We start from the raw sequence: 57,671 nt of genomic DNA, 5'->3' as shown, positions 1-57,671 counted from the left end.
GTATTAAATGTCTAATGAAGTAAGTATGTCAATTTCAGTAAAAGAGGCGTCGGATCTTAGCGACCAAGGAAATATTGACCGTAGAAAACCGGACTACCTGGATCAGCTAGAGGCAGAGGCGATTTACATTATGCGTGAAGTGGCTGGTCAGTTTGAACGTCCGGCGTTACTATTTTCAGGAGGAAAAGATTCAATAACCCTGGTTCGTCTTGCTCAAAAGGCATTTGCTCCGGGTAAAATTCCATTTCCGCTAGTTCATATTGATACGGGCCATAACTTCGTGGAAGCTACGGATTACCGTGATATGCTTGCTGAAAAAACAGGTTCAAAACTGATCGTTCGTTATGTGGAAGATACCATCAAAGCGAAAAATCTGAAAGAACCGACTGGTAAAAACGCGAGCCGTAACTGGTTGCAGACTTTCACTTTACTAGACACGATTGAAGAATTCGGATTTGACGCCTGCATCGGTGGTGCGCGTCGTGATGAAGAAAAAGCACGTGCGAAAGAACGTATTTTCTCATTCCGTGACGAGTTCGGACAATGGGATCCAAAACGTCAGAGACCTGAACTTTGGAACCTTTTCAACGGACGCATTCATAAAGGTGAAAACGTACGTGTTTTCCCAATTTCCAACTGGACTGAATTAGACGTCTGGGCATATCTTCAAAGAGAAGGCATTACGCTTCCAAGCATTTATTTCGCTCACGAGCGTGAGTGTATCCTGCGCGATGGACGCTTGTTATACAATACGCCGGTAATTGAAAAAGATCCGGACGATCAGATTGTAACCAGACAGGTTCGTTTCCGTACCGTTGGTGATATGACTTGTACCGCTGCGGTAGAATCAAGCGCTGCAACATTGGAAGAAGTAATTGCTGAAATCACAGTTTCAAGAATCAGCGAACGCGGCGAAACCCGCATCGACGATCAGCAAACAGAAGCTGCGATGGAAGACCGTAAAAAAGGAGGATATTTCTAAACAATGAGATATTGACGAAGGCTCATTTGAGCACATTCAATCATTCTCTCATTCTTAATTCATAATTAACACAAGGTGGATTTACTAAGATTTATAACAGCAGGTTCCGTAGACGACGGTAAAAGTACGTTGATCGGGCGTTTGCTTTTTGATACAAAAAATATTCTGGCAGATCAGATGGAAGCCATCGAACGCGCCAGTAAAAGCCGTAATGATGGTGAAATTGATCTTGCGCTTTTAACAGACGGACTTCGTTCGGAACGTGAACAAGGGATTACGATTGACGTAGCTTACAAATATTTCCAGACGCCGAACCGTAAATTTATTTCGATCGATGCGCCGGGACATATTCAGTATACCCGTAACATGGTTACAGGTGCTTCTAATGCGGATCTGGCGATTATTCTTGTGGATGCACGTCATGGTGTTGCAGAACAAACACGCCGTCACTCACTGATTGCTTCCATGTTAGGAATTCCTCACGTAGTTGTGGCGATCAACAAAATGGATTTGGTTGGTAATTCTGAAGATGCGTTTTTGGAAATTGCAAAAACATACCAGGATCTTGCTCTGAAATTGAACATTAAAGATTTGACAATTATCCCGGTTAGCGCGCTGAATGGAGATAATATTGTTGACAGATCTAAAAACATGCCCTGGTATACAGGCGAAACTTTGTTGTCAGTTCTGGAAAACGTAAATGTTTTAAAAGACAAAAACACGACAGACGGACGTTTCTCGGTACAGTATGTAATCCGCCCTCAAACTGAGGAATTACATGATTATCGTGGATATGCAGGTCGTTTGCAAAGTGGTTCGTTGAGAAAAGGCGAAGCTGTTAAAATATTACCTTCGGGAACAGAATCGAAAATTGCTAGAATCGAATTCGGTGGACAAGAAATTATCGAAGCGGGTGTTTTTGAGTCGGTTACCATTCTTTTGGAAGACGATGTGGATATCAGTCGTGGCGATATGATTGTTTCGGTTGACAATTCACCAATCGTGAGTCAGGATATTGAAGCATTGGTTTGCTGGATGGACGACCGCAAAACATTGAAAGCAGGAGATAAATATCTTCTTCAGCACGGAACTGCAAGAACAAAATGTTCTGTTAGAAGTATAGAATATCAGATCGATATCAACTCCTACGAAAAACTGGATGAAGTTGAAAGTCTGAAATTAAACGATGTCGCAAGAATTGTTTTAAGAACAGCACAACCGATCGCTTACGACCCATATCAGCAAAACAGAGCCAATGGCGCCGCTATTCTGATTGATGAAACGTCGAACGTGACTGTTGGCGCTTGTATGGTTGAATAAAAGGCGTGGCTCGGCCGCACCTTTTTTCCCGATATAAAGTTAATATACTATTCCGATAGGTTATAAGAATACATCACCATGAATAATTTAGTAATTTCAGACAAAGTATCATCCGTAGCAAAACGTGATATTGTTGATTTACAAAACAAGATCAACGCATTTAACACGGGTGAAACGCCGGAAGAAGCTTTTCGTAAGTTTCGTCTGACGCGCGGTGTGTATGGTCAGCGCCAGCCAGGCGTACAGATGATTCGTATCAAACTGCCTTATGGACGTATCACGGCGGATCAGCTTGTTCGCATCGCAGATACTTCCGACAAATTTGCCACTGGAAATTTGCATGCAACTACGCGTCAGGATATTCAGCTGCACTTTGTAAAACTTTCAGATTCTCCACAATTATGGGCAGATCTGGAAGATGCCGGAATTACTTTAAAAGAAGCGTGTGGTAATACTATCCGTAACGTGACGGCTTCGTCGGTGGCAGGTATTGACCCGGACGAACCTTTTGATGTTACACCGATAACACATTCGATTTTTACTTATTTCCTTCGTAATCCTATCAATCAGGATATGGGAAGGAAATTCAAAATAGCGGTTTCTTCTTCCGAAAAAGATTCTGCGTTAGCGTTTATTCACGACGTTGGCCTTATTGCCAAAATGGGAACCAATGCAGCGGGTGAATCTGTAAAAGGTTTCAAAGTTTTGATCGGTGGCGGATTAGGCGCGCAGCCGTTCTCGGCCCAAACTGCCTTTGAATTCCTTGAAGAAAAAGATGTTATTCCTTTCATAGAAGCTTTGCTTCGTGTATTCGATCGTTACGGAGAACGTGTTCGCCGCCATAAAGCGCGTATGAAATTCCTTTTGAACGATCTTGGATTGGAAGGAATGATGGCAAAAGTGGAAGAAGAACGTACCGCTGTAAAAAACAAGGTTTTCCAGATTCCTGATGATTTATTCGGTACGAACGAAGCAGAATCAATCAATCACGCTCCTCGCCCATCATTGAGCGAAGAAGAAATTTTAAAAATTGCTTCTGAAAGCGTTTCAGACATTTCGGAATTCACGAAATGGTTGAAAACCAATACTTTTGAACAAAAACAAAAAGGTTGGTACGCTGTTCAATTACGTGTTTTGCTGGGTGATATGAGCTCAGATACAGCACGTTCATTGGCTGATATCGTTCGTCAGTATGCAGCTGATGATATTCGTGTAACGGTTAACCAGGGATATATTCTTCGATTCATTAAAGGCGAAGATCTGGTTGCGATATATAACGAACTTGCGAAATTAGGATTGGTTAATCCTGGTTTTGACAGTACAATGGACATCACAACCTGCCCGGGAACAGATACTTGTAACCTGGCCATCACAAGCAGTTACGGAATTACCCGCGTTCTGGAAGATGTGATGAAGGATGAATTTCCTGAAATGATTTACAACCAGGATATCAAGATTAAAATTAGCGGCTGTATGAATGGTTGCGGCCAGCATAATGCTTCTAATATTGGTTTCCACGGAAGTTCAATTAAAAATGGAAAACTGGTTTTACCAGCTCTTCAGGTTTTGTTGGGCGGTGGTTTTTCCGGTGATGGAATCGGTTTGATTGGTGATAAAGTGATTAAGGTTCCTGCGAAACGCGGACCGGAAGCACTTCGTACGATCTTCAACGATTACGAGTCAAACGCATACGACGGAGAATATTTCAACCAGTATTACACACGTCAGACCAAAAATTATTTCTTCCAGCTTTTGAAACCGATCGCAGATCTTTCCACTATTCAGGAAGATGATTACCGCGATTGGGATCATGACGAAATATTTAAAACAGAAATTGGAGTTGGTGAATGTGCCAGCGTTTTGGTGGATTTAGTAGCTACCACAATTACAGAAGGACAGGAAAAGTTAAATCTTGCCAAAGAAAACTACGAATTGAAAATCTGGGCTGATGCGATTTATCATGCTTATAACGTTTTGATTACGGGTGCAAAAGGATTGTTGATGACCAAAGATGTGAGCACAAATACTCAATACGGCATCATCAACGACTTCGAAAGTAACTTTGGAAAAGAATTCAAATACAATATTCCCGCGGAATATGTTCTTCCGGATTCAGAAGAAACTCCTTTCCGGTCTCTTGCTTTCAGTATCAACAAATTCGAACCAACAGAAGAATTTGCTACGTACTTCGTTAATACGGCAGAAGACTTTTTGAACTTCGTGCGTAATACACGCGGAGCTCAGTTGATGGAAACTGGCGAGCCTGTTTTGCAGGAACTTTCGTTCGGAAAAGATTCATAATATTGTGGCTGTCGGTTTTCGGCAGTCGGCTATCACTTGGTAGCTAATATTTAGTTTAGTGAGAGGAGTCAAATTTAAAACTGACTTCTCTCACCAATAACTAATCTTCTACTATTCATTGATTTCCTCACAAGCCAGGAATTCGTGTTAAATAACCCACTGACAGCTAATCGACGAAAGCCGACAGCCATTCCCCTATGAAACTTACATTAATCGGTGCCGGTCCAGGCGATCCAGATCTGATCACTCTAAAAGGAATTAAAGCATTACAAACTGCCAAAGTTGTGCTTTATGATGCGCTTGTGCATCCTGCAATACTTGATCATTGTCCGGAAGATTGTCTGAAAATTCATGTTGGAAAACGTTTTGGAAAGGTAAGCTGCGGACAGGATGAGATTAATAAACTGATTGTTGCTTCGGCCAGCGAATATGGAGAAGTTATCCGCTTGAAAGGCGGTGATTCTTTTATTTTTGGTCGTGGTTATGAAGAAATCGAATATGCAGCTGCGCATGGCATTGAGTCAGAAGTCATTCCCGGTATTTCAAGTACCTATGCAGTTCCGGCTTTGGCAGGAATTCCTTTGACCTCACGCGGTGTGAGCGAAAGTTTCTGGGTTGTTACCGGAACGACAAAATCTCATGAACTATCGGCAGATCTTCCGTGGGCGGCCCGTTCTTCGGCAACTGTTGTAATCCTGATGGGAACACACAAACTTGAAGAAATTATCAGCATTTATTCCGACCTGGATAAATTTGACGAACCAATCGCTATCATCCAAAACGGCTCACTTCCGGAACAGAAAATCGTTTTAGGAACGATTGGAAATATTTTACCTCTTGCAAAAGAAGCAGAAATTAAATCTCCTGCGGTAATTGTGATAGGGAAAGTTGCAGCACTTCCTGAACTAACGTTTCAGAAAATTGAAGAAATGGTTAACAAACAGATTTAGTAAGAGAACAGCCTGTTGGATATCTTTTACAAAATGAAGAAATAGATAACACCGGCAAGTACAAGATAGCTTACAAAAAGCCATTTCTTCTTATACTCATATGCTTCACGGTTGTGGAAATAATCAAAAACCATAGAAGCTGAAAATCCCACCACCATCAATACAACGGAAAAAACTCCGCAGTCCAAACGGTAATGTTTGTAGGCATGAAGCGCAGGCGCGCCAAGAGCAAGATACATCAGCCACATACCGAATCCCATCCGATACAGATATACGCTGAGACGACGATCATTCTTTATATCAAATAAGCTTTCTAACACAGTTTGATACGTATTGATTTATCTAGTGAAGCTAACCAATTTTAAAAACAAATGCTAATTTTTTATACACATACGTTATATGTAATATTGTAAAAAATTAATATATGAATAAAATAGTTGCAAAAATTTCAATTTTCTTTCTTAATTCCATTGCCGGCCTTTCCTGGAAAAATATATTCAGAGTATCCACTGCACTTAGCTGGTTGCTTTTTGATGTAGTCGGGTATCGAAAAAGAGTAATCCTGGAAAATCTTAAAAATAGTTTTCCAGACAAATCACCAGAACAAATTGAAATTATTTCCCGCAACTTTTACATTCATTTTACGGATCTGATTCTGGAAACGCTAAAATTCAGAACGGCTTCTCCGCAAGTGATCCGGGAGCGGCTGGAAGGTGATCTTACCATTATTAATGATCTATTTAAACAAAATAGAAGTGCCATTTTCCTGATGGGCCACCGGGGAAACTGGGAACTTGCCAATTTATTTTCGTCTCTCGAATTTTCCCATGACTGCATCGTGGTTTATCGTCCGTTGCAAAACAAAGTTTTTGACAAATGGTTTCTGGATTACAGGACTCGCTTTGGAGCGAAACTGGTCCCAATGGATAAAATTTTTAAAGAATTATTAACGCCGCGTACGAAACCGTTTGTGGTAGTTCTGGCAAATGATCAGTCTGCTAACCCGAAAACGGCTTTCTGGACAAAATTTCTGCATCAGGACACCGGAATTTTCCGTGGCGTCGAAGCCATTGCACGCAAATTAAACCTTCCCGTTCTCTACGCAGAATTCAGCAAAGTTGAGAACAAAAGAGGCTATTATCATGTTGACATAACAACGATAACCGAAACGCCAAAGGAAGTTCCCGTGAATGGAATTTTGGAAAAGCAGATTCAGATATTGGAGCAGGATATTCGACTTCAGCCGCATAACTGGCTCTGGAGCCACAGACGATGGAAGCATGAAAAACCGGAATGTCTTAAACCTGAACAATTACTGAGTTTAATACCCTGACGAAGTGATTTACCGAGTCAATCCATCGATTTCTTTAAGTAAGGTTATGTTGTTTTCGCACCAGAGCTGTTATTTTGAAGTAATCTTGTATGGAAAATTTCCTTACCCGTATAGCAATTAAACTTTTAGACACAGTTTCCAGATTCTCATGGAAATCATTGTATCGCCTTTCAGACATACTGAGATTCTTCATTTTTGATGTTTTTCATTACCGTCAGAAAGTAATTCTTACCAATCTCCGAAACAGTTTCCCACAAGAAAAAGAGGACACGATTCAGGAAATCGCAAAGAAGTATTACCAGAATTTCACGGATATTATTTTTGAAACGATCAAACTCCGAAGTATCTCCAAAAATGACTTATTGGCCCGATTCGAAGCGGAATCTGATATTCTGGATCATTATTATGAACAACAAAAAAATCTTGTTGTAGTAGCCGGTCACCTTGGAAACTGGGAAATGCTCAACTTATTCGCGGCTGTAAAGTTTCAATATCAACTGGTCGTCGTATATCACAAACTTGCCAATGATACTTTTGAAAATTGGTTTAAGGATGTCAGGACGCAATTTGGCACAGAGATGGTTCCAATGCAGGAAGCCTTTCAGCGAGCGATTAGTCCTCGCGATAAACCTTTCCTTTTCATTCTGATTAATGACCAATCACCTGCTCCCGAGCGCGCCTATTGGACCACTTTCCTGAATCAGGATACCGGCATTTTCAGAGGCGTTGAGCTTATCGCCAGAAAACTTAATGCGCCAGTCTTGTATATGGGTGTTTTAAGGAATAATTTTAAGCGTGGATTTTATAAATTCTATTTCCGGCTTATCACGGAAACTCCAAAACAAGAGCCGACGAATTATATTCTGGAGAAACAAATTTCATTTTTGGAAGAAGACATTGTCAGACAGCCTGACAATTGGCTTTGGAGCCACAAACGTTGGAAACACAAGCGGCCGCAAGTATTGCACCGGGATCAAACATTGGAAGTAAAAGATAAATCGTGAACAAACCTGTCAAGTTTTTAATCCTCCGCTTTTCCTCGATCGGCGATATCGTTCTGACTACTCCCGTTATACGTTGCCTGAAACAGCAATATCCGGAAGCTGAAATTCATTATTTTACCAAAAGCAAATTCGGTTTCCTGCTGGAAGATAATCCCTATGTTGATAAAATCTGGTTGCTGGACGGCAGTCTGAATAAAATGGTCAAAACCCTGCGTGCTGAAAATTTTGATTATATCATCGATCTGCATACCAATTTACGAACATTGCATATCAAACTGGCGCTTTTCAAGCGATCCTTTTCTTTTAAAAAATTAAATGCGCAGAAATGGCTGCAAACACAGTTTAAAATAAATTATCTGCCAGACATTCATATCGTCGACCGGTATCTGGACACGGTTTTACCATTAGGAGTCAAAAATGATGATCTCGGTCTTGATTATTTTATTCCATATAAAGACAAAGTAGAAAGAGACTGGATTCCTGAAACCCATCAGAAAGATTTTGTCGCCTATGCTATCGGCGGACAGCATAATACTAAAAAACTTCCCGTTCACCGCATGATTGAACTTTGCAGAAAAATTAATTTCCCGATCATTTTATTGGGCGGAAAAGAAGATTTCGAAGCAGGGGAAGAAATCAGGAAAGCAATTGGCGACCGATTGATTTTTAATGGGTGCGGAAAATACAACTTCAATCAGTCGGCTTCTTTAATAGAACAATCGTTTATCGTTTTTTCGCACGATACGGGATTAATGCACGTGGCCTCCGCCTTTAAAAAGAAAGTTTATTCGATCTGGGGCAATACAGTTCCGGCCTTTGGCATGTATCCTTATAAAACTGCTTTTGAAGTCATAGAAAATAATGACCTCGATTGCCGCCCCTGCTCCAAGATCGGTTATAAAGAATGCCCAAAAAAACATTTCAACTGCATGAACAAGCTTTCCTTCGATTTTGAAATCAAAGAACTTCCGTTCAGCAAATAGTGTTTCCCAATCCGATTACTCAATCAACAAAAACAACCGGAATGAATAAAAAAGTAAATATTGGAATCGTTCAGATGAGCTGTTCCGCGGATGTAGAAGATAATTTCGAAAAAGCTAAATCTAAAATAAGAGAAGCTGCTGCAAAAGGAGCACAAATTGTTTGTTTGCAGGAGCTTTTTAAGTCGCTGTACTTTTGCGACGTCGAAGACCATAAAAACTTTGAACTGGCGGAAGCAATTCCGGGTCCATCGACGGAATCATTAGGCAGTCTTGCCAAAGAACTAGGCGTTGTGATTATTGCCTCCTTGTTTGAAAAACGTGCGCACGGACTCTATCATAATACAACAGCAGTACTCGATGCTGATGGAACATATCTGGGTAAATACCGCAAAATGCATATTCCCGACGATCCCGGATATTATGAAAAGTTCTACTTTACTCCTGGTGATGCCGCATCAGAAGAATCTGATACCAATGGTTACAGGATATTCAATACAAAATTCGCAAAAATCGGTGTTTTGATCTGTTGGGATCAGTGGTATCCGGAAGCTGCGCGGATCACAAGCTTGATGGGTGCGGAGGTTCTTTTTTATCCTACTGCAATCGGTTGGGACACGAACGAGACTGATCCGATTATTAACGATGAACAATACGGCGCCTGGCAGACAATCCAGCGGAGCCACGCAGTTGCCAACGGCGTTTATGTAGTCTCTGTAAACCGCGTAGGTCGCGAAGCAGACCAGCAATTTTGGGGCGGTTCCTTCATAGCAAATCCACATGGACGGCTAATGTATCTCGCTCCCCATACAGAAGAAACTGTACACGTAGAAGAAATTGATCTACATAAACTGGATCACTACAGAACCACATGGCCGTTCTTCCGAGACCGCCGTGTGGACTCCTATAAACCTATACTGAGCCGCTACATCGACGATAAGTAAGTCACCATAAATATAATTATTCCAATAATATCAAAAGGATCACCAGAAGTGATCCTTTTTTCGTTTCCATACTTTATGAAACCAATTTTTCAGATTTTAACATAAAATATAAGTAAAATTTACGAAATTTGAACTCGATTTTTAAGTTTCAACAAAAAATGTAGCGTATATAGGTAAATTTTAAACTTACTAAAATTAGATCTTATGAGTCAACATGAAGTCTATTAGGCTTATAGATTGGATCAAAGTAAGATAATTGAAATTAAATATAGATAAAGTGCAATATAATTCGCCCAATAACTACATCAACCAATTATTATTGCAATAAAACTCAATTTTTAAATAATTTCTCTTGCATTTATTAGCTTTGTCAGTATATTTGAAATGTCATTAAACGAATGACTAAACTTCTTAACTGTCAGATATGTTCCAGCCGCACTGAATATGTCTAAACGTAAGAAGGAGAACATAAACCATCCGGACTGTTAATGTCAATTAGACAACAGCAAAGAAGTTCTGCCTTTTTACGAAAAGAATTTAATAATTAATTACCTGTCAGCGTGGACAAACATTTTTATCAAAACCTGGACCTGGTTGCCAGATCACAGAAACGATTCCACTGTTTGTCCTCGATTAAGAGGGTATTGCTTTCCGGAAAAGCAGTTTTGTAAGCTTATGGCTGTGCTGTTCTGTCCATGCGAAAGTGTGTGCGGCGCACAGAAACGTGGACACCACAGCCATAACTTTTTTACCTACTCTACTAATAGTACTCACCTAATTAATTTAACCGGATTCCCATGCGTAAAACTTTACTATTGTTCTTATGGGCCTGTCTGCTTTCTCCGTTGGTGCATGCACAAACGCGTGAAATTAGCGGAAAGGTAACTGCGGCCGATGATGGTCTGGGACTGGCTGGCGCTTCTATTATTTACAAAGGCACAAATACGGGTACCAATGCTGACGCTGACGGAAAGTTTAAATTCACTATTCCGGGCGACGGCGTTTTAGTTGTTTCTTATGTAGGATTTTTAATTAAAGAGATTCCTGTTGGGAGTCAAACGGTTTTCGACATCAAATTAGATGCTGATACACGCCAATTGGCAGAAGTTGTTGTAACAGCTTTTGGTATTGAGCGCGAAAGAAAAGCATTAGGATATACGGTTCAGGAAGTAAAAGGTTCAAGCCTTACTGAGTCACGTTCTACGAACGTAGCAAACGCACTTTCCGGCAAGATTGCCGGTGTAAGAATCCAGTCAAACGGCGGCCCTGGTAGTGGTTCTACTATCCAGATCCGCGGCGCTGGTTCTATTTCTGGTAACAACCAGCCTCTTATTGTAATTGATGGTGTACCGATGCAACAGGCATCAGCTACATCAGCAACAAACCAGTACGGTGGCGGTATGTCAGAAGTTAACCCTGATAACATTAAAGAGATTTCTGTTTTGAAAGGTCCAAACGCAGCAGCTTTATATGGTTCACGTGCAGCCAACGGTGTTATTTTGATAACAACGAAAAACGGTAAAGGCACAAAAGGAATTGGCGTTGAAGTCAACTCCAACGTGACCTTTGAGCGCCCATGGATCAAACCTAAATTTCAAAATACTTATGGTGGAGGAAATGGTTACAGGACCTGGTACCACGACGGATGGAGCGGCGCAATCACTGACCCGCTGGAAATTCAGCAATACCGTGCAGCTTATGGTCCAACGGCTCCTTTATCTGGAACAGAAGGAACAGACGAAAGCTGGGGTGCACCAATGGATGGCCGCTTGGTCAGACAATGGTGGACAGGAAACGATGTAGCTCCTTTAACACCACAACCAAATAACTGGGACGAATTTTGGAACACAGGTAGCACTGTTTCAAACAGTGTGGCCGTTGCAGGTGGAAACGATCAGGGTTATTTCCGTTTAGGTTTAGGACATACAAAACAAAGTGGTATCGCTTACTATAACGATTTTCACCGTTATAACTTGAAAATCAACTCAGGTTATAATCTGACAAAAAATTTCAGTGTTGCGCTTTCTGCTGAATACATCAAGTCTGGTGCCGACAACCGCGGTTATACTTCCGGCCAGGAATTTATCTGGGCTCACAGACACGTATCCTGGAAACAGCTTCGTAACTACGAGCAGTATACTTCCACGCACAACCAGATACCTGGTGACACAGATCCGCCAAACTGGCAGCATACATTCTTCACTAACCCATATTTTTCTCAGAAAAAATTGACAAGTGGAAATGATAAGGACAGATTACTGGGAAACATCTCTTTCAACTACAAAATCCTTCCTTCGCTTAGCGTAATGCTTCGGACAGGAACAGACGTTTGGAGTGATACACGTATCAACATAACAAACTTTGAAAGGGTAAGAAACGGCGTAAAAACTCCTGGCCGGTATAACGAAGAAGTTCTGCGCAATCAGGAAACGAACTCAGACATTATTTTCACTTTCAACAAAGATGTAACGAAAGACTTTTCTCTAAATCTTCAGGCTGGTGCGATTAAAAGAACCAACTATTACAAGAGAAATTACTTTGCAGTTGGTGAGCTTGTTGTAGACGGAGTGTACAATGCCGCCAACTCGATCCCAAGTTTGAACACGATCCAGAGTACCATCACTAAATCTGAAAATCAAAGTGTTTTTGGTGCGGCTCAAATCGGCTGGAGAAATCAATTGTTTATGGATGTGACAGCAAGAAATGACTGGTCAAGTACCCTGCCGTCTAACAACAATTCATACTTCTACCCTTCTGTTTCATTAAGTGCAGTACTGACAGACATTTTTGATGTACAAAGTAATGTGCTGAGTTTCGCAAAACTTCGTGCAAGTTTGGCGCAAGTTGGTAACGATGCTGATCCCTACGCCTTACAGCAGACTTTTACAGCGAACGGTTCATGGAACGGAAGCATGAGTAAATTCGCTGAGGCTGTTAAAATTGCAAACTCGACTTTGAAACCTGAGATCACAACCGGTAAAGAATTCGGAGCTGATTTGAGATTCTTTAAAGGCAAAATTGGTCTTGATATGACTTATTACAGCCAGAGTACAAGAGACCAGATCCTTGCCGTTGAGATTTCGAAAGCAAGCGGTTATGACACCCGCGTTTTAAATGCAGGTGAGATTACCAACAAAGGGGTTGAAATAATGCTGACTGCCAACCCGGTCAAATTGTCAAACGGCTTCTCATGGGATATCGCAGTTAACTTTGCTAAAAACAAAAACAAAGTTGTTGCACTTGCCGAAGGCCTTACAACCTACACACTTGCTACACAACGCGGTATGACTTCCGAAGCCAGAATCGGCGAAGCTTATGGTACTTACTACGGAAAGGGCTGGTTACGCTCACCAGAAGGAGAAGTAATTTATGCCAATGGTTTGCCACAGGTTGCGCCAGGTACGATCAAGCTTGGCAACATTCAGCCAGACTGGACAGGTGGTGTTTCTAACACATTTACCTACAAAGGCGTTACATTTTCTGCTTTGGTTGATGTACGTATGGGTGGTGATATTTTCGACGAAGGAACCGGTACAGGTCGCTGGACGGGACAATATGAAGAAACAGCTATCGGACGTGAAGAAGGAGTAATCGGAGACGGTGTTAAACAAATGGCCGACGGAACGTTTGCTAAAAACGACATCATCATTCCTGCAAAAGAGTTTTATGCATACAACAATCCTCGTAACTACCACGAAGCAGCAATTTTCGACGCAAGCTATGTGAAACTACGTGAATTGACGCTTGGATATAGCCTCCCTACGCATCTTTTGAAGAAGACATTCTTCCAGACTGCTAAACTTTCACTGGTTGGGCGTAACGTATGGATGATCTTTAAAAACACACCGCACGTGGATCCTGAATTCGATTCAAAAGGTGGAAATGCACAAGGATTTGGTTATGGCCAGCTTCCAAGTTCAAGAAGTATGGGTGTTAACTTAAGCTTTTCATTCTAATCTTCCTGTTGATCTGGGATCTTTTAATCGACTTTCATTATGAGAAAAATAGCATATAAACCACTGGTAATTGCCTTGACAGCTGTGATGTTTTCAATGAACAGCTGCACCAAGGATTTTGAAGAAATAAATTCGAACCCGAATGATCCGACGTTAGTTAAGGCACAGTACCTCCTTACTTCCGGCCTTGAATCTTCAATCGACCGCTACTGGGGCCACAGAGATCGGTTTGAGCGTATCAACATTGATGCAGCCGAACTTTACATGCAACATCTTACACGTAACATTTATTCAAACGAAGGTGATGACTACACGGTTTCTGTTGCAGTAACAAACAATAACTGGAAAGGATTTTATAACGATGCACAAGTTAATTTCCAACGCATCATTACAATTTCCTCGCCAGACGGAGCAACGCCAAACGCAAATTATGTAGGCGTAGCGATGGTGATGAGAACCTGGGTTTTCTCTTTGCTCACCGATATGTACGGACCAATCCCTTACTCAGAGGCAATCCAAGGAACGGCTGCTACGCCAATCTACACGCCTAAGTATGACTCTCAGGAAGCAATTTACGCGGCGATGCTCGCGGACCTTAAAACGGCAAATTCATTGCTGACCGTTGGTGGGCCAGCCGTAGCCGGAGACATCGTTTACAATGGTGATATTCTTAAATGGAAGAAGTTTGCAAACTCACTTCGTTTGAGACTTGCCAATCGTCAGGCCAAAAAGAAACCCGCAGAGTCGAAAGCAGTTTTTGCGGAAATTTTAGGAAATGCTTCTACCTACCCGATTTTCACTACGAATGCCGACAACGCCCAACTGAACTGTTCAGCAGTTTTGCCAAGCAATAATGAGTGGAATCAGATCATTATTCAGGGCGGTCGTACGGACTGGAATTTGAGTAAAACATTAGTCGATCAGATGAATTCTATGGGTGATACCAGAATTACAGTTTATGGAAACCCAAATAAAGACGGAGTCTATCAGGGACACCCGAATGGCTTGCCGGATGCAATTGCAACCACTTTCCTTTCGTCCAGCTCTACCATAGGAACGTATTTCACGAGAGCAACGGCTCCGGAAGTGATCATGACTTTTGCTGAATTGAATTTCATTCTGGCAGAAGCAGCCCTTGACGGAGACATTACCGGTGATGCTGATGCTTATTTCAAAACCGCTGTAAATGCTTCTTTCACACAATATGCCTTGACCCCTCCTGCTGCTTTTCTTGCTAAACTTGGAACAGCAACGAAGGAAAAAATCATGGAGCAAAAGTGGGTAGCGCTGTTTGGACAAGGTATTGAAGCATGGACGGAGTGGCGCCGCACAGGTTTGCCAAAATTCCCTGCACCAGACGCCCGCGCAGTATTGAACAACGATGGTGTGTTGCCAACAAGATTTACTTACTCAACCAACGAATATTCTCTTAATAAAGCGAGTGTTGAAGGTGGTGTTACCCTGCTTGGCGGCAAAGACGATATGAAGACAAAACTTTGGTGGGCTGAATAACCCAAACCGGAAAATTAAGTGATCGACTTAAAAAAACTGACAATGAATTCATATACAAAACATATCAAAATTCTGGTTATCTGTTTACTTGCCGGTGCTGTTTTCACTGCTTGTAAAGAAGAGGATCCCTGGGTAGACGCCACCGTTGCGCCGGTTGTTGTAAACATCATCGGAGCACCTTTCGGATATCCTCAGGAAAAAGATCCGGCCGTTGGATACCCTGCTGCATCTACAAAACTGACACTTTCAGCCACACTTTTAGAATTAGATAAAAGTGGAATCCTGAATAACGCAGTTGGTATTGACTCGATACCTGTTTCTGGTGTAAAAGTGGCGATCACCATGCGAACAGGAGCCGTTTTAGGTGAAGTAACTTCTGGAGCAGACGGTAAAGTTTCACTGGATAAAACCTGGGCAGAATTAGGAATAGCGACTCCGGTTAAAGGTTCACTTGCAAGAATATCATGGACCGGGACCTATAAAGGAGTGACTTTTACAAGATTTTCACAAGTTCAGGCACAATAACATTACCAGTCAGCCAGGTAAATTCCTGGCTGACTTATCCCGTTTTTTTTCATTGCTTTTCTCAATACCCATTTGCTTAATCTTTACAATCCCATTACTAAAAAAACAATTAAAATGACTCAAAAAATCGACCGTCGCAATTTGTTAAAATCAGGCTTATTGGCTCTTGGTGGTATGACCCTGGCTCCCCACATGAGCTTTGGTGGTGCATTCGATGATATGCCTCTATCGCTTGATCCTGAAAACCGTATTTACCGTAGCCCAATGGTGCGTGAGCACTTTCTGGACAAAAAACCAGATCTTTCTAAAATGATCCGTATCGGCGCTAACGAAAATCCATACGGACCACCAAAAAGCGCTCAAAAGGCAGTTTGTGACTCAGTTGCAGGCGGGAACCGCTATGCCTGGAAAGAAATGAGTGACCTGGTTGATAAAATCGCTAAAAAGGAAGGCGTTTCGAAAGACTATATCATGATGGGCCCTGGATCTTCGGATCTATTGGAAAAAGTGGCTCTGGTACTTTTCATGCATGGTGGAAATATCGTTTCTGCTGACCCTTGTTATATGTCACTCGTTCAGGTTGCAAAATCTGTTGGTGCAACATGGAAGGCTGTTCCTGTAACAGAAAACCACTCCCACGACTTAAAAGCGATGGAAGCTGCTGTAGACAAAGACACCAAACTTGTATATATCTGTAACCCTAACAACCCAACGGGTGCGATCACGACTGGCAAAGAGTTGTTAGATTTCTGTTCACGCGTTTCTGAGAAAGTGCCTATTTTCGTTGACGAAGCATACATCGAACTAGCCGTTGGTGCGGATACTGAAAGTATGGTTGGATTACTTCAGAAAAACAAAAATGTAATCATTGCACGTACGTTCTCAAAAATTATGGGAATGGCTGGTATCCGTGTTGGTTACATCGCTGCTCAACCAACATTTATTAAGCAAATCGAAAAAATCACACGTGGCGGTATGGGTATTTCTTATACTTCAATCGCTGCTGCTTCTGCTGCTATGGATGACAGCGAATTCCAGGTGATGACGCGCAAATTGAACCATGAAGCAAAAACATATCTCCTTGGAAATCTTGATAAAATGGGTTACAAATATATCCCGTCTTACACCAACTTCGTGATTTTCCCGATCAACATCCCTGGTAAAGATATGTTGACCAAACTGGCTGCGAAAAATATCTCCTGCCGTGCATTTGATATTCAGAACAAGCCCTGGTTACGTGTTAGTATGGGAACAATGGACGAAATGAAAGCATTCGTAAGCGCCCTTGGTACGATAAGCTAATTCAGCATAAATGAAAAATGGCTGGTTTTCCGGACGTATATCCATCCGGATATCTGTTTCCGAAAACCAGCCAATACTCTTTTGAATTCATTTAGTACACCGGATTACTGTCCGGTATCAGTCAATAAAAAGCTTATATTATGAGTGATGCCTTACAAAAAACCATTACTTTACTTTTACTGATTGCATTGGGATTACTTCTCCGCGGGAAGTTTAAAAGTAAGGAGCAGACCAACGGTATCAAAGAGATCATTCTTTCTGTTGCTTTGCCATCCACGATCTTTATCTCGCTGATGAAGATTGAAATGGACTCATCGATGATCATCATTCCGCTTGTGACATTGGTGTTTAACTTTCTTATGTTTTTTTCTGCCCCACTCGCTTTTGCGCTTTTTGGTATTGAAAAAAACAGTCCGACCGGCAGAACCCTGATGATGTTAATTCCATCTCTGGCCCCGGGACTTTCCTGCTTTCCTTTTATTGCTGAATTTTTAGGCGAAAAAAGTCTGGCTATTGCTGCACTGGCCGACGTTGGAAACAAATTTTTCGTTCTGATTTCTCTTTACATTCTGGCTATGAACATGTTTTTGAAAAACAGCCAGGATAAGGAAACCAAATTGGGAGGAAAACTTAAAAGCCTGTTCGGAAATATGCTGCAGGAACCTATTAACGTACTGATTATTCTTGCTATTGTTTTATTAAGCGTTGGTATCAATTATTCTACACTACCCTTTGTAATCACTGAAATTTTTGACAAAACAAGTGCCATGATGACCCCGCTTGTTCTGGTTTTCATCGGCCTTGCAGTACAACTTAAAGAAGGAAAAAAACGTATCGTCGCAAGTATTCTTTTGTTCAGAGCCGGCAGCACAATGCTGATCAGCGCCGGAATGATCTATGTTTTGAATATCACGGACCAGTCCATGATTCTGCTTGCCATTGTCATTCCATTGAGTGCCGCAAGTTTCTGGCCTCTGGCGCATATCTCCGCTTTCAATCTGCGTGAAGATGCCATGGGATTACCAAAGGAAAAAAGAACTTTCGATATGGAACTTGCCGTATTGCTGCTTGCATTTTCGCTTCCGTTCTCAACGATTTTAATTCTCGGTATTTTGACAACCGGCGCTTATTTCACGCACATGTCAACTTTGATTATTGCAGGCGTCGTCCTGATTGTCCTTGGCGGATTACCCAACCTTTTCAGTAAAGTATTCGTACGAGTTTCAAAAGCCTAAGTAAAAACTGTTATGCGCAAAACGATCATTATTCCATTTCTTTCTCTGTTGTCTTTTGCTTCAATAGCTCAGACTGAAAATGGCGAAACTGCTGTGTTAAAAAAGGAAGTTGCCGAAAAGGTTTCTTCAAAAGATAAGAAGCAGGATAGATACTTTTGCCCTAACGCAACAGTGACCATGGCCGACGGATCTGTCAAGCCTATACGTGATGTAAAAGTTGGAGAAAAGGTAAAGACCTGCCGGAAGGGTAAAAGTAGAGAAACTGAGGTAAAAGCAGTGGAAGTTTACGATAACCCAAATGCAGCATTGACGGCAGTATACCTGCGCCCTGTTAATGAGTCTTCGATCTCCGGAGAGTCCTGGCCGCTTGTCCCTGCCCTGCTTTTGGAAGCAACGCCTCAGCATCAGGTGCAGACGAAAAAGGGGAATAAAACAATGAAACAATTATCAAAAAATGATGTGTTGTATCATTACGAACCTTCAACCGGAAAGGTATCTTCCTGGAAAGTAGGTATCGTACAGACCAATGCACGAAAAGTTGCAACTGCTTATAATCTTACAACAGAAGACGGATCTTATTTAGTAGAAAACGTTCTTGTGTCAAATAATTAACTCCTGTTTACTTTAATCAACGTTTTGAAAAAAATCCAAACCCGCGAGGTGTTTGGATTTTTTGCTTTAAAATGACAAATTCAAATTATCTACGCTCATTTCACATTTGATCGCGCTATTTTTTAAATGATTTCAAAAACCTTTGCGACCTTTGTATCGTAATCAGAAGTAATCTCAGCAATTCATATCCAATACCACCGTGTCACAATACAATCTTTCATCAACGCCCAAAGCATCAGGATTTACATTTCCAGCCGAATGGCACCCACACCGAGCCACATGGCTAACATTTCCACATAACGAAGCTTCCTGGCAGGGCGACAGACTGAAAAAAATGTATCCGCAATATCTTGCTTTCATCAAGGCCATAAGCCAAGGGGAAAATGTTGGTATCGTGGCAAATGATGAAAACCTGAAAGATTTTATTACCAGCCAGCTTGATGCCATCGGCACAGATTTGTCTAAAATTGAATTTGTAATCAAACCTACAAACGACGCCTGGTGCCGGGATCATGGACCTGCTTTTTTGATCAACCCGGATACAAAGGAAAAAATGATCGTTGACTGGGGCCATAACGCCTGGGGTGGAAAATATCCTCCTTATGACGACGATAACCGCACACCGCACGCAATCGCTAAATATCTTAACCTGCCGACTATTACACCCGGAATCATTATGGAAGGTGGTTCCGTTGAATTTAATGGTGCTGGCACTATCCTCACCAGCAAATCTTGTCTGCTGAATCAGAACCGCAACGCGCATTTGAATCAAGCACAGATTGAGCAATATCTATATGATTATTACGGGGCCGAGCAGGTTCTGTGGGTAGAAGCCGGCATTGCGGGAGACGACACCGACGGACATATTGACGACACGACACGTTTTATCAGCGAAGATACTGTGATTGCAGCAGTAGAATATGATCCGAATGATGAAAATTTTGATATCCTTCAGACGAATCTCCGAATGATGAAGGACATGCGTTTGTTGAATGGAAAACAACTGAATATCATCGAAATACCTATGCCGAAAGCAGTCATTATCGACGACTTCCGGACACCGGGTTCTTATGTCAACTTCCTGATGTGTAACGCAGGTGTGATCGTTCCCGTTTTCAACAATCCAAACGACCAGATTGCGATTGATATTCTGGAAAAAGCAATGCCTGACCGCAAAATAATTCCTTTGGATGCAACTGAAATTATCTGGGGACAAGGCAGCTTTCACTGTTTGAGCCAACAGGAACCATTAGTTTAAAGTTTTGATCCTTAAATAAAAGAGCAGTCGGTTAAGCCTGAATTCTTAACCGACTGCTTTTTGTAACTAAGCCAACCGGAATTAAAAATTTACTTGATTTCTTCAATTCCGCCATCGTTAAGGGAAAACGGATGCGCTTCCTCCTTTTTGAAAATCCCTTTTATAGAATCCAAAATCGTTTTCTTTTTTAATTCCACTGGCACATAAGGTGTAATTGTTTTCCTTCCGATCTGTTTGTGAAAAGGTTGTTTGCGTAACTGTTTTTCAAAAACAACAATGGAGTCGTAGAACGATATGCAGTTGATATGCCGCGTGATTTCATCGATCCGTATTTTACTTTTGTCAACCACGTGATGATCATAAATTGAATCAACCAGATCTTTCGATTTTTCAATAAAAGAGCCAGGATTTCTCAGACCTCCATGAAATTCGTCCCAGTAAGATGTGTGCGTATCTTCAACGAAATACAGCCCGCCCTCCTTTACTTTCATATATAACATTTCGAAGGATACCAGCTGCTGCTCCATCGTGTGCCCGCCATCATCAATAACAAAATCAAGTTCCGGCAACTGGCTGACCACATTACCTAAAAAATCCTTATCACTTTGAGAACCGATAAAAATCGTGGTATTTTCCTCTTGCAACTTCTTACAATCCGGATTGATGTCGATTGCATAAATGTGGACATGCGTACCAAAATATTTTTTCCACAATTGCAGCGAACCGCCGTGAGAAATTCCAATCTCTAAAATGTTGATTTTTTGACCCCGATACTTCGAAAAATATTTTTCATAAATGTCAAAATAGTGATCCCACTTATGGATAAGGTTTCCTGTGTGGTTATAAAATATATCACGAATACTGTCAGGTGCTGATTGCATACGGTTTTGATTTTAATAATGGCTAACAGTTACAAATGTATAATAACTGAAAGCCTGTCAAAACCTAAAAGGAAATAAATTAGGGATTGGTAATAAATTGGTTTGGTATTTCACAAAAAAAATGACAAGACCCAGCTCTTTATTTCCGGATAATACTTCATCAACAAACGACCCGAAAAAATGATAATTAAAACGCGGGCAGCGATTTTAAGCGATTGAAGATTTGCACGGTTCATGATTATTATTTAGCTGTTTTTTAGATAAAATACTTAAATAATTTCAGTGCAAAAACTTTTTAAACAGTCAATGACCCGTACTAGCTACGTTTGAGACCCGCCAGTTGTAATGATCAATACCCGCGCATCAGACTATGCTATTTTCCAATTAAAAATCCAATTTTTCATTCCTAACCATAGACGGTGCTGGTTTTCACTGAAATAAAGTAAATATCCACAACTTGATATCCGGATAATATTTTGCCAGCAACCGACCTCCATAAATACCAATCATAATAAGGAAACTATCTTTAAAATTTCGATAAAGGGAAATTAATTTATTGATTATCAGCTGCATAATACTATCCCTTCCATAGATAAGTTAAGAAAACAAGGTAAGAACTAAGTTAATAAGTCGCCTAATTTTGAAGTCGGTTTTTTAATCAAATTTGGAATAAAAGGATAATTCAAAATTAGAAGCAGCAAAGGAAGCCAGGTTCGTCATGGTCAGCAGCATTATATTGCCTCGACAAGCAAATTTTTAAAACAATTAGAACTATTAACTTTAATGTTCAAAACAATTCCGTGATTAATCGATGGATCTCGCTAGCTGAATTGATGGATGCATGCAAAAGAAACGGCCACAATAGCGAATTGAATCGGATAGCCAAATAACTAAAAACAATACCATAAACAAACTGGGGAAGGACATAAAAAGGGTATAAATAAATGAATGAACCGTTTAATGGGGTGAAATTAGAGATATGAGCCAATGCAAAAGCAATTGTCAAACCCCAGCACATATAATTGTAATTTTTCTTCTGAAAAACAGTTTGGAAGTTCTGGTCATAGATTTTCTCTGAAACGCTTATACCCGCTAAAATGATAAGTAAAACGATACCGTATGACCACGACAAAAATTTGAAATTGAAAAGCTCAGGAAACAGGAAATCCACCCATCCCAGAAAAATAGCGAGGCGAAGAAAAGGAGATTTAGTTATCAGCGGTAACCGAAAAAGTATTTCTTCTCTTAATGGGCCAATAATACTAATTTTCAGAAAAGCGTCAAGTGGTGAATTCCATGCTCTAAATTCATTCCATATATTATGCAGATTTTCAATAATCGAAATATTAAACTTAGATTCTAAGATTTCTTCGATGACCATTATTATAAATAAAACAATGATAATACAGGAACAAAAGCAAAAAATAAACGCCTTTTTGAATAGTGTTAACCTTTCCTTTATTGTTTCGTTTTTTCCGGTATTAAAACCGGCGTAGGGATTCCGGTAAAATGTGAGGATATTTTTAAGCATGGATAGTGTGGTTGTTTAAAGAATTCCGGAATATACCCACCTGAACGAAGATCCAATCCAGGTGGTCCATCCCTGAAAAATCTGTCCCTTCTGATGTATTTTATAATCCATTGTATTCGCAGTCACCCATGATTTCTCTGAAACAGTTGGAAATCCGTCCACTTTATACGTCGACAACATCGGGTTAAAACACACCAGGGGCGTCTGAGGAAAGATGACGTGCAATGGAAACAGCTCGGTACTGTTAAAAATATCAACAATAACCGCTGCGGTTCTAATATGACCAACCACAGCATTAAGTTCATGGACTTTATCATCAAAAAGCACATTTTTGCGCATAGCCAGAAGAATATGCCAAAGGGTATATTTCAGTCCCTTTTCATTGAGATAACCCGCCTCATGACCGATACCTACTTTAAACGGGCTGACAAGGATGGGATAAAAACCATGACTGCGAACAATGTCGGATAATTTTTCATCCATCACAAGCACATAAATTTCGTACTCGTTTTGCAAATGACTGGCAAGATTCATTGCGGGAATCACGTGACTTTGAATATTGGCCGGATAGAACAACAAAGATTTTTTCATCAATTGAATTGCATAAAGTCATATCCAACTAAAAGTTTCATTCTTTTAGTTGCAAGCCATAAATCTAGAATCTACCAGTGCACTATTTCTGCACTGGCGATAATTCTTTAAAAAATTCGGATGTTATTTGAAACGCTCCTCCTTCAACAGACTTGGTTTCCTCATTATTCAATTCCCGAAAACCCATACTAAACCCGACAGTACGTTCATAATAATAGGTTTGCCTGACATGGCAAAAGGCAATCGGGGCTCCCATTTCCCTCATAATACGTATGTATTCGTACACCGCTCTTTTGGAGAGATCCAGTTTTTCAGCTAATTCGGCAGGGGTGCCAGTCGACTTTTTCCCAATCAAATGGTGTAACCGCTCAAAGCGTTCCAGATATTTTGTCAGGTTCATAGTTAAACATCGTACTGATTTAATTCGGAGTACAATGTAGAAACATCAGGTCAACAAAAACCAAGTTCTTCTACACTATCTTAATCAAATTTAGAATAAATCAAGAATTAGTTTAAAATATCATATAGATCACGCACAAGTTTAGAAGAATTATTCCCCCAAAGCCTCCCAATCTCCGCTCTCGTGCAGAAAAACATTATAATCAACAAAACCACGGATGCCTGCGGCCCAGCCCTTTTCGCTGTGCTGCCAAAATAGAACATGAGCATCTTCGGCCAGATCATTCAGATGGGTTCTTGAATAACCCGCCAGCCAGAGCGGATAATCGTCAAAATTTCCGGCAATGTACTTTTTGTAGAAGTGTTCGTTAACATAAATAATCGGCCGGACACCGTAGTGTTTTTCAATCAAAACAAGCCAGTTTCTCACACCCTTTACGATAATATCGTTCGGTTTTCGAGCATCCGTTTCAAGGTCAAGCACAGGAGGAAGATCTCCCGGCAATAACTCAACCTGGCCGATAAAATTAGCCACCTGCCGATCAGACATTACTCTTGGATTGTAGAAATGATAAGCTCCGCGTTTCATCCCGGTCCGCCTGGCTTCTTTCCAGTTGCGCTGAAATTGTTTATCCAGATGCGTGGCTCCTTCCGTGGCTTTTATATAGACAAAATCAATCCCGACTTCATCTGTACGGGATTCTTTAAGCTTGTCCCAATTGATTTTTGCGTTATGATGCGATACATCGATTCCATGTATAGCATATTTGAGCGGAAGTTTGATCCCAGCCTTTGAAATGTAAGTCCATTGATTTTCATCCTTGCTATCTCGCCACCAAATTAATGCTCCGATAATCAAAACAACGCCTGCTATGATTGCCCAGCCTTTGGCAGGTAAGGGTTTCAAATAATCAGGTTTCGCTAATCTGCTGCTTTGCGTTTTCTTTTTTGCCATACGCAGGCAAAAGTACAAAAAGATAAGATCGAATGCTGCGCCGGATTTTCAACCTCAAATTACTTGGGCAGGTATTCAAGTTTTCAAAAAAAGAGTGTAATATTTAAACCATTGAAATTCAGATAATAATAATTAAAAACTACATAAAAACTCCTCGCTCGGAAATTCCATCTACAAAAAACATACGTTTAAATTCGATAAGCGTGTGACGTTTTTCAGCACAGCTAGTCTAAACAAAACAGACAACCAGTATCTGTCAGTTTACTATAAATCCGCTGTTGGCTATGAAAACCGATAATCCCAATGATCTTGCCAAAAGAATTAAAAAGCTTCGTCAGCTGCATGGATTTAAGCAGGAACGAATGGCACAGGAAATCGGACTAAGCCAGACAGCATACAGCAAAATTGAAACAGGCGATACCAGTCTGACTGTGGGAAGAGCAGCGGCAATTGCCAAAGCTTTTGGAATGTCATTAACAGCACTATTGGAATGGGAGGAAAACATTTTAAAATAATTTTCACACAAGATTGTGACCTACAACACGAACACTAGTCTAGATAACAGAATTTCAATTACACACTATATATTTTCTTTACAAAACGGATTACACACACACTTTTAATAACACTTCATCAACAAACTTATTTTTAAGCTTATTTATTCCTCCATTTTACACACACTCAAAGCCTGTTCGAACTCAATAACGTTCTGAACAGGCTTTTTGCGTTATCAAAGAGCGATGTAGCAAGTAACCATTTGACTTCATTTTACCACTCATTAATATTATTTACCTTTCATGTACTTTGCATTGCATAGTACCTAGCATAACACATACATTTGTTATGTTCTTTAAGAGCAACAGAAGTTCAATCACATAAATCTATTAGCCATGAAAAATTCATTCAAAACCATCTTAAGCGTATTTATTTTAACCTTCGCAGTTTCTGTTTCGACTTTTGCAAGCGATAAAGAAATAAAAAAAGTTACAGGTTTCAACTCCGGAGTTTATGCTTCCAAAAGCGGAAAAATTAAAGTAAATGTCGATAAGTACAACGATGCCAGCACTGCAATCCTTTTTCAGGATGCCAAAGGCAAAGTGTTTTACAAAGAAATAACGGGGAAAAGCGATAAAAAATTGAGACTGGAAATTGACACCAACGAACTGCCTGCCGGGAACTATACATTGGAGATTTCCAGCAAAGGAGAAAAACAAACAAGAGAATTTCAATTGCTGGAAAAAATAACAGAACGTTCTGTAAAAATGGATTAAATTGTCTGGTGTAAAAAAAATCCCGATGTGAAAGTTTCACATCGGGATTTTTTTTTAAATAACTACGTTCACTATACGTTTCGGCACAACGATGACTTTTTTCGGAGTATTTCCTTCAAGCCATTTCATAACCACTTCGTTCGCCAATACTTCTTTCTCTATATCTGCTGGCGCAGTGTCGAGTGCAAAAGGAAGCGTTACCCGAACTTTTCCATTGATCTGAACCGGATATTCGAAAATTGCATCCACTACATATTGCTGTTCCCATTTCGGGAAAGGCGCTTTTGAGACAGTCCCCTTCTCATTACCCAAAGCGTCCCACAATTCTTCACTTAAATGAGGTGCATAAGGAGAAATTAAAACAACAAGTTCCTGCAAAATCGATCGCTTGTTACACTTCAAACTTCCAAGTTCATTTACACACATCATAAACGCACTGACGCCGGTATTGAAAGAAAAGTTTTCGATATCTTCTTCAATCTTTTTAATCGTCTTGTGCAATACGCGCAATTCTTCAGGTCTTGCGGCCTCATCTTTGACAAGCCATTGCCCCTGATCATTGTAAAACAAACGCCAGAATTTACGGATAAAACGATATGTTCCATCGATACCGTTGGTATTCCATGGTTTTGCCTGCTCCAAAGGTCCGAGGAACATTTCATAAAGACGCAAAGTATCCGCTCCGTATTTTGTTACGATATCATCGGGATTTACGACGTTAAATTTGGATTTCGACATTTTCTCGACTTCCACGCCACAATGATATTTTCCGTCTTCCAGAATAAATTCAGCATTTTCACCAGCGATATCACGACGGCTTGCCTTGAATTTTTCAATATCCAGAATATCATTTTCGACAATATTCACATCCACGTGCAACGCCGAAACTTCATACTGCGATTTTAAACCTTCGCTGACGAAAACAGGTTTACTGTAATCTTCACTTTTTACTCTATAAACAAAACTGCTTCTTCCCTGGATCATTCCCTGGTTGATCAGTTTTTTGAAAGGCTCTTCCTCTGGCACAAAACCTCTGTCTTTCAAAAATTTATTCCAGAAACGACTGTAAAGCAAGTGACCGGTTGCATGTTCTGTTCCACCGATATACAAGTCAACGTTCCGCCAGTAATCGATTGATTCCTTTGATGCGAATTCCGTTTCATTTTTTGCATCCATATAACGATACCAATACCAGCTGCTTCCAGCCCATCCCGGCATCGTACTTAATTCATAACCATTGCCGCTGCCATGTTTCCAACCCTCAGCGCGGCCTAATGGCGGCTCACCGTTTTCTGTTGGCAAATATTTATCAATCGCAGGCAAATTCAACGGCAACTCATTTTCCGGCAACAAATAAGGTAAGGGTTGTCCGGTACTGTCGTTTTTGTAATAAACCGGTACCGGTTCGCCCCAGTAGCGCTGGCGACTGAAAACGGCATCACGTAAACGATAATTGATTTTTCCTTTACCAACACCTTTTTCTTCCAGCCACTGAATAAGCACTTTATTCGCTTCATGGAATGTCAATCCGTTGATCATTCCCGAATTGATATATTTACCTTCCTTCGTATTATCCGCCTGAACGTCAATTTCTTTTTGAGAATCCAAAATTGGAATAATCGGCAAATCGAAATGTTTTGCGAAATTCCAGTCACGCTGATCACCCGATGGAACGGCCATAACCGCACCTGTTCCATATCCCGCCAACACATAGTCAGCGATATAAACAGGAATTTTTTCGTCGTTAAATGGATTGATCGCATAGGCACCTGTGAAAGCACCGGAGACGGTTTTCACATCGCTTGTTCTGTCACGTTCAGAGCGTTTTTTAGTCAAATCAATATATGCATCAATTTCAGCTCTTTGTTCCGGCGTCGTGATCACATCTACAAGTTCGTGTTCCGGCGCAATCACCATGAACGAAACTCCATAAATCGTATCTACACGTGTTGTAAAAACTGTTATGGTTTCCGCGCCGGCGTCACCTGTTGCAGAAGTAGCCACAGGAAATTTCACCAGAGCTCCCACCGAACGGCCAATCCAGTTACGTTGTTGTTCTTTCAACGATTCAGTCCAATCCACATTATCCAAACCGTCCAGGAGACGTTGAGAATAAGCTGTGATCCGCATCATCCACTGGCGCATCAATTTCTGGATAACCGGAAACCCGCCACGCTCAGAAACGCCGTCTTTTACTTCGTCGTTTGACAACACTGATCCCAAACCAGGGCACCAGTTTACGGTTGCATCAGCAACGTAAGTAATACGGTATTTTAAAGTGATCTTATATTTCTCTTCCTCCGAATATGATTTCCATTCCTGAGCCGTGAACGAGGGAGTATCCTCATCGCAGGCTGCGATCACACTGTGGTTACCATTTTTTTCGAATTTGGCGACAAGTGTTTCAATTCTTTCAGCCTTGTCCGTTTCGTTGTTATACCAGCTTTCGAAAAGTTCGGTAAAAATCCATTGTGTCCATTTATAGTAAGACGGATCGGATGTACGAACTTCACGGCTCCAGTCATAGCTGAAACCCAGGTTTTTCAATTGTTCAATATATCGGGTAATATTCTGCTCCGTCGTAATTGCGGGATGCTGGCCGGTCTGGATCGCATACTGCTCCGCAGGAAGACCAAAACTATCAAATCCCATCGGATGCAGAACGTTGAATCCCTTCAGGCGCTTGTATCTGGAGTAAATATCAGAAGCAATATATCCAAGTGGATGGCCTACATGCAAGCCGGCACCGGAAGGATACGGAAACATATCCAAAACATAATATTTAGGAAGATCAGACTTGTTTTCTACTTGAAAAGTCTCATTCTGTTCCCAAAAATTCTGCCATTTTTTCTCTATTTCCCGCGGACTATATTCACTCATTCTTTCTCAACAATTTAGTCTAAAATTAACTTTGGTCTTAACAGCCCGCAAAAATAGCGTTTTTGATCGTAATCAGCCTTCTTTTCTCTTAAATCATATCGACATTAGATAGGAAAGTCTGATCAGACTTTGATGATTACTAACGGGTTAGGGGAAAATCCGGTTTACAACAGAGATTTTTTAACGTGACTAATCTTCCGCTTATTCGTATTAAGTAGCCAGTGCGAATTAAATACACATATTTTAAAAAAATTTAAAAACGATATGTGGTTGTGGAAACAAATGCTCACAATTGGGGCTGTATATGTTGTTGTGGCAACGGCATACCTTTTATATACGTTATGTAAACGGTAACATATTATAATCATCAAATTAAAAACAGAAATGAAAAAGTTATTATTAATAGCTCTTTGTGCGGTGGGAATAAGCTTTTCGGCATCAGCACAGTATGATCCAGCAGTAAGGTTTGGTATCAAGGCAGGTGCAAACTTATCTAACGTCAACGGAAACGATTTATCCCTGGGTTCGGGTGGAAATGCTTTTAATTTTAAAGATAATTCAGATCGTACATTAGGTTTTGTTGGTGGGGTATTCTTTCGTTTCGGTCGTAACTTCTACGTTCAGCCAGAATTCTTACTTTCTCAGAAAGGAGCTAAATTCAACTTTGACAATTCAGTTAATGATAACAAAGTAGACGTAAGATTCTCTAATCTTGACGTTCCTGTACTTTTTGGTGTTCGCATCGCTAAATTTTTCAGAATCAATGCGGGACCAATGGCATCTTATCGTTTGTCAAGCAATGGCAAATTGGGTGACTCTTTTGAAGAAGCTACGAACACAAACTCAAAAGCGGAATTCAACAATCGTCTGGCATTTGGATACCAGGCAGGTGTAGGTGTAGATTTTGGACGTTTGAGTCTTGATGTTCGTTACGAAGGCAACTTCAACGACATCGTAAAAATCAACTATGACAATGCAACAACTGCGGCACAATTCGGTAAAAAAAGCAATTTATTCCAGGCAACTTTGGGCTTCTCAATTTTTTAAGGCACAAAATACCTGATAGAAACAAAAAGAGAATCATTCCCGGAATGGTTCTCTTTTTTGTTTTGGATACAACAATTCCTAACAAACCTGACGAAGAGTAATGGGGAAGTTAGGGATTTGAAGTATATCGACTAATTTTGCAATTCATTTCAATTGATGTTTGGATATGCCGGGTCAGTTTCGAAAACAATTAGTTTCGAGCTGCCAGGAACTTCTTACTTATACCTTCTTTATTGTGGCTTTAAATACAGATAACGTACGACTGGTTTTTGGACTAAAATTAAAACAGCTTCGCCTGGACAAAGGGTTGTCGTTGAATGAACTTTCCCAAAAATCGGGGTTGTCGATATCCTATATCAATGAAATTGAAAAGGGCAAAAAGTATCCAAAATCGGATAAAATAATTGCACTGGCAGCGGCAATGGAAGTGGATTATGACACGCTGGTTTCTCTTAAACTCAGTAAAAGGCTCGAACCTATCTCTGAACTTTTGAGCTCAAATATCCTTACAGAACTTCCTCTGGAACTTTTCGGTATTGACCCTGCCAGTTTGCTGGAACTACTTTCCGATGCGCCAACCAAAATCAGCGCGTTCGTCGGAACGCTTATAGAGATAGCCAGAAATTACAATATGTCGGTTGAGAAATTTTATTTCTCCGCACTGCGCACATATCAGGAAATGCATGATAATTGTTTCGAAGACATTGAAGAAGAAGCAGAGCGATTTATGCTTGAAAGAGGTATTCCGGCAGAAAAACTGTTGAACGAATCTTATCTGGCCGATGTGCTTCGCTCTGAATACAACTACAAAATTGAAAACATTAACGAGAAAATAAATCCGGAATTCGCCAGCGTTCGTTCGTTAACCATAACCCGTCCACAGGGAAACAGGTTGCTTATCAACGTTCATCTGTCTTCGGTACAGCGTGCATTTATTTATGGCAGAGAGATCGGATATGTGTACCTGAAACTTAAAAACCGGTTGCACACCACCGCGCTCGTCGAAGCAGAATCTTTTGAACAATTGCTGAACAACTTTAAAGCTTCTTATTTTGCCAGTGCAATTATTATCAAACGGAGCCTGCTCATTCCGAGATTAAGGGAATTTTTTGAGCTGAAAACCTGGCAGCCGGAAAAACTGGTTGGTATGGTCGAAGAGTTCAATACAACGGCGGAATCGTTTTGCTATCGTCTCAGTAATGTTTTGCCAACGCATTTCGGTATCAAACAAATTTTCTTCTCGCGCTTCAACAACTTCGCCGGACAGAATCTATTTGAGATGACAAAGGAAATGCACATTTCCAGAAAACACAATCCACATACAGTTAAGGACGAACATTATTGCAGAAGATGGATCGCACTCACGATTTTGAATGATCTTGCCGAGGCAGTAAAAAATAAAACCTATATCAATACAATGTGTGCTGCGCAGAAATCGAGATACATCGACACGCAGGATAATTATCTGATCGTCACTTTTGCACAGCCGACCGTCACCACACCAAACCTGAACGTTAGTGTTTCTATGGGTGTTTACCTTGATGATCACACCAGAAACACGATCAAATTTCTGGATGATCCGGAAATCCCTTCACGTGATGTGAATGAAACATGTGAAAGATGTTCACTTTTTGATTGCAAAGAGCGGATAGCAGCGCCGGTTATTTTACAGAAAAAACACAAAAATGAAGAACTCCGGAAAGCACTTCGCAGATTGATTAATTAATAAGCGAAGTAAGGTTGAAATTGGTTATGTCATCTTTGTTTTATACTTTACCAACAGTGACAATAGCGACGATGGAATAAACAATATTAGAATATTCTTAAAAAGCTGAAATATTATCTTTCTGCTTCCCTACCGTTCTATCTTTGTAAAATATTTGCAAACGTTATTATGCCAGGTACCTACGAATTCGAGGATCTACTTTTAAAACTTTCTACGCCTTTCTATGTCTTTCTGATATGCCTTGAAATATTTATAACCTATCGATCACATAGAGCTTCTTATACAGTTAAAGATACGTTGACCAATGCTGCATTAATGTTGCTGAACGGTAGTGTAGATTTGCTGTTTCGTGCTGCTTATATTGGTGTTCTGATCTGGTTTTATAATTTCAGGATCATCGAACCTGTGGAGAATCCATATCTTTATTGGGGAGCGCTTTTTCTGTTGGAGGATCTTGCCTTTTACACACTTCATTACGTCGACCATCACAGTCGTTTATTCTGGGCGGTTCACGTGACGCACCATTCCTCAGAACATTTCAATCTGACCACGGGATTCCGCTCATCGGTTTTCCAGCCGTTATACCGTTTTGTCTATTTCATTCCGCTGGTTTTAATCGGGTTTAATCCGGCCGATATCGTCATCATGTATTCACTGACACAGATCTACGGGATTATTGTTCACACAGAATATGTCGGCAAACTTGGCTGGCTCGAATATATTTTTGTAACGCCCTCGCATCATCGAGTGCATCATGCCAGTAACATTGAATATCTGGATAAAAATATGGGTATGTGCCTTATTATCTGGGATAGAATGTTTGGGACTTTTCAGGAAGAACTACCGTCCGTTCCAGCCCGTTACGGATTAACCAAGCAGACAGAAACCGACGGTTTGACTGAAACTGTTTTTCATGAATGGAAAGAGATAAAAAAAGATTTTGAACAGCCAATCGATATAAAAACCAAACTAAAATATTTAATCAAAGCTCCCGGCTGGTCCCCTGACGGATCGAGGCAAACAAGCAAGGAGCTTCAAAAAGAAATCCTTAACAAGGAAATCTGATTTATTTAAAAGCGGGATTACCCGTTATTTCAGCGCCTAAAATGAGCAGGTGAATATCATGCGTTCCTTCATAAGTCATGACCGATTCCAGGTTCATCATATGCCGCATAATCGGGAATGAATCCGTTATACCCATCGCACCCATAATCTGGCGTGATTCTCTGGCAACCTGCAAAGCCATTTCCACATTATTTCTTTTTGCCATTGAAATCTGCGTAGTAGTAGCACGAGATTCATTCATTAAGGTTCCCAAACGCCACGATAATAATTGTGCTTTGGTAATTTCAGTCAGCATTTCAGCGAGTTTTTTCTGAACCAGCTGAAACGAACTAATGGGTTTATTGAACTGAAATCTTTCTCCTGAATATTTAAGTGCAGTCTCATAACAGTCAAGCGCCACGCCAATGGCACCCCAGGCAACACCGAAACGTGCATGATCAAGACACTGTAAGGCAGCTTTCAACCCAAGTGCATCTGGCAGGATATTTTCTTTTGGAATCAATACTTTATCAAAAATCAACTCCCCGGTAGCACTTGCCCGAAGCGACCATTTTCCATGAATTGTTGCGGTGGTAAACCCAGGCATACCGCGTTCCACGATTACGCCTTGCACGCGCCCCTCTTCGTTCCGCGCCCAAACCACAGCGATATCCGCAAAAGGTGCATTTGAAATCCACATTTTTGAACCATTAAGCAAATATCCTCCCTGTGTTTTCGAAATCTTAGTTTTTAGTCCGCCGGGATCAGATCCGTAATCCGGTTCGGTCAACCCAAAGCAACCCAGAATTTCACCTTTTCCAAGGCCGGGCAAATATTTCTGTTTTTGTTCTTCGGAGCCAAATTGAAAAATCGGCCACATCACCAGCGAGCTTTGAACCGATACAGTTGAACGCATCGACGAATCGCCGCGCTCAATTTCCTGACACATCAGACCATAGCTGAGATAATCCAGTCCGCCGCCTCCATATTCCTTGGGAATAGTTGGGCCAAAAACGCCAAGCTCACCAAATTTCCTCACAAACTGGACAGGAAATTCCGCTCTTTGCGCATACCCTTCAATGACAGGTTTTATTTCTTTATCACAAAATTCCTTTACGACCTGGGTGATCAGACGCTGCTCAGGAGTCAGCAATTCCTCTACTTTGAAAAAATCAGTAGTCAGCATGGTGTTGTTCGTTAAATTGAGGATTTCAAAAGTTACAACTTTAACGCACAAAAAACCTTACCAATTCGGGTAAAATTGGCCTGAACGTGATTTAATTTAATATTTCCTCACTTCAACCAATCTTTGAACACTTCGTTCGCGACTGCAAGATCTCGCTTATGAGCTTCAATCCCGTCCACGGTTTTAGGAGAAGTTTCTTCAAGACATTGCTCCAAAACGAGGTTTGGCTTAACGCTTATTTCTTTCAGCATTTTCACCAATTTCTGATAATCGATATCCCCATCGCTAAAAGTTTCCTGCCAGATACCGTTCTTCGACTGACGTAAATGCAACTCAGCAATTCTCTTTCCATACAATTTTACAATATCAAATAATGCAATCTCAGAATTTCCTGAGCCACGATATATCCAATGGACATCCAGACAAAGTGCCACATTCTGTGGATTAGTTGATAACATCATATGATGAAATTCTCGTGCAGCAGCTCTTAATTCTACATCATGCGTATGATACGCCAATGTCATGCCGTATTTTTTCAAAGCAGCACCCAATTTGTCAAGATTGCTGGCTTGCTCTGTCAATTGCTCGTCAGACTTATTTTCCTGACCGCCCCATTTTACAGGATTAGGATTAGTTACAATAATTTTTGTCCCGGCAGGACTGATCGCTTCTGCAATATCCATTACAGTCTGAATCGATTTTTCAGCCTCAGCCGCCTCATGCAATGATGAATTGACATAAACCGAGGGCATCGAAAGTTTGTATTTTTTTAGCAACGGCAATAGCTTTTTTGCCTCATCCTTATTATTCAGGCCTGGCTCATAAGCTTTTAATCCCGATGCTGAAAAATCTGCCAGCGAAGAATCCAGGTTGGCAAACCAATCCTTTCCGTCCCGTTGATAAAAAGTAATCCAGGAATACTGATTACAGGATATCTGCTTCTTTTCAATAGTTTCCTGAGCAAAAGTAATCTCTGGCAACGCACTGGCACCGGCGGCCAAAATTGCTGTGTTCAAAAATCTGCGGCGGTTAATTTTGTTCATGACTTAAAAAGTTTAACCTGACTTACAGGATATATACCATAAAGTCAGGTTAACGATTAAATTACCATAAGCTCGGTTTACTTCCGAGCTGAAATCGCCAGCAGATACCATGCAGCATGCGGAAGCCACTGTTCTGCCCAGCGCCAATCGTTGTCTTTTCCCGTTTTTGCATAAGACAGGTTAAAATCTATATCTTCCTCATTTTCAAGTCCGGATGTAATTCCATTTGCAATTCCCCCGGGCGCATTGGTATATTCAAAAGTTCCGAAAAAACCATAAGCAGGATTATTATGTCCCGAACCATGAAGCATACTGGCGTCATAGGGATTTAATCCCAAAATCCAGTTAAGCTGATTAAGCGCAAAGTTTTCCAGTTTTTCTTCAAAGACTTTATCTTCGCTAAAAAGCGGTGCGGCAAGTCGGGCTGCGGCTGCCATCGATGCAATTCGCGCATTTTCTCCCTGCCACCATGGTGATGCATCGCTGCCATGTGGAAAGAAAAAAGTCGTTTTACGATTTCCAAGAGTATCCTGCACAAACTGCCTGCTGTACCCAAACGGATTATTAACTTCCTTGGTAATATTCAGTTCATGAACCAGAGACTTTTTAATTGCTTCCCTGATTCGGCTTTTCACTTGTTCCGTTGCAAATGGATAATAATAAGTCAGGCTAACAATCGGCAAACCTGCATCAGAAGGATGAAAAAATGGACGATCTTTGTCATCTGCACGCCAATAATCGGTTTGATTATTTCCCGAAACCAATCGGGCCAAAAGCTGATCAGCCCTTTTGGCCGCTGCTTTGGTATATACATCTTTACCTGTTGCCTTTAACAATTCAGTGGCAGCACTTAACGCGCAGTAATCGTCAACGATATTCTCTTTGCCGTCGTTGGTCATCTGAACGTTATTTTTTTCCAGAAAATCGAATGCCCTTTCTGCCGCAACAAGATATTCTTTATTTGAAAACTCGCCAGAAGTATCGTGAGCCGCCGCCATAGCAAGAGCCGCTATACTGACACCCCCACCCGACCGATAGCTTACCTGATAACTTTTCCAGCTGTCCGATTTATCGCTGTCATTGAAGGACTGATCCTTATTTTGTTTGATCCGATAGCTCTGGTCTTCGGCCCGGATCACACGGTCTTTCGCTAATTTTCCTGGTCCGGGCGCTGAAACAGACCTGTAAAACGAACCGTTTTTTGCCTGCATGCGGACAAGATAGTCTGCACCATACATGGCCTCATCTAAAAGTCGCCGGTTATACTGACGAAAATCAGTTCCTTTCTTTTTTGTCAACAAAGAATAAGTTTTAAATAAACTCCACGCAGTCAAAGAAATTTGCTGCGGATTGAAATAAGAGGAAAAAGTAAGATGTGATAAGTGTTTCCCATAGTCACCAGAAGCGTCATACCAGCCACCATGGGCGTCAATAGTATCTTTCGTCTGACCCGATAATACTAGATGATGATCGGCCGCATCCAATAATCCGGAACTCCGCTGACCTTTGAAATAGTATATCACATTGGAAAGTGTCGATTGTTCGAGAACATTTTTTCCGATCATAAATGGATAAGAAGCAATTGTTCGCCCACCGATTGCAACATGAATAATATAAGAACCGTTTTCATTAAATGTACTAAAATCGATCGTCCAGAAAAGCCAGTTTTTCCATTTCCTGACCGGGCCACTGAAAACGGGTTTCCCGGAAAAAACAACTTTTCCAGTTTCTGAATCAATTAATTTGAATAATGGAATTTCGATCTTTTTCTCACTAATAATAATTGCTCGTTTAATCTGAGAATTTTCATATCCAATGTGATTCGTCAGTACTTTGGTATGCTGTGCGCTAAGCAGAACAGGAAAGAAAACGAGCAATAGCAAGATTCTTTTTGAAAGAGGCATATGTTAAGATTTAGGATTTTTGAAATCGCAATATTGGGACAAAATTCGGTGATCAAAAAGGTTGAAATCAAAATTTACTTTCAGTTGACTTTTAGCTACTTAAAAATTAAAATTGACAAATAAACTGAATATAAATTTTGAGTTTTTATAAACCTTTATTATACTTATTAGCTACTCACGTAAACCTGACATGCCATGAAAAAAAATTACACTTTCTTTATTTTGCTCGTTGCCCCAATTTTCTTCTTGTCTTGTAATAAAAATACCGATTCTCTTTCTCCATATACCAATATTGACAATCCTTTAAAAGCTGGCGAAATTTTGATACCTGTCAAGGCAGACCCCTCTTTTGCCTGGGCCCCTGCGGCAGGTTCTGTAAATCTGGGCGATTTGGAAATCACGGGCTCTTCTGAACCATTTATGATTGCGATCGGCGACGCAAATGCTGCCGGATATCGCGATGGCGGCTTATACCGTCAGGGCCAACTCACGTCCTACCCGAATCTGGTTGCCAGACAAATGGGTTTAACAAACTTTAAGCAGCCCCTTTTTGATAAGGAATACGGGAATGGAACTGGTTATCTGGTTAGAGAAAGATCATCAGCCATGCCATTTTTTCAGGAAGTAACCAATAATACAGCATGGACTGAAAGAGGATCTGTTTATCTGAAACCTTATAATGGAACTGCTGTTAACAATTTTGCTATCCCAGGAAGTGGAAACAACATTTTCCATTTAAATCCCGGACAGGAATTAGCCGCCTATGTTGACTATTATAAGCATAACCCAAAACCAGCTGATTTCTCAAATGTCAATTATTTATGGGTGAATCAAAGATTAAATGCTTCTCTGGCCAATCGGTTTGCAGGTAACGGAAAAGAGTCATTGAATGATTATTTAAAAACAATAAGACCAGATCTGGCACTCGTGGAAAGCGGTCTCGACGTTTTTATTTCCGCTAATATAAATGGAGGGAACGGGTATCCCTATGGCGGAAGTGAGTTTACATGGGAGTTGTATATTCACAATTATTTAAAAGAGAAAGGTACCAAATATGTTTACGCGACGGTTCCTGATGTGATTGACTTTCCTTATTTCCATTGGTTTAATTATGACCAGTTGATGAAGAAAAGCGGAAAGGCGATTGGAGTAAAAGCGGACGATTCAGATCATTCAATGGCTGCCACACCGGAATCACTTTTTTTACCAACTGCTAATGTGGCTAACATTTTCAATAAAACGTTTAAAAACCCACATCTGATGGATTCCGACGTGATCAGGAAAACGGAAATTGCCCGACCAAATTTTTATAACGATTTGCTGGTAAGATGGTCGAAAGAATACAATTATGCAGTTGTCGACTTTTATTCCGTATATAAAAAAATTATCGCTGGAAAATATATTTCCGAAGACGGTTTCAAGATCGATCCTTCATATCCAAATGGCAACTTCTTTTCTGCCGACGGAATTTACCCGACTGCAATCGGTCAGGCAGTGCTTGCCAATGAAGTAATAAAAGTTTTGAACACAACCCACCATGCGCAAATACCCTTAATCAATATCACCAGATATGCCAACGAAATGGACCAGGTGAAATAAAGATCTGAATATGCTAAAAGCAAAAAATCATTAACTTTGCATCATTAAAGGATAAATCCCTTTCTGATCAATGCAACAAACACTTCAACTTACACTCTCACCAGAGATCGCTCTGGACGATGATGCTTTTCGTCAGTTTATTAATAAAAAACTTCGTTTACGATCTGATGATAAGCCATTTATCAGAAAAACCAGGCAATCTATTGATGCCAGGAGCAGACAGGTAAAAGTTAATGTACAGGCAGAGGTTTATCTGAACGAACTACCTCCGTCACTTATTCAAACACCGCTACACTATCCTGATGTTACGAATCGGCCGAAAGCGCTGATTGTTGGCTGCGGGCCCGCCGGAATGTTTGCCGCTCTCCGTTTAATCGAATTAGGAATAAAACCAATTCTTTTCGAACGTGGGAAAGATGTACGCACCAGACGACGCGACCTGGCAGCGATTAATAAAGAACATATTGTCAATCCGGAATCTAATTATTGTTTTGGTGAAGGAGGCGCGGGAACATATTCGGATGGAAAGCTATATACCCGCTCCAACAAACGAGGGGATATCCGCAGAGTTCTCGAAATATTTGTCGGCCATGGCGCGAATGAGCAAATCCTGATCGATACACATCCGCATATCGGTACCAATAAATTGCCAATGGTTGTCGCCGAAATGCGAAAAAGCATTCTGGAAGCAGGTGGCGAAATTCACTTTGACACCAAAGTTACTGATCTGATTCTGGACGGGAATAAATTGAAAGGTGTTGTTACAGATAATAATACCGAGCATACTGGCATTGGTGTCATTCTTGCAACGGGGCATTCAGCAAGGGATATTTATGAACTACTGGACAACCGGAAAATTCTCATCGAAAGCAAATCTTTTGCTATGGGGGTTCGCATCGAACATCCTCAAAATGTGATCGATAAAATTCAATATCACTGCGAAACTGATCGTGGCCCCTATCTTCCTGCTGCCTCATATAGCCTCGTAACCCAAACCCGGTATCAGGGAGTTCAGCGGGGAGTTTTCTCGTTTTGCATGTGTCCCGGAGGCTTTATTGTCCCGGCGGCTACGGCTTCTGGTGAGGTTGTCGTAAACGGAATGTCTCCTTCAAGGCGAGATTCACCGTTCGCTAATTCTGGCATTGTCGTTTCTGTGGAAGACGTTGATATTGAACCTTATCGTGAGTTCGGTGCTTTGGCAGGCCTACAATTTCAAAAAGAAATTGAACAGGCTGCCTGCAATTTTGCCGGAGCGACACAAACCGCTCCTGCGCAGTTGGCTACGGATTTCGTTAACAAAAAAATGTCTGGTCAGCTTCGCGAAACTTCTTATCAGCCCGGAATTACGCCGGTTGATATGTACGAAGTGCTTCCGCCAAATATGGCTTTTCCGCTGCGTGATGCGCTGTTTGATTTTGGCAGAAAAATGAAAGGGTACTTATCCGGAGATGCACAGTTGATCGGCGTCGAAAGTCGCACTTCTTCACCTGTCCGTATTCCAAGAGAACGCGAAACCTGTGAACACCCTTTTGTAAAAGGGCTTTTCCCATGTGGCGAAGGTGCTGGATATGCAGGCGGGATAATGTCTGCCGCAATGGATGGTCAGCGTTGTGCAGAACAACTTGTTGGCTTATATGCGTCAGTTTAAACCGATCACTTGTCTTACAAAAAAATATTTAGTAACATTGTTAAACTCAGAAAAACCATCAGAAAGCTAAAAAGTAACCGACATTAACTTGTTGGCTTACTTCGTGGAACTCTTTATTTTCCGTGAAACTCTAAGCTGGTTTTTACTGTTAAGTATTAATTGATACCAAATTAAATTATTTAATCGCCTCTATGGCTCAGGGATCTTTCTCGTTTTTTACGAATGAATTGCTTAAAAAATTAAAAGATCCACTTCCAGGTGAGTCCGCTCATCAGTTCATGCAGTCTACTTCAAAGTTAAGGCTTACAGTAAAACCCAATGAACGAACCCGGAAGAGTGCCGTGCTCATTCTTTTTTATCCTTACAAAGGCGAAATTTATTTCCCGCTAATTCTTCGTCCGGCTTACGACGGCGTGCATTCCGGACAAGTCGCTTTTCCAGGCGGACGTTATGAGAAAACAGATGAGAATTTGATAAGAACTGCACTTCGCGAGGCGCAGGAGGAAATCGGATTGCGTTTAAATGATGTAAAAATTTTAGGAATTTTGACGGAATTATTTATTCCGCCAAGCAATTTTTACGTATTACCGGTAGTCGCCGCTATGCCCTACCGTCCTGATTTTTTTCCTGATCCGCGGGAAGTGGAGGATATTTTTGAGATAAAACTGAAACACATTTCAGACATTTCCATTATTGGGTCCAGCGATATTCAGGTACGCGGAGTACAGATCACCGCCCCACATTATGAAGTGAACGGATACAAAATCTGGGGAGCCACAGCGATGATGATAAGCGAACTGCTCACCGTGCTCAAAGCGGTAGATTCCGATGTCTGAAACTGGGAAACAATCTCTTTTTTTCGTATATTAGCGAGTATTTTAATCTTTGCCTCCCGGCGATCTTCGTGCATTTTAATCCTTCAAAAATCGATTATCCATGTACGGACAACCGATAAGCGCATGATTTTATAAAAGTTTTACAGCATTTAAACCCTTAGTTTCCGCCTCAATTTATGGACGAAAACGGAGCTACGCCTAACGTAGAAGATAGCGAATTACACAGTCAATTACCCGTCTCGGGCCTTTACGAAAGTTGGTTTCTTGATTATGCCTCCTATGTAATTCTGGAACGGGCTGTCCCAGCCATTGAAGACGGTTTAAAACCTGTTCAGCGCAGAATCATGCACGCGCTGAATGAGATGGATGACGGCCGTTTCAACAAAGTTGCAAACGTAATCGGTTCAACGATGCAGTATCACCCGCACGGAGATGCTTCAATCAACGATGCGATTGTAAACCTTGGCCAGAAAGAACTTCTTTTTGATACACAGGGAAACTGGGGCGATTTGCGTACGGGCGACCGCGCAGCAGCTGCCCGATATATTGAAGTCCGTCTTTCCAGATTTTCCAAGGAAATTGTTTTCAATAGTGATACAACTGAATGGCAGCTATCTTACGATGGACGGAAGCGCGAGCCGGTAACTTTGCCGGTCAAATTCCCTCTTTTGTTATCATTAGGCGTTGAAGGTATCGCGGTTGGTCTTTCCACTAAAATATTACCGCATAATTTCTGTGAACTGATTGAAGCTTCGATCAACATTTTGCAGGGAAAGGAAGTTACGATTTACCCGGATTTCCTTACGGGCGGACAAGTTGACGTATCGAATTATGGCGATGGTCACCGTAGCGGGAAGGTTCGTGTACGAGCAAGAATTGAGGAAGAAGACAAGAAAATGCTGGTGATCAGGGACATTCCATTTGGAACAACCACTTCGTCACTTATCGATTCGATCATCAAAGCAAATGATGGGGGAAAAATAAAAATAAAAAAAGTAGTCGACAACACGGCTGCGGATGTCGAAATACAGGTTCATCTTGCTCCCGGAGTTTCTCCTGATATTACTATCGATGCACTTTACGCATTCACGGAATGTGAAGTTTCCATTTCCCCGAATGCGTGCGTAATCATTGAAGATAAACCTCATTTTGTTGGTGTAACCGACATATTGAGATACAACACCCAGCAGACTGTTCATTTATTGAAACGCGAGCTGGAAATCAGAAGGCTGGCCCTTCTTGAAAAAATCCTGTACGGTTCGCTGGAAAAAATATTTATTGAAAACCGTATTTACCGGGATATTGAAGAGTGCGAAACTTTTGAAGCTGTAATCAGGACGATTGACAAGGGTCTTGAACCTTATAAACCACAGTTTTACAGAGCGATCACAGACGATGATATTATTGAACTGACGGAAATCCGCATCAAACGTATATCCAAATATGATGGATATAAAGCTGACGAATTGATGCGCAAATGGCAGGATGAACTTTCTGAAACTGAAGACAACCTTGCCAACATTACCCGTTTTGCAATCGACTATTTCAGAGATCTTTTAAAGAAATACGGCAAAGGAAGGGAACGAAGAACTGAAATCAGAGCTTTCAATCAAATTTCTGCAAACATCGTTGCGGCGAATAACCAAAAACTTTATGTCAACCGTGCAGAAGGATTTATTGGATATGGGTTGAAAAAAGACGAGTATGTCATGGACTGCTCGGATATTGATGATATTATCGTTTTCAGAAGCGACGGAAGATGCCTGGTTACCAAAGTCCAGGACAAGGTGTTTGTTGGAAAAGACATTATTCACTGCGCTGTTTTTGTTAAAAATGACGAGCGTAAAGTCTATAACCTGGTTTACGTGGATGGTAAAACCGGAGTTTCCTACATCAAAAGATTCCAGGTTACAGCGGTCACGCGTGACCGTGAATATGATCTGACGCAAGGTACGCCTAAATCAAAAATTACGTATTTTACAGCCAATGAAAATGGCGAAGCTGAAATTATCACAGTAAATCTCACGGCCCAAAGTAAAGCAAAAGTGAAACAGTTTGATTTCAACTTTGCTGACCTTCTGATCAAAAACAGAAGTGCAATGGGTAATATTCTGACCAAATACACGGTTAGAAAACTGACAATGAAACAGGCAGGCCGATCAACACTTGGTGGTGTTGATATGTGGTTTGACCCGATTATTGGCCGATTGAACCGTGACGAAAGAGGAGAATATCTTGGAAATTTCGGCTCGACAGATAATATTTTGGTTATCTACAAAGACGGTTCTTACGAGCTTACCAATTTTGACCTGACCAACCACTACGTTTCGAATGAAGTTTTGCTTGTCAGGAAATTTGACACAAAGCTTCCGATTACCGCTTTATATTATGATGGTGGACAAAAGCAGCATTTTATAAAACGCTTTACTATAGAAACTTCTTCACTCGATAAGAAATTTGTCTTCATCAGTGACGCAAAAAATAGTAAATTGATACTGGCTTCGACCGACAAACGCCCGCGCTTTGAAATTGTTCACGCTAAAAATGAAAAGAGGGATCAGCTGCACGAAGAATTTGTCGTAGAGGATCTGATTGATATTCGCGGCTGGAAAGCGATGGGTTATAAATTGTCAATCGATAAATATAAAGAAATCCGCTGGCTTGAACCTTTGGCCGAACCGGAACCGATCGGGGAGGCAAAATTTGAGGAAATTGACGAGTCCGCGGACGAAAATGAAGATCAAAACGAAGCCGAAGATCAGAGTACAGAATCCGAAGGCGAAGATTCAGAAGTTCTGGGTGTGACTGAATCTGAAGAAATTTCGACGGAAGAAGATTCTCCTGAAATAAAAGAAATAGAAAATAAAAAAGAAGTAAAGCCGAAAAAGGCCCCTAAAAAGGACAAAGACCCGGATTCGGAAAAATCACAACTTGGTTTGTTTGAATAGGAAGTGCCAGCACTTTCTATTCAAACCTTTTTCTTTATTCGAGCAACAAAATATATTGGTTTGCGCGTATAGAAAAGCAGAAACCATTTGTTATACTTATAATTACCCTCAATATATACATCAACTTAGAGGTTAACTTTAAGGAGGCACGTGAAAAAATTGATCAAAATAGTTATTGCCCTACTCTTTGCCAGCCTGGTTTTTATCCTGCTGTGCAACTTTTGGGTGGTATACTGCACCAAACAGTATAACTATTTCTCAATAAAAAATCTCCCTTCGAATGATGTCGCACTGGTTCTGGGAACAAGTCGGAATACCGAAAGAGGAAAAGAAAATCTTTTTTTCAAATACCGCATGGAAGCGACAGCGAGGCTATTTAAAGAAGGGAAAATCAAGTACATTATACTAAGCGGAAATAATGACTCAGAGTATTACAACGAGCCTCTGGATATGCAGCGGGCGTTGTTAAATCTGGGAATACCTGAAAATGTGATGACGCTGGATTATGCCGGATTCAGGACTTTTGATTCGGTAGTGCGGTGCAAGCAGGTTTTTAATCAGGATAATTTCACCGTTATTTCACAAAACTTCCACAATGCGAGAGCGTTGTACATTGCGCATAATGAGGGAATTAATGCAATTTCGTTTGCCGCTCAGGACGTCCCGGACGGTTACTCTGTCAGGACTTTGATACGGGAATATCTCGCCCGGCCAAAGGCAGTTCTGGATGTACATGTTTTGAGACCAAAAGCGGATATTACGTCTAATGTGGAGATAAAAAAGAAAAAAGGACCTGGATTAACAAAATAGATTTTACTCACGGAGGCTTGGGATGTTAATATGAAGATTATTAAACTATTATTTGTTTTTCTAGCGGTATTAATATCTGTCCGGACTTTCGCACAAACCACTTATACAATCAAAGGGCGCGTCACAGACGCCACCACCGGAGATCCCGTACCTTTCGCAAATGTTGCCATTAAGGCATCGCTATCAGGAGGAACTACAAATTTCGATGGATTTTATTCCATTACCTTCACTCCACCTGCGGATTCGCTGCTCGTAACCTACGTGGGTTATGGAACAAAAAGTAAAGCTATTGCGCCTAATTTACCGGAACAAACCATTGATGTTCAGCTTACGCCTGGTGCCCTCCAATTGAAAGAAGTAAGAATTTTCGCGGGAGAAAACCCGGCCTGGCGAATTATGCGAAAGATTGTCGAAAACCGAAAGGTTAACAATTCTGAAAATCTGGAAGCTTATGAGTATGAAAGTTATAACAAGATCCAGATAGATATCGACAACCTTTCCGAAAAATTCCGAAACAGGCGGACGGTAAAAAAAATGACGCATATTGTCGATAAATATGATGAGGTAAAAGGAGAAGATGGCGAGACAATCATCCCGATTTTCATTTCAGAGTCTGTTTCAAATGTCTATTTCCGAAAGGATCCAAAAAAGAAAAAGGAAATTATTAATAAAACGAAAGTTTCCGGGGTCGGGCTGACAGACGGAAGCTTTGTGTCTCAGATTGTTGGCTCTTCTTTCCAGCAATATAATTTTTATAACAACTGGCTGAACGTCCTTGAAAAGGATTTCATCTCACCTATTTCCGAAAGCTGGAAATTATATTATGATTATTATCTGGCGGATAGTATCAAAAATGGCTCAACCTATGATTACAAGATTGATTTCGAACCGCGTCAGGAGCAGGATCTTGCATTCAGCGGATCTTTCTGGATCGACGGAGAAAATTATGCATTGACGCAAATGGATGCGAATGTCGGTAAAAGAGCTAACCTGAACTTCATTGAAAAAATTAAGATCCAGACTTCTTACGACCTTTTTGAAGATGATAAAACATGGGTTCCAACTAAAACCCGTGTCTTGATTGATGTCGATGAGCCAACAAAGCAGACTGCTGGTTTACTGCTTAAATTTTATTCTTCCAATACCCATTATAAAATCAACGCACCGCGCGGCCCGAAATTTTTCGATACTGCAATTGAGTTAAAGGAAGATTATATGGTTCACGATTCTGCTTTCTGGCAAAAAAGCCGTCCGGAATCTTTGACCAAATCTGAAATTCTGAGCTTCCAGCTGGTAGATTCCTTGAAAGTATTACCAGCGGTAAAAACGTATACAGAGATATTGAACATCTTTGTAAATGGCTATAAAAAGATTGACAAATGGAATATCGACATTGGCCCTTATCTGTTTTTATATGCCAATAATAATGTGGAAGGACACCGCCTGAGACTTGGTTTTAAAACCGATCCCGGATTTAGCCGGAAACTGATTTTAAGCGGATATGGAGCTTATGGATTTAGTGACCACGCTTTTAAATACGGTGCCGGAGTTGATTACATCTTCTCCAGAAAACCCTGGACGATGGCTGGAATTTCCTATTCGAAGGATTTAGAACGCTTAGGAGTTTCTGCTGAAAATATTGGTACCAATACAATTTTTGGCGCATTTTCGAGATTCGGGCAATTTAGAAGACCTTACTGGCAGGAAGATGTTTCTGCATATGTCAAAAGAGAACTTGTGAAAGGATTCACGGCCAGCGTTCAGCTTCGGCACCGGGATTTCCGCCCGCTTTTCGATTTTGCTTACCGAAGCAAGCCAGAAATGGGTGTTGAATCTCCGCTGAGAAGTACCTATGAAATAACAGAATTGAACGTAGAAACGCGCCTTGCCGGAAACGAAACTTTCCTGCAAAACGATAACGAACGGATTAGTATGGGGACCGGAAATTCACCTGCATTTACATTCCGTTATACGCTTGGCATGAAAAACTTTCTTCACGGAGATTTTCACTACCACAAGTTTGCAGCAAACGTCAAACAAACTTTCAGGGCAGGTGTCTTCGGGCGGACTTATTACAACTTGACGCTAGGTTACATCCCTTCTACCATTCCTTACACCTTACTTTACAATCCATTAGGAAATGAATCCCTATTCTATGTTGACAATGCTTTTAACCTGATGAAATATTTTGAATTCATTGCAGATCGGTACGTCACCCTTCGTGTCGAACATAATGATGAAGGTTTTATTCTAAACCGGATTCCGGCAATTCGTAAATTAAAATTACGGTTACTGGCTACCGGAAAGTTATTTTACGGACAGGTGAGTAAGCAGAATATGGCACTTGCGTCGACAATCGATGCGCAGGGTAATCCAATTCAGACTTTTAACGAATTGGGCAACACGCCCTATCTCGAATTAGGTTATGGCGTTGATAATATTTTCAAATTTGGGCGCGTAGATGCGATCCACCGTCTCACTTATAAAAATAATCCAAACGTAACGCCCTTCGCCGTCAAGATTTCCTTCTGGTTCAGTTTATAAAAGTGAAGTAATCAGACGGACATCACGTCTTTTTCAGAATAAGTAAGATACAACTGCTCCCCGATCTCGACATCTTTTCTGTTACGGTAAAAGACAAGCGCATTGTTATCATTTACGCAACGGATCTCCCAATGATTTCCGTGAAAGCGAATCGCTTCTACAATGCCGCTCCATTTACTTTTTTCAAGGTTTTTTGTCCGTTTGATTTTTTCGGGGCGAATAAAAGATTTTTGAGTATCTGAATTTAACCAATTAATGTCACCTGTCAGTTCGGCTACGTAACTACTTGATGGCTTGTTGTAAACTTCCTGAGGTGTCCCGATCTGAATAATTTCCCCATCCCGTAAAACCGCAATACGATCTGACCAGGCCAGTGCGTCCGCGGATTCGTGGGTAACAAATATGCAGGCCATCTGCTGTTCCTGACGTAATTTCTCAATTGCCTCCGCCAGAATCCTGCGGTTCCGATTATCTAAATGTGCAAAAGGCTCATCCAGTAATAACACATCCGGTTGTTCGGCAAGCGATTTTGCAATGGCCGTCCGCTGTTTTTCTCCTCCGGATAACAGCTTCGCCTTTTGATTTCTTATGGCGGATAACCCCGTTATAGTTAGTAATTCTTCAACCTTATTTATTCTGTATTCCGGCTCGTAAAAACGTAGGGAGTAGGAAATATTTTCTTCGACTGTCTGATTTGGAAAAAGCTCAAACTCCTGATGAATCAGTTTGATGGAATTATGGCCTGGAATCAGTTCACCTTTAACAGATGGAACCAGCGATTCCTGAAAATATACGTATCCGGCATCCGAATCAACAAACCTTCCTAAAATCCGAAGTAAAGTACTTTTTCCAGATCCACTTTCGCCTAAAATCCCAAGCCACTCGCCCGGGTTTAATTCCAGAGAAATATCCTTTAAAACACTTTTAGCATCAAAGTTTTTAGAAACGGATTCGGCACGAAGAACTGTCATTGGAAAAATTGAATTGGGGAAATAAATTGAAAGTGCTATCAGCTTTCATTTTTAGAACAGGATACTTAATGTTCTTCTCACCAAAAACTGATAGCCAATTGTAAGCTAGCGGACCCAGGTTATCTTGTCAGCAATCGGAGTACGACGAGCCGCAACTTCTCCCAGATTGTGATAACCCATGTAAAAGAACCCGACGCACTTCTGATTTTCCTTCAAATCTAAAAACTGGCGCAACGACTCCGTAACACTCGGGCTGCTCCAGTAAGCTCCAATGTTGTTAGCTGTTGCTGTGAGCCACATATTTTGTACAGCACAGGCGACCGCTGCAATTTCTTCCCACTCCGGAATTTTTTCAGGATGTAATTCTACGACGATGGCTATAACCGCCGCAGACTTCAAAGATTTTGAACGTGTACCCTCATATTTTGCCTCCGAAAATGTCTCAGCAGTTGTACTGGCGCGGTAAGCTTCCCCCATGTAATCTGCCAGTTTCACAAGCCCATCTCCCGTAAAAACAGTAAAACGCCATGGCTCGGTAAGCTTATGGGTAGGAGCATAATTCGCATTTTCGAGAACGGACTCAAGTACTTCGCGCGGAATTTCCTGTTGGATATAACTCGGCGGAAATATACTCCGGCGTGTCCGGATAACTTCGTTTATCGATTTTATAGTATTGCTCATGAAATAGTTAATTTAAATATCCGCTCAAAAAGTCAGAAAGCAGACTAAATAGACGAGTGACCGTTAAAATAGTAAATATTGTGTCCAGACACGAAAATACTGTAAATTGTGTGCTATAACGTTAATAAACTTCATAACCTTTTAAATATCGCCAGATTTATATGCTTGTAACAACTACTCCAAACATCGAAGGCAAAAAAATTATCAAATATATTGGGCTGGTTAACGGTGAAGCGATCATTGGCGCCAATGTAGTTAAAGATTTCCTGGCAGGAATACGCGATGTGGTCGGCGGGCGTTCAGGATCTTATGAACAGGCGCTCCGTGAGGCGAAAAGTATTGCGCTACGTGAAATGATGGAACAAGCCCAGCGTTTGGGAGCACATGCAATAATCGGTGTGGATCTGGATTTTGAAACCATTGGCGGAAACGGATCAATGCTGATGGTTAGCGCCAATGGTACTGCCGTATGTCTGGAAAATTAGAAGAATTTACCCGCTATCTGAGCAATATTATCTGACTTGCCCATGGTATAAAAGTGCAGAACAGGCGCTCCGTAAGCGATCAGTTCTTTGCACTGCTGGATGCTCCATTCAATTCCAACCTGGCGGACTTCCTTATCGGTGGCGCATTTCTGAGCTTCATCAATAAGATCCTGTGGGAATTCAAGATGAAAAATATCCGCCAGCACGGTCAGCTGTCTTTTCGTAGCTAATGGTTTCAATCCTGGAATTATAGGCACAGTGATTCCCTCTGATCGGCATCTGTCGACGAAGCGGAAGTATTTTTGATTATCAAAAAACATCTGGGTTACAATGTAATTTGCGCCCAGCTCGATTTTTCTTTTTAAGTGTTCAAAATCGGTATCAAGGCTTTCAGCATCGAGATGTTTTTCAGGATATCCAGCAATGCCAATACAGAAATCCGTATGTGATGCTTCTGTTTCTGCATGTAACAATATTCCTTTATTCATGTTGGCAACCTGAGTGATCAGTTCGGAAGCATAGCTGTGCCCGCCTAATTTTGCCTTAAAAACACCCGCTGATTTTTCAGGATCTCCGCGTAAAACAAGAACGTTATCGATTCCTAAATAATGCAGGTCAAAGAGAACATCTTCCGTTTCATCTTTGGTAAAACCACCGCAGATAACGTGAGGAACGGCGTCAACCTTGAAACGTTCCATTAATCTGGCGCAGATACCAACGGTGCCCGGACGCTTGCGAATAGGTATACGCTCTATCAATCCGCCCTGCCCTACCACATCTATTAATTCTTCACGGTGATATGTCACATCCACAAAAGGTGGCTTGAATTCCATCAGAGGTTCTATTCCATTTAATAACTCATTGATATTTTGACCCTTGACAGGAGGGATAATTTCGATTGAAAAGAGAGTTTTACCCTGAGCCTGGGTAATAAATTCGGTAACTTTAGTCATGTATAGAATTTCTTTATTTGCACAAAAGTTTACAAAAGAACACCAATTCTACAACCAAACCAATCTATAAGGCACAAAAAAATGGCCTACCGCATTACAGTAGGCCATTCCACGTAAACCCTCCTCTATCAGTGTTCGTCAAAACTACCGTGTTATATTGACAGGCGTCAATTACGAGCAGTAGTTTGCTTGACTGACTTCTAAATATTAAATATTCATGCCAGCGACCTAATTTTAAAACCTGTAAGAATAAATTTTTAAAAAATGGGTCAAAATCGCCTGATTCAACGTAGTCCTGATCCAATTGACTCCCGATTATTTAGGATAGATGGAAGAAATTACCTGTAACAAGTCTACACAAGGTGTCCATTTTGATGAATTATTCTACAAATTGGCCTTCAATGTACCCCATTATTCCCCAATACCGGCGTCAAGGTCATTTCAATGTGATCGATACCATCCTCGTCATACACCTCACTACTTTGTTTGAATCCAAAAGACTCATAAAACTTAGTCAGGTAAAGCTGAGCTCCGATCCGGATAATAGATGGTCCGTATAATTCTGTCAAAACTTTAATCGATTTATGCATTAATTCGACGCCGTAAGATTTCCCTCGCCCGGCTGGAGAAACTACTACTCTCCCAATCGATGGATATTCATAGGATAATCCTGGAGGAACGATCCTGGCATAGGCCATCAAATTTCCCTCATATGTCCCTGATAAGTGATGGCATTTCTGATCTTTATTATCCTGATCCGGAAAGATACAATTTTGCTCAATTACAAAGACCTCATTTCTTAACCGCAGCAATTCATATAATTCGTAAACGTCCAATTCCTGAAAGCTTTTAAGACTCCATTGCAATTTTAGATTCATTTTTAAGTAAAAGAGATTGAAAGGTTCTTATTTTTGCCTGAGTTTACCAGTCTTTTGTAAATTTACAAATTATTTAAGCTCGCGACTTGGTGCCTCATTAAGGTTTCAGAAGCTAAACAGCTGATGTACCGATATTTTAATAACGAGATATCGCAATTTCAAATATCTCATTATTACTAGAATAGATGGCACTTGGAAAGCGGCAGTTTTTTTGAATTCAAAACTATTAAAACCTAAGTAAGAATAAGCATGGGAAGAGCCTATGAATATAGAAAAGCGCGGATGTTTAAGCGTTGGGATAAAATGGCAAAAACATTTACCCGAATTGGAAAAGATATTGTTCTTGCCGTAAAAAGCGGAACGGCTGATCCTGCTACCAACGCGCGTCTCAGAGTACTGCTTCAAAATGCAAGAGCTGCAAACATGCCGAAGGAAACGGTTGAACGCGCAATTAAACGCGCAACTTCCAAGGATCAGGAAGATTACAAAGAAATTGTTTACGAAGGATATGGGCCTCACGGGGTGGCTATTCTTGTGGAAAGTACTACCGATAACCCTGTTCGCACGGTTGCAAACGTACGAAGCTATTTCAATAAACTTGGAGGAAGTTTGGGAACGATGGGTATGCTGGATTTCATTTTCGACCGCAAGTGTATTTTTAAAGTTAAAAATGATGGCACACGCGACATGGAAGAACTCGAGTTTGAATTGATCGATGTGGGTGGCGAAGAAGTTTTCCTTGACGAAGAAACGAACCAAATCAATATTTATGGAGAATTTACTTCGTTTGGCGCTTTGCAGCATTACCTAGAAGAAAACGGCTTTGAAATTGTTGAAGCTGATTTTGAAAGAATACCGAGCGATACTAAAAAGTTAACAGAAGACGAAATCGCCGAAGTAGAAAAATTGATTGAAAAAATCGAAGACGACGACGACGTGCAGCGCGTTTATCACAATATGGCTTAAAACAGCTTTCGGCGATCGGCTTTCAGTTTTTCGATGATCAACATCGATCACCGGAAGCTGACCGCCGATTGTTTGTTAGTATATAGCAATAATTTTATGCGGCTTATTCATAAATTGAAATTCGCCTCCCGCTTCTTTGCCAAGAAATGATAAACCGACCGGTGAAGAAGAAGACACTGCCAGTATCGTTTGCCCGTTAAACACTACGGCTCCCAGGCTGACTGAAATAAAGAACCATCCTGCCGTAGTTTCCAACAGCGCTCCCACAGCTCCACGCATGACTTTTTCAGTTTCACCTATTCTTTCCAAAATCACACGTTCCTGCCTTACCTGCTCATACTGCCTTGCATGCATATTGCGGTCAAGCTGCCCCATTGACCTCGCTGTTTCGTATTTATCTCCTGCGGAACTTTTGCTCTGATCATTTGCCGAATCCTGAGCAGCTTCCATTGCTGCCCAGGCAACCTGCATCCGCTCATCGAGAAGCCCTTTCATATATTCGACTAATTCCTGTTTATTCATCTACCTGTTAATCTTTACTTCTACTTTTTGCATAATTAAACAAATTAGTCAGAAGAACGAGATTTATATATTTTTTCAAACAAAAAAATCGTGTTACCCAATCACTGATTGATCTGGCAACACGATTTGAAGAATTTTTCGCAAATTACAACTTCACCATCTTTTTTCGGATTGTACGGCCATTTTGCGTTTTTGCCTGCAAAATATAGTTACCCTTAATCAATTTGGAAACATCAATTAGTTTTGGCGACTTTTCAAACAGAACAACTTGTCCAGTTGCATCAAAAATAGTAACCTCAGAAACTGACGATCCCTCAGCCGCAACTTCTACTGTGCTTCCGGTTGGATTTGGGTAGATGTAATCGGAATTTTTCTGCTCGGCTTTCATGATCGCAATGATTCTTGAATACGCAGTTGTTCCGTCAAAGTCCACTTGTTTTAAACGGTAGTATACGATATCGTCAAATGGTTTTTCATCAATATAACTATATTCAACCAGGTTTTTGGTAGTTCCTTCGCCAGCTCTCAAACCTATTGTTTCAAAAGCGACAGCATCCTGGCTGCGCTCGATCTCAAAGTGGTCGTTATTGGTTTCGGAAGTAGTAGCCCATTCAAGCAGGTTTTTCCCATCTTCCGTTGATTTCCCCTGGAATTTTACAAGCGTCACAGGTAGTGGTGTAGGCAGATCCGGAGTTTTTGCAAGTAGCGGCTTACTGTTTGCCAGGAAATTGTTCGCTAAGATAGCGTTTGACCATTCATCAGCAGCAGAACCCTGCCCTACAATATTGAAATGCACCTTGTCATCATTTCTGCCCCAGTTTCCTACGTTGTTAAGATTTCCACCCTGCCATACATTAGCTGTGCTCAAAATTACAGATCTCTGCGCATTTTCCAGATAATCAATCCGTCCGTCTGCCCAGCCCGAAATAGCAACCATCCAAGGCAGATCGTTATAGTTGGATTCCGAACGGGTTTTTCTAATTACATTAATATTATTACTGCGAAAACTCGATTCTGCATTTGTCACGAACCTGTCGTTCACGCCGTGCCCTGACAAAATTGCACGAAGTCCGGTATGCGGCACATATTTTTGAAGCCCGTTTCTTATGTTTACATAAGGCATACGGATACTGTAATTCACAAAAGAATGCGTAAAAGGAATATCATAAGCAGACATGTATGTTTGCTCCATATTGGTTCCGCCAAAAGCCGCACTATAGAATAAGACAGGGACATTTAAACTTCTTACCAAGTTATCACCAACTTTTCCCCAAAACCAGGAAATATCCTTTATACCCGGCGCCATCCCGCAATTTGCGCACAGCTGAGTGAATTTTAAAGGTGGTAATAAGTCCGGATTGCCCGTATTAAAATATTGATCATATTGTCCTGGATTGTTCTGCATTGGATCGATGGAACTGACCATATCGCTTTGGGCACCAAGACTGGGGCTTGATCCACCGGCTGCGTTGGAGTGCCCTACAATGAAAAACACTTCTCCAACCCCAACCTTTTCAACAGTGACAGTGTTACCGACTTGTGAATTTCCGTTCATCGCACGGACTTCCAAATCATACCGTCCCCCTTTCCCAGTTAAGCTCCCGCGAAAAGTTCCACCACTGGGATTGTTGCTAATGGTTGTCCAGCCCACTGCTGTCCCTCCCTCACCCCCGCGAGTTTTTAATTGTGCCTCAATACGAGTAACAGCAGGCGTGAAAGTACCCGTTATGTTCACCTTCGCTTCATTATTAACGTTGTCTCTTTGCAGAACGATCCGAGAAACCGGAAATACAACCTTCAATGCCTGGCTGAAAACCGATGATGCAAAAAACATCAGTAAGAAAGCAGTAGTGTAAAATTTTAATTTCATAATTAGTGGTTATTAAGATGGAAATCCATCGTCAGATACAATTTTTGTGATGATTTGGGCACAAGGCTTCCTTCCGGATGATATTCATCCATTAAAAAAAATTGACATAAAGCACCCGAGAAGACTAGGTATCGTCAGGAACTAGAAATAGGGAAAATATCATCAAACCCATTCGGCGATAGTCGAATTAAAACACCTGTCTTTCCTTCGAGGAAAAGAATCCAACAAAATTTATTGATGATAATTAAGAGGAGGTAAGCAAGTAAATGCCATGCAAATTCATTTACAGAATCAAAACTAACACTAGAATTTATTCTAAACAAATTACAAGAGAACTATTTAAAACTTTTATATTGAATATCAAAATTATTCTACAAAAATTTTGATTTTTTTTCAAATTGTACCGGTTTTTGTCGTGTTAAAACTACTTTGAGAATATTCTTACAAGGAGTGTAGTTCAAAGTTTTCCGAAAATTCGAATTTGCGGTTGGGCACTTCCTTATTATCTTTGCAAAACTTTCTTATACTGACGCAATGACAAAACTTTCAGTTCGGCACTTACTTGGAATTAAAAACCTGAACGAGAATGACATTCACACAATTTTAGATACTGCTACCCAATTTAAGGAAGTAATTAACCGGCCCATCAAGAAAGTCCCATCTCTCCGGGATATCACAATAGCAAACGTTTTTTTCGAAAATTCGACCCGCACAAGGCTTTCTTTTGAGCTTGCGGAGAAAAGACTTTCAGCAGACGTGGTTAATTTTTCTGCTTCCGGCAGTTCTGTTAAAAAGGGAGAAACATTGCTGGATACAGTTAACAATATTCTGGCGATGAAGGTGGATATGATCGTAATGCGGCATAGCAGCCCGGGAGCGCCACATTATCTTTCCAGCAGAATCCCCGCCAATGTGATTAACGCAGGCGATGGAACGCATGAACACCCAACGCAGGCTTTACTTGATGCGTTTTCCATGAGAGAAAAATTGGGAGATCTGGCAGGAAAAAAGATTGCGATTATTGGCGATATTCTTCATTCACGTGTGGCATTGTCGAATATATTTTGCCTTCAGAAGCTTGGCGCCCAGGTAATGGTTTGCGGCCCCTCTACCCTGATCCCAAAATATCTCGCAGACCTTGGCGTGAAGATCGGACATAATGTAAAAGAAGCCCTTCAATGGTGTGATGTCGCAAATGTGCTCCGCATACAGCTTGAAAGACAGCAGATTAAGTATTTCCCTTCACTCCGTGAATATTCTCTTTATTTTGGAATAACGAAAGCAATGCTTGATGAACTGGATAAAGATATTGTACTGATGCACCCTGGGCCGATCAACCGCGGAGTTGAACTTTCTTCAGATGCCGCTGATTCATCTCACTCCATTATTTTAAATCAGGTAGAAAATGGAGTTGCTGTTCGTATGGCTGCTTTATATTTGCTTGCACAGCAGTAGTCAAGTTGCATAAAACATTCTGATATCAGGATTCCTTTTATGGTTTCCTGATTATTCTTTTGCTTCAGGCCCCGGATAACAGTTATAGCACTTTCTCTATTTGCTAAAATTCTACCTTGTCGAATCTGGGGATAAAAAACTGTCATGAACGAGCAGATTTTCCAAGAATGTCCTGTCTGAATTTATGTAAAATTTTTCTCGTAATAATTAAAATTATCCAGGTGAAAATAATATATTTGTATTGGTATGCATGCATACCAATACACTTCATCAGCAAGCTTATTAAAGAAAATCAGTCAGTAACACTTCATCAACAAATTAAATCACTTCATACCTTCACCTGAAAATTTAACGAAAACTCACACTAATGTCATACAAAGAAGGAATGCTTCGCGAAGGGGCACTTGATAATAAAACAATAATCGTCACCGGAGGCGGTACAGGTTTGGGAAAATCAATGGCAACTTATTTCCTGAAATTAGGCGCTAATGTAGTTATATGCAGCCGTCGTTTGGAAGTATTGCAAGATGCAGCGAAAGAACTTGCAAATTCGACAGGTGGAAAAATTCTGGCTGTTGCTTGCGATGTTCGTAAAACCGAAGAGATCGAAAATGTGATCAGTAAATCCATCGAACATTTCGGACAGGTTGATATACTGGTAAATAACTCTGCCGGAAATTTTATCAGTCCAACGGAACGTCTTTCCTATAAGGCGGTAGATACGGTGGTTGATATTGTTTTGCGCGGAACGTATTATTTTACACTGGCACTCGGAAAATACTGGATAGATAATGATATAAAGGGGACCGTTTTGAATATTTCTACAACGTATGCATGGACAGGTTCCGGTTGGGTTGTCCCTTCTGCTATGGCGAAAGCCGGAGTTTTGGCCATGACGAAATCCCTGGCGTTTGAATGGGCAAATCACGGGATCAGGCTGAATGCAATTGCCCCCGGGCCGTTTCCAACCAAGGGCGCCTGGGACCGTCTTTTTCCGGAAGAACTATCTAAAAAGTTTTCTTTTGAAAACAGAATTCCTTTACAACGTGTTGGTGACCACCAGGAACTTGCGAATCTTGCAGCATACCTGATTTCTGATTTTTCTTCCTATATAACCGGCGAAGTGATTACGCTTGACGGAGGTGAAGTTTTGTCAGGCGGACAGTTTAATTTCCTGAAAGAGGTGAGCGACGAGCAGTGGGATGCCATTGAAAATCAAATAAAAAACGCTAATAACATCCCCAAGAAATCAGAATAATAATTTTCTTCCATTTTTATTGGGTAAATTTGGTCCTTCGTTCGTTATTTGACAAATGAAGATATCTGGTATATGAAAACAACTTTTAGAATTTACCTTTCTCTGCTGTCAGCATTGTTCGTTATGGGCTGTTCGTCCTCTAATAAAACGATGAAAAAAATTCCTGAGGCAGAAGTTCGTATGTCGAACCCGGAAACAATTTCTGCTCCTGAGGAATTGTCGCTTGTGGCTATCCAAAGTAAATATTTGATAAAAGACACGACGCAAACGCGTGTTTTCTTATACGTAGACGCGCTGAAAGGTAAAAGTTCTATTTCTGTCAGCGATTTTGTAAGGCTTTATAATCTTAATTATGTTATCTATTCCGACTACGGCACGAGAGAGCGCTTGGGATATGGAAACGTAAAACTTGATTCGTCAAACGTGACAAAACTGGGCGATAAAATCGTCATCGGTTTTGATATTAAAAGCCCTAACAAAGAAACAGGTGTTTTGCTGAGCGAGATAAGTCAGACAGGAACGTTGAAAAAAGTATTGAACGACTTGACTATTCGCTTTAAAAAACAATCGGCCAG

47 protein-coding genes (1 of these 47 only partly in view) are annotated in these 57,671 nt (G+C 40.9%); 31 read left to right on the top strand and 16 right to left on the bottom strand.

All coding sequences use genetic code 11. The features are described from left to right. Positions 1-25: 25 nt before the first annotated feature. The 4 genes from cysD (at position 26) to cobA (ending at position 5,553) form a co-directional block, all read left to right on the top strand. On the top strand, positions 26-982 hold the full coding sequence (gene cysD / locus BMY70_RS07035) for a sulfate adenylyltransferase subunit CysD (protein WP_090333866.1): 957 nt from the start codon (positions 26-28) through the stop codon (positions 980-982). Between the two features lie 75 nt (positions 983-1,057). Next, positions 1,058-2,302 carry a sulfate adenylyltransferase subunit 1 gene (locus tag BMY70_RS07030; protein WP_090333863.1) on the top strand — a complete coding sequence of 415 codons (1,245 nt, stop codon included), beginning with the start codon at positions 1,058-1,060 and terminating at the stop codon, positions 2,300-2,302. Positions 2,303-2,380: 78 nt separating this feature from the next. Further along, positions 2,381-4,603 (top strand): ferredoxin-like domain-containing protein, encoded by a 2,223-nt coding sequence (locus BMY70_RS07025; protein ID WP_090333861.1) that lies wholly within the window; start codon positions 2,381-2,383, stop codon positions 4,601-4,603. 197 nt (positions 4,604-4,800) lie between these two features. Further along, positions 4,801-5,553: a uroporphyrinogen-III C-methyltransferase gene (cobA, locus tag BMY70_RS07020; protein WP_090333858.1), complete on the top strand. Its 753-nt coding sequence runs from the start codon at positions 4,801-4,803 to the stop codon at positions 5,551-5,553. A 26-nt stretch (positions 5,554-5,579) separates the two neighbouring features. Here cobA and BMY70_RS07015 read toward each other — a convergent pair whose 3' ends face one another. Beyond that, a complete protein-coding gene (locus BMY70_RS07015; RefSeq protein WP_090333855.1) occupies positions 5,580-5,873 on the bottom strand; it encodes a hypothetical protein in 294 nt (97 codons plus the stop codon). 104 nt (positions 5,874-5,977) lie between these two features. Between BMY70_RS07015 and BMY70_RS07010 the strand changes: the two genes are divergently transcribed. From BMY70_RS07010 to BMY70_RS06960, 11 genes are all read left to right on the top strand, one after another. Beyond that, on the top strand, positions 5,978-6,886 hold the full coding sequence (locus BMY70_RS07010; protein WP_090333852.1) for a lysophospholipid acyltransferase family protein: 909 nt from the start codon (positions 5,978-5,980) through the stop codon (positions 6,884-6,886). Positions 6,887-6,975: 89 nt separating this feature from the next. Then, complete coding sequence (locus tag BMY70_RS07005; RefSeq protein ID WP_090333849.1) at positions 6,976-7,890, top strand: lysophospholipid acyltransferase family protein; 915 nt, start codon at positions 6,976-6,978, stop codon at positions 7,888-7,890. Continuing rightward, the gene (locus BMY70_RS07000; RefSeq protein ID WP_090333847.1) at positions 7,887-8,873 is read left to right on the top strand and encodes a glycosyltransferase family 9 protein; all 987 of its coding nucleotides are present in this window, start codon (positions 7,887-7,889) and stop codon (positions 8,871-8,873) included. The genes BMY70_RS07005 and BMY70_RS07000 overlap by 4 nt, the downstream gene beginning before the upstream one ends. A 41-nt stretch (positions 8,874-8,914) precedes the next feature. Beyond that, positions 8,915-9,814 carry a carbon-nitrogen hydrolase gene (locus BMY70_RS06995; RefSeq protein WP_090334771.1) on the top strand — a complete coding sequence of 300 codons (900 nt, stop codon included), beginning with the start codon at positions 8,915-8,917 and terminating at the stop codon, positions 9,812-9,814. A gap of 797 nt (positions 9,815-10,611) precedes the next feature. Beyond that, positions 10,612-13,770 carry a SusC/RagA family TonB-linked outer membrane protein gene (locus BMY70_RS06990; protein ID WP_090333844.1) on the top strand — a complete coding sequence of 1,053 codons (3,159 nt, stop codon included), beginning with the start codon at positions 10,612-10,614 and terminating at the stop codon, positions 13,768-13,770. A 39-nt stretch (positions 13,771-13,809) separates the two neighbouring features. After that, a complete protein-coding gene (locus BMY70_RS06985; protein WP_090333842.1) occupies positions 13,810-15,282 on the top strand; it encodes a SusD/RagB family nutrient-binding outer membrane lipoprotein in 1,473 nt (490 codons plus the stop codon). Between the two features lie 42 nt (positions 15,283-15,324). Then, positions 15,325-15,807: a hypothetical protein gene (locus BMY70_RS06980; protein ID WP_090333839.1), complete on the top strand. Its 483-nt coding sequence runs from the start codon at positions 15,325-15,327 to the stop codon at positions 15,805-15,807. Positions 15,808-15,921: 114 nt separating this feature from the next. Continuing rightward, complete coding sequence (locus BMY70_RS06975) at positions 15,922-17,109, top strand: pyridoxal phosphate-dependent aminotransferase (RefSeq protein WP_090333837.1); 1,188 nt, start codon at positions 15,922-15,924, stop codon at positions 17,107-17,109. 140 nt (positions 17,110-17,249) lie between these two features. Beyond that, a complete protein-coding gene (locus BMY70_RS06970) occupies positions 17,250-18,344 on the top strand; it encodes an AEC family transporter (protein WP_090333835.1) in 1,095 nt (364 codons plus the stop codon). A gap of 12 nt (positions 18,345-18,356) precedes the next feature. After that, the gene (locus BMY70_RS06965) at positions 18,357-18,956 is read left to right on the top strand and encodes a Hint domain-containing protein (RefSeq protein ID WP_090333832.1); all 600 of its coding nucleotides are present in this window, start codon (positions 18,357-18,359) and stop codon (positions 18,954-18,956) included. Between the two features lie 199 nt (positions 18,957-19,155). Further along, the gene (locus BMY70_RS06960; protein WP_090333828.1) at positions 19,156-20,214 is read left to right on the top strand and encodes an agmatine deiminase family protein; all 1,059 of its coding nucleotides are present in this window, start codon (positions 19,156-19,158) and stop codon (positions 20,212-20,214) included. An 89-nt stretch (positions 20,215-20,303) separates the two neighbouring features. On the opposite strand, the gene BMY70_RS06955 is transcribed toward BMY70_RS06960, so the two are convergent. From BMY70_RS06955 to BMY70_RS06935, 5 genes are all read right to left on the bottom strand, one after another. After that, a complete protein-coding gene (locus tag BMY70_RS06955; RefSeq protein ID WP_090333825.1) occupies positions 20,304-21,095 on the bottom strand; it encodes a class I SAM-dependent methyltransferase in 792 nt (263 codons plus the stop codon). Between the two features lie 787 nt (positions 21,096-21,882). After that, positions 21,883-22,476 carry a CPBP family intramembrane glutamic endopeptidase gene (locus BMY70_RS31660; protein WP_177196971.1) on the bottom strand — a complete coding sequence of 198 codons (594 nt, stop codon included), beginning with the start codon at positions 22,474-22,476 and terminating at the stop codon, positions 21,883-21,885. Between the two features lie 165 nt (positions 22,477-22,641). Then, on the bottom strand, positions 22,642-23,217 hold the full coding sequence (locus BMY70_RS06945) for a glycosyltransferase family protein (protein ID WP_090333819.1): 576 nt from the start codon (positions 23,215-23,217) through the stop codon (positions 22,642-22,644). Between the two features lie 82 nt (positions 23,218-23,299). Beyond that, positions 23,300-23,617: a helix-turn-helix domain-containing protein gene (locus tag BMY70_RS06940; RefSeq protein WP_090333816.1), complete on the bottom strand. Its 318-nt coding sequence runs from the start codon at positions 23,615-23,617 to the stop codon at positions 23,300-23,302. Between the two features lie 150 nt (positions 23,618-23,767). After that, positions 23,768-24,571: a glycoside hydrolase family 25 protein gene (locus tag BMY70_RS06935; RefSeq protein WP_090334770.1), complete on the bottom strand. Its 804-nt coding sequence runs from the start codon at positions 24,569-24,571 to the stop codon at positions 23,768-23,770. A gap of 284 nt (positions 24,572-24,855) precedes the next feature. Between BMY70_RS06935 and BMY70_RS06930 the strand changes: the two genes are divergently transcribed. Together BMY70_RS06930 and BMY70_RS06925 are read left to right on the top strand one after the other, a co-directional pair. Next, on the top strand, positions 24,856-25,086 hold the full coding sequence (locus BMY70_RS06930) for a helix-turn-helix domain-containing protein (RefSeq protein WP_090333813.1): 231 nt from the start codon (positions 24,856-24,858) through the stop codon (positions 25,084-25,086). Positions 25,087-25,461: 375 nt separating this feature from the next. Then, positions 25,462-25,842: a T9SS type A sorting domain-containing protein gene (locus BMY70_RS06925; protein ID WP_090333810.1), complete on the top strand. Its 381-nt coding sequence runs from the start codon at positions 25,462-25,464 to the stop codon at positions 25,840-25,842. Between the two features lie 54 nt (positions 25,843-25,896). Here the strand turns inward: BMY70_RS06925 and leuS are convergent, their stop codons facing one another. Next, positions 25,897-28,722 carry a leucine--tRNA ligase gene (gene leuS / locus BMY70_RS06920; protein ID WP_090333807.1) on the bottom strand — a complete coding sequence of 942 codons (2,826 nt, stop codon included), beginning with the start codon at positions 28,720-28,722 and terminating at the stop codon, positions 25,897-25,899. A gap of 384 nt (positions 28,723-29,106) precedes the next feature. On the opposite strand from leuS, the gene BMY70_RS06915 reads away from it, so the two are divergent. The 3 genes from BMY70_RS06915 (at position 29,107) to BMY70_RS06905 (ending at position 32,560) form a co-directional block, all read left to right on the top strand. Continuing rightward, positions 29,107-29,769: a porin family protein gene (locus BMY70_RS06915; protein ID WP_090333804.1), complete on the top strand. Its 663-nt coding sequence runs from the start codon at positions 29,107-29,109 to the stop codon at positions 29,767-29,769. A gap of 235 nt (positions 29,770-30,004) precedes the next feature. Further along, positions 30,005-31,495 carry a helix-turn-helix domain-containing protein gene (locus BMY70_RS06910; protein WP_090334769.1) on the top strand — a complete coding sequence of 497 codons (1,491 nt, stop codon included), beginning with the start codon at positions 30,005-30,007 and terminating at the stop codon, positions 31,493-31,495. A gap of 168 nt (positions 31,496-31,663) precedes the next feature. Further along, a complete protein-coding gene (locus tag BMY70_RS06905) occupies positions 31,664-32,560 on the top strand; it encodes a sterol desaturase family protein (RefSeq protein WP_090333802.1) in 897 nt (298 codons plus the stop codon). A gap of 1 nt (position 32,561) precedes the next feature. Here BMY70_RS06905 and BMY70_RS06900 read toward each other — a convergent pair whose 3' ends face one another. The 3 genes from BMY70_RS06900 to BMY70_RS06890 all read right to left on the bottom strand — a co-directional run bounded on the left by BMY70_RS06900 (position 32,562) and on the right by BMY70_RS06890 (position 36,672). After that, on the bottom strand, positions 32,562-33,725 hold the full coding sequence (locus tag BMY70_RS06900; protein ID WP_090333800.1) for an acyl-CoA dehydrogenase family protein: 1,164 nt from the start codon (positions 33,723-33,725) through the stop codon (positions 32,562-32,564). Between the two features lie 107 nt (positions 33,726-33,832). Next, positions 33,833-34,768: a sugar phosphate isomerase/epimerase family protein gene (locus tag BMY70_RS06895; RefSeq protein WP_090333797.1), complete on the bottom strand. Its 936-nt coding sequence runs from the start codon at positions 34,766-34,768 to the stop codon at positions 33,833-33,835. Positions 34,769-34,845: 77 nt separating this feature from the next. Further along, positions 34,846-36,672, bottom strand: coding sequence for a glycoside hydrolase family 9 protein (locus BMY70_RS06890; RefSeq protein ID WP_090333795.1), 1,827 nt, complete (start codon positions 36,670-36,672; stop codon positions 34,846-34,848). A gap of 195 nt (positions 36,673-36,867) precedes the next feature. Between BMY70_RS06890 and BMY70_RS06885 the strand changes: the two genes are divergently transcribed. From BMY70_RS06885 to BMY70_RS06860, 6 genes are all read left to right on the top strand, one after another. Further along, entirely contained in the window at positions 36,868-38,271 is a 1,404-nt protein-coding gene (locus BMY70_RS06885) for an SGNH/GDSL hydrolase family protein (RefSeq protein WP_090333792.1), read from the top strand. A 70-nt stretch (positions 38,272-38,341) separates the two neighbouring features. Then, positions 38,342-39,919 (top strand): NAD(P)/FAD-dependent oxidoreductase, encoded by a 1,578-nt coding sequence (locus BMY70_RS06880; RefSeq protein ID WP_090333790.1) that lies wholly within the window; start codon positions 38,342-38,344, stop codon positions 39,917-39,919. Between the two features lie 191 nt (positions 39,920-40,110). Continuing rightward, positions 40,111-40,755, top strand: a complete 645-nt coding sequence (locus tag BMY70_RS06875) for an NUDIX hydrolase (protein WP_090333785.1) — start codon at positions 40,111-40,113, stop codon at positions 40,753-40,755. Positions 40,756-40,931: 176 nt separating this feature from the next. Beyond that, positions 40,932-43,703, top strand: coding sequence for a DNA gyrase/topoisomerase IV subunit A (locus tag BMY70_RS06870; protein ID WP_090333782.1), 2,772 nt, complete (start codon positions 40,932-40,934; stop codon positions 43,701-43,703). Positions 43,704-43,898: 195 nt separating this feature from the next. Next, positions 43,899-44,513, top strand: a complete 615-nt coding sequence (locus BMY70_RS06865) for a SanA/YdcF family protein (RefSeq protein WP_090334768.1) — start codon at positions 43,899-43,901, stop codon at positions 44,511-44,513. 30 nt (positions 44,514-44,543) lie between these two features. After that, entirely contained in the window at positions 44,544-47,057 is a 2,514-nt protein-coding gene (locus BMY70_RS06860) for a DUF5686 and carboxypeptidase-like regulatory domain-containing protein (protein WP_090333779.1), read from the top strand. Between the two features lie 11 nt (positions 47,058-47,068). Here BMY70_RS06860 and BMY70_RS06855 read toward each other — a convergent pair whose 3' ends face one another. Both BMY70_RS06855 and BMY70_RS06850 read right to left on the bottom strand, forming a co-directional pair. Next, on the bottom strand, positions 47,069-48,028 hold the full coding sequence (locus tag BMY70_RS06855; protein ID WP_090333776.1) for an ABC transporter ATP-binding protein: 960 nt from the start codon (positions 48,026-48,028) through the stop codon (positions 47,069-47,071). Between the two features lie 105 nt (positions 48,029-48,133). After that, positions 48,134-48,709, bottom strand: coding sequence for a nitroreductase family protein (locus BMY70_RS06850; protein WP_090333774.1), 576 nt, complete (start codon positions 48,707-48,709; stop codon positions 48,134-48,136). 161 nt (positions 48,710-48,870) lie between these two features. Here BMY70_RS06850 and BMY70_RS06845 point away from each other — a divergent pair, with 161 nt between their 5' ends. Continuing rightward, complete coding sequence (locus BMY70_RS06845) at positions 48,871-49,194, top strand: heavy metal-binding domain-containing protein (protein WP_090333771.1); 324 nt, start codon at positions 48,871-48,873, stop codon at positions 49,192-49,194. Here BMY70_RS06845 and BMY70_RS06840 read toward each other — a convergent pair. Both BMY70_RS06840 and BMY70_RS06835 read right to left on the bottom strand, forming a co-directional pair. After that, positions 49,191-50,147 carry a methylenetetrahydrofolate reductase gene (locus tag BMY70_RS06840; RefSeq protein WP_090333768.1) on the bottom strand — a complete coding sequence of 319 codons (957 nt, stop codon included), beginning with the start codon at positions 50,145-50,147 and terminating at the stop codon, positions 49,191-49,193. The two genes, BMY70_RS06845 and BMY70_RS06840, sit on opposite strands and share 4 nt — an antisense overlap. Positions 50,148-50,545: 398 nt before the next feature. Next, entirely contained in the window at positions 50,546-51,025 is a 480-nt protein-coding gene (locus tag BMY70_RS06835) for a GNAT family N-acetyltransferase (RefSeq protein ID WP_090333764.1), read from the bottom strand. A gap of 249 nt (positions 51,026-51,274) precedes the next feature. Between BMY70_RS06835 and BMY70_RS06830 the strand changes: the two genes are divergently transcribed. Next, complete coding sequence (locus tag BMY70_RS06830) at positions 51,275-51,991, top strand: YebC/PmpR family DNA-binding transcriptional regulator (protein WP_090333761.1); 717 nt, start codon at positions 51,275-51,277, stop codon at positions 51,989-51,991. 75 nt (positions 51,992-52,066) lie between these two features. Here the strand turns inward: BMY70_RS06830 and BMY70_RS06825 are convergent, their stop codons facing one another. Next, positions 52,067-52,513: a transcription elongation factor gene (locus tag BMY70_RS06825; RefSeq protein ID WP_090333757.1), complete on the bottom strand. Its 447-nt coding sequence runs from the start codon at positions 52,511-52,513 to the stop codon at positions 52,067-52,069. Between the two features lie 145 nt (positions 52,514-52,658). Then, positions 52,659-54,383 carry a T9SS type A sorting domain-containing protein gene (locus BMY70_RS06820; protein WP_090333754.1) on the bottom strand — a complete coding sequence of 575 codons (1,725 nt, stop codon included), beginning with the start codon at positions 54,381-54,383 and terminating at the stop codon, positions 52,659-52,661. A gap of 534 nt (positions 54,384-54,917) precedes the next feature. On the opposite strand from BMY70_RS06820, the gene BMY70_RS06815 reads away from it, so the two are divergent. The 3 genes from BMY70_RS06815 to BMY70_RS06805 all read left to right on the top strand — a co-directional run. Next, positions 54,918-55,838 carry an aspartate carbamoyltransferase catalytic subunit gene (locus BMY70_RS06815; RefSeq protein ID WP_090333752.1) on the top strand — a complete coding sequence of 307 codons (921 nt, stop codon included), beginning with the start codon at positions 54,918-54,920 and terminating at the stop codon, positions 55,836-55,838. Positions 55,839-56,205: 367 nt separating this feature from the next. Next, on the top strand, positions 56,206-57,096 hold the full coding sequence (locus BMY70_RS06810) for an SDR family oxidoreductase (protein ID WP_090333750.1): 891 nt from the start codon (positions 56,206-56,208) through the stop codon (positions 57,094-57,096). Between the two features lie 150 nt (positions 57,097-57,246). Further along, positions 57,247-57,671, top strand: partial view of a GWxTD domain-containing protein gene (locus BMY70_RS06805; protein ID WP_090334767.1) — the 5' end (the start) only. It continues 787 nt past the right edge of the window; the window shows 425 of its 1,212 coding nt (coding positions 1-425); its start codon is at positions 57,247-57,249; its stop codon lies beyond the right edge, outside the window.

Source organism: Dyadobacter koreensis (genome assembly GCF_900108855.1).
GTDB lineage: Bacteria > Bacteroidota > Bacteroidia > Cytophagales > Spirosomataceae > Dyadobacter > Dyadobacter koreensis.
Note: the sequence above shows the minus strand (reverse complement) of the source record. Positions and strands in the feature narration are given on the sequence as shown.

What these genes read in the sequence shown, in the direction of transcription:
- BMY70_RS06970 (WP_090333835.1), top strand. Translation starts at nt 17,250, where the DNA reads ATGAGTGATGCCTTACAAAAAACCATTACTTTACTTTTACTGATTGCA.
- BMY70_RS06845 (WP_090333771.1), top strand. Translation starts at nt 48,871, where the DNA reads ATGCTTGTAACAACTACTCCAAACATCGAAGGCAAAAAAATTATCAAA.
- BMY70_RS06975 (WP_090333837.1), top strand. Translation starts at nt 15,922, where the DNA reads ATGACTCAAAAAATCGACCGTCGCAATTTGTTAAAATCAGGCTTATTG.
- BMY70_RS06815 (WP_090333752.1), top strand. Translation starts at nt 54,918, where the DNA reads ATGACAAAACTTTCAGTTCGGCACTTACTTGGAATTAAAAACCTGAAC.
- BMY70_RS07005 (WP_090333849.1), top strand. Translation starts at nt 6,976, where the DNA reads ATGGAAAATTTCCTTACCCGTATAGCAATTAAACTTTTAGACACAGTT.
- cysD (WP_090333866.1), top strand. Translation starts at nt 26, where the DNA reads ATGTCAATTTCAGTAAAAGAGGCGTCGGATCTTAGCGACCAAGGAAAT.
- BMY70_RS06810 (WP_090333750.1), top strand. Translation starts at nt 56,206, where the DNA reads ATGTCATACAAAGAAGGAATGCTTCGCGAAGGGGCACTTGATAATAAA.
- BMY70_RS06840 (WP_090333768.1), bottom strand. Translation starts at nt 50,147, where the DNA reads ATGACTAAAGTTACCGAATTTATTACCCAGGCTCAGGGTAAAACTCTC.
- BMY70_RS06925 (WP_090333810.1), top strand. Translation starts at nt 25,462, where the DNA reads ATGAAAAATTCATTCAAAACCATCTTAAGCGTATTTATTTTAACCTTC.
- BMY70_RS06935 (WP_090334770.1), bottom strand. Translation starts at nt 24,571, where the DNA reads ATGGCAAAAAAGAAAACGCAAAGCAGCAGATTAGCGAAACCTGATTAT.
- BMY70_RS06870 (WP_090333782.1), top strand. Translation starts at nt 40,932, where the DNA reads ATGGACGAAAACGGAGCTACGCCTAACGTAGAAGATAGCGAATTACAC.
- BMY70_RS06820 (WP_090333754.1), bottom strand. Translation starts at nt 54,383, where the DNA reads ATGAAATTAAAATTTTACACTACTGCTTTCTTACTGATGTTTTTTGCA.
- BMY70_RS06965 (WP_090333832.1), top strand. Translation starts at nt 18,357, where the DNA reads ATGCGCAAAACGATCATTATTCCATTTCTTTCTCTGTTGTCTTTTGCT.
- BMY70_RS06955 (WP_090333825.1), bottom strand. Translation starts at nt 21,095, where the DNA reads ATGCAATCAGCACCTGACAGTATTCGTGATATATTTTATAACCACACA.
- BMY70_RS06835 (WP_090333764.1), bottom strand. Translation starts at nt 51,025, where the DNA reads ATGAATCTAAAATTGCAATGGAGTCTTAAAAGCTTTCAGGAATTGGAC.
- BMY70_RS06985 (WP_090333842.1), top strand. Translation starts at nt 13,810, where the DNA reads ATGAGAAAAATAGCATATAAACCACTGGTAATTGCCTTGACAGCTGTG.
- BMY70_RS06855 (WP_090333776.1), bottom strand. Translation starts at nt 48,028, where the DNA reads ATGACAGTTCTTCGTGCCGAATCCGTTTCTAAAAACTTTGATGCTAAA.
- BMY70_RS06945 (WP_090333819.1), bottom strand. Translation starts at nt 23,217, where the DNA reads ATGAAAAAATCTTTGTTGTTCTATCCGGCCAATATTCAAAGTCACGTG.
- BMY70_RS31660 (WP_177196971.1), bottom strand. Translation starts at nt 22,476, where the DNA reads ATGGTCATCGAAGAAATCTTAGAATCTAAGTTTAATATTTCGATTATT.
- BMY70_RS06930 (WP_090333813.1), top strand. Translation starts at nt 24,856, where the DNA reads ATGAAAACCGATAATCCCAATGATCTTGCCAAAAGAATTAAAAAGCTT.
- BMY70_RS06905 (WP_090333802.1), top strand. Translation starts at nt 31,664, where the DNA reads ATGCCAGGTACCTACGAATTCGAGGATCTACTTTTAAAACTTTCTACG.
- BMY70_RS06875 (WP_090333785.1), top strand. Translation starts at nt 40,111, where the DNA reads ATGGCTCAGGGATCTTTCTCGTTTTTTACGAATGAATTGCTTAAAAAA.
- BMY70_RS06850 (WP_090333774.1), bottom strand. Translation starts at nt 48,709, where the DNA reads ATGAGCAATACTATAAAATCGATAAACGAAGTTATCCGGACACGCCGG.
- BMY70_RS06885 (WP_090333792.1), top strand. Translation starts at nt 36,868, where the DNA reads ATGAAAAAAAATTACACTTTCTTTATTTTGCTCGTTGCCCCAATTTTC.
- BMY70_RS06830 (WP_090333761.1), top strand. Translation starts at nt 51,275, where the DNA reads ATGGGAAGAGCCTATGAATATAGAAAAGCGCGGATGTTTAAGCGTTGG.
- BMY70_RS06995 (WP_090334771.1), top strand. Translation starts at nt 8,915, where the DNA reads ATGAATAAAAAAGTAAATATTGGAATCGTTCAGATGAGCTGTTCCGCG.
- BMY70_RS06890 (WP_090333795.1), bottom strand. Translation starts at nt 36,672, where the DNA reads ATGCCTCTTTCAAAAAGAATCTTGCTATTGCTCGTTTTCTTTCCTGTT.
- BMY70_RS06895 (WP_090333797.1), bottom strand. Translation starts at nt 34,768, where the DNA reads ATGAACAAAATTAACCGCCGCAGATTTTTGAACACAGCAATTTTGGCC.
- BMY70_RS06990 (WP_090333844.1), top strand. Translation starts at nt 10,612, where the DNA reads ATGCGTAAAACTTTACTATTGTTCTTATGGGCCTGTCTGCTTTCTCCG.
- BMY70_RS06940 (WP_090333816.1), bottom strand. Translation starts at nt 23,617, where the DNA reads ATGAACCTGACAAAATATCTGGAACGCTTTGAGCGGTTACACCATTTG.
- BMY70_RS06860 (WP_090333779.1), top strand. Translation starts at nt 44,544, where the DNA reads ATGAAGATTATTAAACTATTATTTGTTTTTCTAGCGGTATTAATATCT.
- BMY70_RS07010 (WP_090333852.1), top strand. Translation starts at nt 5,978, where the DNA reads ATGAATAAAATAGTTGCAAAAATTTCAATTTTCTTTCTTAATTCCATT.
- leuS (WP_090333807.1), bottom strand. Translation starts at nt 28,722, where the DNA reads ATGAGTGAATATAGTCCGCGGGAAATAGAGAAAAAATGGCAGAATTTT.
- BMY70_RS07025 (WP_090333861.1), top strand. Translation starts at nt 2,381, where the DNA reads ATGAATAATTTAGTAATTTCAGACAAAGTATCATCCGTAGCAAAACGT.
- BMY70_RS06880 (WP_090333790.1), top strand. Translation starts at nt 38,342, where the DNA reads ATGCAACAAACACTTCAACTTACACTCTCACCAGAGATCGCTCTGGAC.
- BMY70_RS06980 (WP_090333839.1), top strand. Translation starts at nt 15,325, where the DNA reads ATGAATTCATATACAAAACATATCAAAATTCTGGTTATCTGTTTACTT.
- BMY70_RS06915 (WP_090333804.1), top strand. Translation starts at nt 29,107, where the DNA reads ATGAAAAAGTTATTATTAATAGCTCTTTGTGCGGTGGGAATAAGCTTT.
- cobA (WP_090333858.1), top strand. Translation starts at nt 4,801, where the DNA reads ATGAAACTTACATTAATCGGTGCCGGTCCAGGCGATCCAGATCTGATC.
- BMY70_RS06825 (WP_090333757.1), bottom strand. Translation starts at nt 52,513, where the DNA reads ATGAATAAACAGGAATTAGTCGAATATATGAAAGGGCTTCTCGATGAG.
- BMY70_RS06900 (WP_090333800.1), bottom strand. Translation starts at nt 33,725, where the DNA reads ATGCTGACTACTGATTTTTTCAAAGTAGAGGAATTGCTGACTCCTGAG.